Source organism: Rhizobium alarense, from assembly GCF_021555155.1.
In the GTDB taxonomy this organism is placed as follows: domain Bacteria; phylum Pseudomonadota; class Alphaproteobacteria; order Rhizobiales; family Rhizobiaceae; genus Rhizobium_D; species Rhizobium_D alarense.
The window spans coordinates 23252-63724 of record NZ_JAKGBU010000019.1 but is presented as its reverse complement, the minus strand read 5'-3'; the positions used below and the strand labels follow the sequence as shown (position 1 = coordinate 63724).

General features: G+C 64.3%; 40 protein-coding genes. 23 read left to right on the top strand and 17 right to left on the bottom strand.

Translation table 11 applies throughout. From position 1 onward, the window contains the following. The coding region (locus tag LXM94_RS08380) for a M48 family metalloprotease (protein WP_235770717.1) at positions 1-333 on the bottom strand (333 nt) is incomplete at its 3' end. Between the two features lie 132 nt (positions 334-465). Here LXM94_RS08380 and LXM94_RS08375 point away from each other — a divergent pair. After that, positions 466-666 (top strand): DUF1674 domain-containing protein, encoded by a 201-nt coding sequence (locus tag LXM94_RS08375; protein ID WP_235770716.1) that lies wholly within the window; start codon positions 466-468, stop codon positions 664-666. 277 nt (positions 667-943) lie between these two features. Continuing rightward, positions 944-1210 (top strand): thermonuclease family protein, encoded by a 267-nt coding sequence (locus LXM94_RS08370; RefSeq protein WP_235770715.1) that lies wholly within the window; start codon positions 944-946, stop codon positions 1208-1210. A 53-nt stretch (positions 1211-1263) separates the two neighbouring features. On the opposite strand, the gene acs is transcribed toward LXM94_RS08370, so the two are convergent. After that, positions 1264-3219, bottom strand: a complete 1956-nt coding sequence (acs, locus tag LXM94_RS08365) for an acetate--CoA ligase (RefSeq protein ID WP_235770714.1) — start codon at positions 3217-3219, stop codon at positions 1264-1266. A 223-nt stretch (positions 3220-3442) separates the two neighbouring features. Here acs and LXM94_RS08360 point away from each other — a divergent pair, with 223 nt between their 5' ends. Next, the gene (locus LXM94_RS08360; protein WP_235770713.1) at positions 3443-4147 is read left to right on the top strand and encodes a DUF1013 domain-containing protein; all 705 of its coding nucleotides are present in this window, start codon (positions 3443-3445) and stop codon (positions 4145-4147) included. A gap of 83 nt (positions 4148-4230) precedes the next feature. Here LXM94_RS08360 and LXM94_RS08355 read toward each other — a convergent pair whose 3' ends face one another. Continuing rightward, positions 4231-6138, bottom strand: a complete 1908-nt coding sequence (locus tag LXM94_RS08355) for a propionyl-CoA synthetase (protein WP_235770712.1) — start codon at positions 6136-6138, stop codon at positions 4231-4233. A gap of 190 nt (positions 6139-6328) precedes the next feature. Continuing rightward, positions 6329-6988 (bottom strand): YggS family pyridoxal phosphate-dependent enzyme, encoded by a 660-nt coding sequence (locus LXM94_RS08350; RefSeq protein ID WP_235770711.1) that lies wholly within the window; start codon positions 6986-6988, stop codon positions 6329-6331. 216 nt (positions 6989-7204) lie between these two features. On the opposite strand from LXM94_RS08350, the gene leuS reads away from it, so the two are divergent. The 3 genes from leuS to holA are packed head-to-tail and all read left to right on the top strand — an operon-like array spanning position 7205 to position 11384. Continuing rightward, on the top strand, positions 7205-9835 hold the full coding sequence (leuS, locus tag LXM94_RS08345) for a leucine--tRNA ligase (RefSeq protein WP_235770710.1): 2631 nt from the start codon (positions 7205-7207) through the stop codon (positions 9833-9835). After that, positions 9822-10346: an LPS assembly lipoprotein LptE gene (gene lptE / locus LXM94_RS08340; protein WP_235770709.1), complete on the top strand. Its 525-nt coding sequence runs from the start codon at positions 9822-9824 to the stop codon at positions 10344-10346. The genes leuS and lptE overlap by 14 nt, the downstream gene beginning before the upstream one ends. Before the next feature lie 3 nt (positions 10347-10349). Further along, positions 10350-11384: a DNA polymerase III subunit delta gene (gene holA, locus LXM94_RS08335; protein ID WP_235770708.1), complete on the top strand. Its 1035-nt coding sequence runs from the start codon at positions 10350-10352 to the stop codon at positions 11382-11384. Between the two features lie 83 nt (positions 11385-11467). On the opposite strand, the gene LXM94_RS08330 is transcribed toward holA, so the two are convergent. The 8 genes from LXM94_RS08330 to hemE all read right to left on the bottom strand — a co-directional run bounded on the left by LXM94_RS08330 (position 11468) and on the right by hemE (position 20225). After that, positions 11468-12355 carry a ParB/RepB/Spo0J family partition protein gene (locus LXM94_RS08330; protein ID WP_235770706.1) on the bottom strand — a complete coding sequence of 296 codons (888 nt, stop codon included), beginning with the start codon at positions 12353-12355 and terminating at the stop codon, positions 11468-11470. 22 nt (positions 12356-12377) lie between these two features. Beyond that, the gene (locus LXM94_RS08325) at positions 12378-13160 is read right to left on the bottom strand and encodes a ParA family protein (RefSeq protein WP_235770705.1); all 783 of its coding nucleotides are present in this window, start codon (positions 13158-13160) and stop codon (positions 12378-12380) included. Between the two features lie 13 nt (positions 13161-13173). Beyond that, complete coding sequence (rsmG, locus tag LXM94_RS08320) at positions 13174-13788, bottom strand: 16S rRNA (guanine(527)-N(7))-methyltransferase RsmG (RefSeq protein ID WP_235770703.1); 615 nt, start codon at positions 13786-13788, stop codon at positions 13174-13176. 18 nt (positions 13789-13806) lie between these two features. Then, the gene (gene mnmG, locus LXM94_RS08315) at positions 13807-15684 is read right to left on the bottom strand and encodes a tRNA uridine-5-carboxymethylaminomethyl(34) synthesis enzyme MnmG (protein WP_235770701.1); all 1878 of its coding nucleotides are present in this window, start codon (positions 15682-15684) and stop codon (positions 13807-13809) included. Positions 15685-15762: 78 nt separating this feature from the next. After that, complete coding sequence (gene mnmE / locus LXM94_RS08310) at positions 15763-17118, bottom strand: tRNA uridine-5-carboxymethylaminomethyl(34) synthesis GTPase MnmE (protein ID WP_235770700.1); 1356 nt, start codon at positions 17116-17118, stop codon at positions 15763-15765. Between the two features lie 83 nt (positions 17119-17201). Next, positions 17202-18467: a transcription termination factor Rho gene (rho, locus tag LXM94_RS08305; protein ID WP_235770699.1), complete on the bottom strand. Its 1266-nt coding sequence runs from the start codon at positions 18465-18467 to the stop codon at positions 17202-17204. A 190-nt stretch (positions 18468-18657) separates the two neighbouring features. Beyond that, complete coding sequence (gene hemJ, locus LXM94_RS08300) at positions 18658-19197, bottom strand: protoporphyrinogen oxidase HemJ (RefSeq protein ID WP_235770698.1); 540 nt, start codon at positions 19195-19197, stop codon at positions 18658-18660. After that, positions 19194-20225: a uroporphyrinogen decarboxylase gene (gene hemE / locus LXM94_RS08295; RefSeq protein WP_235770721.1), complete on the bottom strand. Its 1032-nt coding sequence runs from the start codon at positions 20223-20225 to the stop codon at positions 19194-19196. Before hemE ends, hemJ begins: the two co-directional genes overlap by 4 nt. A gap of 407 nt (positions 20226-20632) precedes the next feature. On the opposite strand from hemE, the gene LXM94_RS08290 reads away from it, so the two are divergent. Genes LXM94_RS08290 through dnaQ form a run of 5 tightly spaced genes read left to right on the top strand, consistent with a single transcriptional unit; the run spans position 20633 to position 24238 of the window. Next, positions 20633-21454: a pyruvate, water dikinase regulatory protein gene (locus LXM94_RS08290; RefSeq protein ID WP_235770697.1), complete on the top strand. Its 822-nt coding sequence runs from the start codon at positions 20633-20635 to the stop codon at positions 21452-21454. 29 nt (positions 21455-21483) lie between these two features. Further along, on the top strand, positions 21484-22080 hold the full coding sequence (locus LXM94_RS08285) for a Maf-like protein (RefSeq protein WP_235770696.1): 597 nt from the start codon (positions 21484-21486) through the stop codon (positions 22078-22080). Next, positions 22073-22933, top strand: coding sequence for a shikimate dehydrogenase (locus tag LXM94_RS08280; RefSeq protein ID WP_235770695.1), 861 nt, complete (start codon positions 22073-22075; stop codon positions 22931-22933). Before LXM94_RS08285 ends, LXM94_RS08280 begins: the two co-directional genes overlap by 8 nt. Continuing rightward, positions 22930-23535: a dephospho-CoA kinase gene (coaE, locus tag LXM94_RS08275; RefSeq protein WP_235770694.1), complete on the top strand. Its 606-nt coding sequence runs from the start codon at positions 22930-22932 to the stop codon at positions 23533-23535. Before LXM94_RS08280 ends, coaE begins: the two co-directional genes overlap by 4 nt. Beyond that, on the top strand, positions 23528-24238 hold the full coding sequence (gene dnaQ, locus LXM94_RS08270; RefSeq protein ID WP_235770693.1) for a DNA polymerase III subunit epsilon: 711 nt from the start codon (positions 23528-23530) through the stop codon (positions 24236-24238). The genes coaE and dnaQ overlap by 8 nt, the downstream gene beginning before the upstream one ends. A 101-nt stretch (positions 24239-24339) precedes the next feature. Here the strand turns inward: dnaQ and secB are convergent, their stop codons facing one another. Together secB and LXM94_RS08260 are read right to left on the bottom strand one after the other, a co-directional pair. Continuing rightward, the gene (gene secB / locus LXM94_RS08265; RefSeq protein WP_235770692.1) at positions 24340-24822 is read right to left on the bottom strand and encodes a protein-export chaperone SecB; all 483 of its coding nucleotides are present in this window, start codon (positions 24820-24822) and stop codon (positions 24340-24342) included. A gap of 69 nt (positions 24823-24891) precedes the next feature. Then, positions 24892-25383 (bottom strand): FxsA family protein, encoded by a 492-nt coding sequence (locus tag LXM94_RS08260; protein WP_235770691.1) that lies wholly within the window; start codon positions 25381-25383, stop codon positions 24892-24894. Between the two features lie 125 nt (positions 25384-25508). Here LXM94_RS08260 and LXM94_RS08255 point away from each other — a divergent pair, with 125 nt between their 5' ends. The 5 genes from LXM94_RS08255 (at position 25509) to gyrB (ending at position 30841) form a co-directional block, all read left to right on the top strand. Then, positions 25509-26213: a Tim44/TimA family putative adaptor protein gene (locus LXM94_RS08255; protein WP_235770690.1), complete on the top strand. Its 705-nt coding sequence runs from the start codon at positions 25509-25511 to the stop codon at positions 26211-26213. Positions 26214-26225: 12 nt separating this feature from the next. Next, complete coding sequence (mltA, locus tag LXM94_RS08250) at positions 26226-27341, top strand: murein transglycosylase A (RefSeq protein ID WP_235770688.1); 1116 nt, start codon at positions 26226-26228, stop codon at positions 27339-27341. Beyond that, a complete protein-coding gene (locus tag LXM94_RS08245; RefSeq protein ID WP_235770687.1) occupies positions 27328-27897 on the top strand; it encodes a Smr/MutS family protein in 570 nt (189 codons plus the stop codon). The genes mltA and LXM94_RS08245 overlap by 14 nt, the downstream gene beginning before the upstream one ends. Next, entirely contained in the window at positions 27894-28274 is a 381-nt protein-coding gene (locus tag LXM94_RS08240) for a helix-turn-helix domain-containing protein (RefSeq protein WP_235770686.1), read from the top strand. Before LXM94_RS08245 ends, LXM94_RS08240 begins: the two co-directional genes overlap by 4 nt. Before the next feature lie 131 nt (positions 28275-28405). After that, positions 28406-30841: a DNA topoisomerase (ATP-hydrolyzing) subunit B gene (gyrB, locus tag LXM94_RS08235; RefSeq protein ID WP_235770685.1), complete on the top strand. Its 2436-nt coding sequence runs from the start codon at positions 28406-28408 to the stop codon at positions 30839-30841. A 71-nt stretch (positions 30842-30912) separates the two neighbouring features. Here the strand turns inward: gyrB and LXM94_RS08230 are convergent, their stop codons facing one another. After that, on the bottom strand, positions 30913-31161 hold the full coding sequence (locus tag LXM94_RS08230) for an Ada metal-binding domain-containing protein (RefSeq protein WP_329605595.1): 249 nt from the start codon (positions 31159-31161) through the stop codon (positions 30913-30915). Positions 31162-31168: 7 nt separating this feature from the next. After that, positions 31169-31771 carry a nitroreductase family protein gene (locus LXM94_RS08225; protein WP_235770684.1) on the bottom strand — a complete coding sequence of 201 codons (603 nt, stop codon included), beginning with the start codon at positions 31769-31771 and terminating at the stop codon, positions 31169-31171. A gap of 155 nt (positions 31772-31926) precedes the next feature. On the opposite strand from LXM94_RS08225, the gene LXM94_RS08220 reads away from it, so the two are divergent. The 3 genes from LXM94_RS08220 (at position 31927) to LXM94_RS08210 (ending at position 35725) form a co-directional block, all read left to right on the top strand. Continuing rightward, positions 31927-33333 carry a pyridoxal phosphate-dependent decarboxylase family protein gene (locus LXM94_RS08220; protein ID WP_235770683.1) on the top strand — a complete coding sequence of 469 codons (1407 nt, stop codon included), beginning with the start codon at positions 31927-31929 and terminating at the stop codon, positions 33331-33333. Between the two features lie 54 nt (positions 33334-33387). Then, on the top strand, positions 33388-34842 hold the full coding sequence (gene gabD / locus LXM94_RS08215) for an NADP-dependent succinate-semialdehyde dehydrogenase (protein ID WP_235770682.1): 1455 nt from the start codon (positions 33388-33390) through the stop codon (positions 34840-34842). Positions 34843-34924: 82 nt separating this feature from the next. Then, a complete protein-coding gene (locus LXM94_RS08210) occupies positions 34925-35725 on the top strand; it encodes an aldolase/citrate lyase family protein (protein ID WP_235770681.1) in 801 nt (266 codons plus the stop codon). Between the two features lie 13 nt (positions 35726-35738). On the opposite strand, the gene LXM94_RS08205 is transcribed toward LXM94_RS08210, so the two are convergent. Next, entirely contained in the window at positions 35739-36617 is an 879-nt protein-coding gene (locus tag LXM94_RS08205; RefSeq protein ID WP_235770680.1) for a GntR family transcriptional regulator, read from the bottom strand. Between the two features lie 214 nt (positions 36618-36831). Between LXM94_RS08205 and LXM94_RS08200 the strand changes: the two genes are divergently transcribed. The 4 genes from LXM94_RS08200 to LXM94_RS08185 all read left to right on the top strand — a co-directional run. After that, entirely contained in the window at positions 36832-37851 is a 1020-nt protein-coding gene (locus LXM94_RS08200; RefSeq protein WP_235770679.1) for an aldo/keto reductase, read from the top strand. 29 nt (positions 37852-37880) lie between these two features. Next, entirely contained in the window at positions 37881-38327 is a 447-nt protein-coding gene (locus LXM94_RS08195; protein WP_235770677.1) for an RbsD/FucU family protein, read from the top strand. A 172-nt stretch (positions 38328-38499) separates the two neighbouring features. Beyond that, positions 38500-39489 carry an ABC transporter substrate-binding protein gene (locus LXM94_RS08190; protein ID WP_235770675.1) on the top strand — a complete coding sequence of 330 codons (990 nt, stop codon included), beginning with the start codon at positions 38500-38502 and terminating at the stop codon, positions 39487-39489. Positions 39490-39561: 72 nt separating this feature from the next. After that, positions 39562-40473, top strand: a 912-nt coding sequence (locus tag LXM94_RS08185; protein ID WP_235770673.1) for an ATP-binding cassette domain-containing protein, incomplete at its 3' end; no start/stop codon positions are given.

The following is a 40473-nucleotide window of genomic DNA, read 5'->3' as shown; positions in this document are numbered from 1 at the left end:
GGCGGCCACGGCAGCGTTTTGCGGGTTGCGGCCCGTCGCAAACGCATTCGGCTGGTCGCTGTCGATCACATAGACCCGCGGCATGGGCAGGCCGGCATTCGTCGCGAGATCGCGCACGATGCCGTAATATTCCGGCGCGGTGCGTTCATCGACCTCCTTCGCCCCGTACATGGAAAGCACCATGCGGTCGGAATTCCAGTAGGAGAAGAAGTTCATGGCGACGGCCACGAGAAGAGCGATCATCATGCCGCCCTTGCCGCCGATGAGAAGACCGATGCCCATGAACAGCGCCGTCATGAAGGCAAGCAGCATGGCTGTACGAACGATATTCATGGCGATCTGTGCTCCTTGACGACCGGCACCGAAGTGTTTCACGTGAATCAGCGGGTTTTCCGCTCTTCCCTCGCGCCTATATGATGGGTAATCAGGCGGAAGTCTTCAATATCCGAGCGCAACGAGCCCGCAATGCAGAGCGACAACGACAATAGCGAAACGAAGACACGGCGAATTCTCAGCCCCGCCGCCGCGCGGGCGCTGAAGGAAGCCGAAGAACGCCGGAAGGACTTGGCCCCCGCGTCGCCGGCGCCCGAGTTCGGCGGCCGCGGCGGCGCTGACCCGGCCCGTTTCGGCGATTGGGAAATCAACGGCCGCGCCATCGACTTCTAGGCACGACCAAGGCATCCGGTCGGGCAAGCCTTCCGGTTTTGATTTTATTCCTATTGTTTTGGCAACAATTATGGAATAAATTCCTCAAATGCCATCGCGTCGCTGCCTGTTGTCGATATTTGCCTGGTTTCTCGCCGCTGTCCTTCTCGGCGGAACGGGCGCTCGGGCCGGTGAGCGAATCGCCGGGCCTGTCGAGGCGGACATTCTGCGCATCATTGACGGAGATACGCTCCTGGTCTCCGCGAGACCCTGGCCGCAACAGCGCGTCGAAGTCTATGTGCGGCTGCGCGACATCGATACGCCGGAACTGCGCGCCCGCTGCCCGGCGGTGCGGGCAGCGGCGAAAGCCGCGCGTGACCGCCTGGTGTGGATGGCCGGAAAACACGGCCGCGTGACGCTGACGGACATAGAAGGCGACAAGTATTTCGGACGTATCGTTGCCACCGTCGCGTTTGATGGTGGACTGAATCCGGCTCATGATTTGCGCGCAGCCGGATTGGCGGTGTCCTACGACGGAGGCCGCAAGGCGCCCGCATCCTGTTGACCGAGCGCCTGGACAATGTGGCGGGCCCATCATCCTGGGCCCGCCGAAGGCGGTCAGCCGGCAGCCTTGTTCTGGCGGTTGGCGATGAGATCGTCGACAACCGCGGGATCGGCCAGCGTCGACGTATCGCCGAGCGCGCCGAAATCGTCCTCCGCGATCTTGCGAAGAATCCGGCGCATGATCTTGCCGGAGCGCGTCTTCGGCAGGCCCGGCGCGAACTGGATCTTGTCGGGTGTCGCGATCGGTCCGATCTCCTTTCGCACGTGCTTGACCAGATCCTGGCGCAGCTCGTCGCTGCCCGTTTCGCCGGCCATCAGCGACACGTAGCAATAGATGCCCTGACCCTTGAGGCTGTGCGGATAGCCGACGACCGCGGCCTCCGAGACGAGGTGGTGCGACACGAGCGCCGATTCGATTTCCGCCGTGCCGAGACGGTGGCCCGAGATGTTCAGCACGTCGTCGACGCGCCCGGTGATCCAGTAATAGCCATCCTCGTCCCGCCGGCAGCCATCGCCGGTGAAATACGTGCCCTTGTAGGTGGAGAAATAGGTCTCGATGAAGCGCTTGTGATCGCCGTAGACCGTGCGCATCTGCCCGGGCCAGCTGTCGGCGATGCAGAGGTTGCCGTCGGCGGCTCCTTCCAGCACGTTGCCCTCGTTGTCGACGAGCTGCGGCTTCACGCCGAAGAAGGGTCGCGTCGCGGAGCCCGGCTTGAGGTCAGTGGCGCCGGGGAGGGGGGTGATCAGGATGCCGCCGGTTTCCGTCTGCCACCAGGTGTCGACGATGGGCGAGCGTCCCTCGCCGACTGTGTGATAGTACCATTCCCAGGCTTCCGGGTTGATCGGCTCGCCGACCGATCCGAGCAGGCGCAGCGACGAGCGCGAGGACCGTTTCACGAAGGCCTCGCCGGCGCCCATCAGCGCACGGATCGCCGTCGGCGCCGTGTAGAAGGTGTTGACCTTGTGCTTGTCGACCACCTCCCAGAAGCGGCCTGCATCCGGGAAGTTGGGCACGCCTTCGAACATCAACGTCGTCGCGCGGTTCGCGAGCGGCCCGTAGACGATGTAGGAATGGCCGGTGACCCAGCCCACGTCCGCGGTGCACCAGTAGACGTCGCCGTCCTGGTAGTCGAAGACATATTTGTGAGTCATCGACGCATAAACGAGATAGCCGGCCGTCGTGTGCAACACGCCCTTCGGCTTGCCGGTGGAACCCGACGTGTAGAGGATGAAGAGCGGGTCTTCCGCCTTCATCCTGGCCGGCGGGCAATCGCGCGGCACGGTCAGCACTTCCTGATGGTGCCAGATATCGCGGCCCGGCGCCCAGCCCGTCTTGCCGCCGGTGCGGCGCACGACAAGCACCTTGTTGACGATGACATGCTGCTTGGCGGCAATGTCGATCGCCGTGTCGGTGTTTTCCTTGAGCGGGATCGGTTTGCCGCCGCGCACGCCCTCGTCGCATGTGATGACGAAGGTTGATTCGCAGTCGACGATGCGGCCGGCGAGTGCATCGGGCGAAAAGCCGCCGAAGACGACGGAATGGATGGCACCGATGCGCGCGCAGGCGAGCATCGCGTAGGCGGCCTCGGGGATCATCGGCATATAGATCGTGACCCGGTCGCCCTTTTTCACCCCGTGCTTCTTCATGACGTTCGCCATGCGGCAAACATGCTCGTAGAGCTCGTTATAGGTGATCTTCTTGTCGATATACGGGTTGTCGCCTTCCCAGATGATCGCCACCTGGTCGCCATGCGCCTTCAGGTGCCGGTCGATGCAGTTGTAGGAGACATTGGTGACGCCGTCCTCGTACCACTTGATCGAGACGCGCCCTTTGAAAGAGGTGTTCTTGACCTTCGTATAGGGCTTGAACCAGTCGATCCGCATGCCATGTTTGTCCCAGAAGCGCTCCGGGTTCTCGACGCTCTCGCGATACCATTTCTGGTAGGTTTCATTGTCGATCAGGGCACGGTTCTTTGCGGATTTCAGAACCGGATAGGTCTTTGCGGACATCAATTCCTCCTCAGGCACGCAGGCGGGATCATTCCTCCAATCCCGGTGTATGGAGACACTTCATATCAGGTCAAGCCATTCCGGCAATTAGACAAAGGTCATTCGTTGCTTGAAGAATTGCATTTCTGCGACAGTGGCGTTATAGAGGGCCGATTTCCCGGAACATAGTGGTTTATACCCACGGCCCGCGACACCGGCGCGGACGGACAGAAGGATTATATCCATGGCTCAACAACTGCTCATGCCGAAGGCGACGGCCGTCTGGCTTGTCGACAACACGGCACTGTCGTTTGACCAGATCGCCCAGTTCTGCAAGCTGCACCCGCTCGAGGTGAAGGCGATTGCCGACGGCGAATCGGCGCAGGGCATCAAGGGCCTCGACCCGATTGCCACCGGTCAGCTTTCCCGCGATGAGATCGCCCGCGCCGAGAACAACCCGAATCACAAGCTGAAGCTTTCCGAGCCGAAGGTTCGCGTGCCGGAATCCAAGCGCAAGGGCCCCCGCTATACGCCGGTTTCCAAACGTCAGGATCGCCCGAACGCCATTCTCTGGCTGGTGCGCAACCATCCGGAACTGAAGGACGCGCAGATCTCGCGTCTCGTCGGCACCACCAAGTCGACGATCGAGCAGATCCGCGAGCGCACCCACTGGAACTCTGCCAACTTGACGCCGATGGACCCGGTGACGCTCGGCCTCTGCTCGCAGATCGATCTCGACCTCGAGGTGGAACGGGCCTCGAAGGGCCGGCCGCTGCCGACCGCCGCCGAGCTCGGCGCGACACTGGAATCCGCCCGCGAGACCGAGAAGCTGCCCTACGGCACGGATCCCGAGGAGGAGAAGGAGATCGACGCCGACGCCGTTTTCGCCAAGCTCAAGTCGCTGAAGTCGACCCCCCGGGACGACGAGGACGACGACCAGCGCTTCTGATTGTCACGACGACTCCGATTGCATTGCGAACCGGCCGGAACAATCCGGCCGGTTCACTTTTCAGGAACGGTTCGCAGCGGTGGTCACGCGCCGATATGCCGGTCCAGCAGCGCCGCGGCGATCTCGTCCAGCACCGCGGGATCGTCGATCGTCGCCGGCATCTTCCAGTCCTGGCGGTCGGCGATCTTCTGCATCGTGCCGCGCAGGATCTTGCCGGAGCGCGTCTTCGGCAGGCGTTTCACGCAGATCACGGTCTTGAAGGCGGCAACGGGGCCGATCCGCTCGCGCACCAACGCCACGACTTCCCGCTCGATCCCGGATGATTCACGTGAAACACCGTTGTTCAACACGAGGAAGCCGGCCGGAATCTGCCCCTTGACCGGATCGGCGATGCCGATGACGGCGCATTCGGCAACGTCCGGGTGGCTGGCGCAAACCTCTTCCATGGCGCCTGTCGAAAGGCGGTGACCGGCAACGTTGATGATGTCGTCCGTGCGCGCCATGACGAAGACGTAGCCATCCGCATCGACATAGCCGGCGTCAGCCGTCCGGTAATAGCCCGGAAATTCCGCGAGACATGCTGCGTGGAACCGCTCGTCCGCCTTCCAGAAGGTCGGCAGGCAGCCGGGCGGCAGGGGCAGCCGAACGGCGATATTGCCGAGCGTTCCGGCTCCCACCACATGTCCCGTGTCGTCCAGAACGTGGATGTCGTAGCCCGGCATGGGCACGGTCGGCGAGCCGTGTTTCACGGGCAGCATGCCGAGGCCGACCGGATTGCCGGCGATCGCCCAGCCCGTTTCCGTCTGCCACCAGTGGTCCACGACCGGCACACCGAGCTTTGCTTCCGCCCAGGCGAGCGTATCCGGGTCGGCGCGCTCCCCGGCAAGAAAAAGCGTCCGCAGCGTCGCCACATCGTAGCGGTCGATCTCCCGGCCGTCCGGGTCCTCCTTGCGAATCGCGCGAAAAGCGGTGGGCGCCGTGAACAGCGCCACGGCCTTGTGCTCCGAGATCACCCGCCAGAAAGCACCGGCGTCCGGTGTGCCAACCGGCTTGCCCTCGTAGAGGATCGTCGTGCTGCCGTTTAGCAAGGGTCCGTAGACGATATAGGAATGGCCGACCACCCATCCTATGTCGGAGGCGGTCCAGAAGACCTCGCCCGGGCGGATGTCGTAGAGGTGGCGCATGCTCCAGGCGAGCGCCACGAGATAGCCGCCGGTGTCGCGCACGACGCCTTTCGGCTGCCCCGTCGTCCCCGACGTGTAGAGAATGTAGAGCGGATGGGTCGCGGCAACCGGCACGCAATCCGCCGTCCTGTCCGCCGCCGCCGTCTCCGCGATCAGCGTCTTGAAATCGAAGTCGCGCCCCGGCAGGAGGTCGGCTGCACATTGCGGCCGCTGGAGGACGATGCAGGTTTCCGGTTTGTGTCTGGCAAGCGCGATCGCCGCGTCGAGCAACGGCTTGTAGGCAACGACCCGGCCGGGCTCCAGGCCGCAGCTTGCCGAAACGACGACGCGCGCGGCGGAATCGTCGATGCGTGCCGCCAGCTCGCTCGCCGCGAAGCCACCGAAGACGACGGAGTGAATGGCCCCGATGCGGGCGCAGGCAAGCATGGCGACGACCGCTTCCGGGATCATCGGCATGTAGATGATGACGCGATCCCCGGCCGCAACACCCTTGTCCGCCAGCACGGCCGTGAAGGTGGCGACGCTCTCCAGCATCTCGCTGTAGCTGAATGTCTGTTTCACGCCGGTGACGGGGCTGTCGTAGATCAGCGCCGGTTGATCACCGCGTCCGGCAATGACATGGCGGTCGAGGCAGTTGTAGCAGGCATTGGTGATGCCATCCGGAAACCACCGGCCGTAGATGCCGGCCGCGCCGTCGAAGGCGACGGCCGGATCCTGAAACCACGCAATCGCCAGTGCGGCCTCGCCCCAGAACCGCTGCGGATCCTCCCGCCAGGCCTGGTAGGCCTCGGCATAACCCTTGCTCATCTGTATTCCTCCCGTATGCGTGGCGAGCTCTCCTCCGCCCGCGTTCTCCGGAAAGAATAGGATCGCCCTTCCACGGAGGAAAGCCAGACCAAAGCTGCACAAATCCGCGTCAATTCTGACGACTGTCAAACCGGAGCCCGGCAACGGAGCAAGGCGCTGGCCTGCGGCGGCCAGCGAAGCGGAAGGCGGATCAGCGCGTGCCGAAGATCGCCGAGCCGACGCGCACGCTGGTCGCGCCGAAGGCGATCGCCGTCTCGTAGTCGCCGGACATCCCCATCGACAGCCTCCCGAGCCCGCACGTCGCGGCGAGTTTCGCAAGCAGCGCAAAATGCGGGCCCGGATTTTCGTCCGCCGGCGGAATGCACATCAGGCCCTCGATCGGAAGGGCAAGGTCTTTGCGGCAGAAGGCTACGAAGGCGACCGTGTCGCCCGGCGTGATGCCGGCCTTCTGCGGCTCAAGTCCTGTGTTCACCTGCACGTAGAGCCGCAGCGCCCGCCCTTGCCGCGCCATCTCCGCGGCGAGCGCCCGGGCAATCTTCTCGCGATCGACGGTTTCGATCACCTCGAAGAGCGCCACGGCGTCCGCCGCCTTGTTCGACTGAAGCGGGCCGATCAGGTGCAGTTCGATACCGGACGTCTCCTGCCGAAGCGCCGGCCACTTGCGCTCGGCCTCCTGGACCCGGTTCTCGCCGAAGACGCGCTGGCCTGCGGCCAGTGCCGGACGGATCGCGTCGGCATCGAAGGTCTTGGAGACGGCTACGAGGTCGACGGCGCTCATGGCGCGACCCGCCGCCGCGCTGGCCTTTGCGATACGCGTCCTGACATCGTTCAGACGGTCGACGAGGTCCATGGTTGATCTCCGAAACTTGCAGGTACAGTCCCCACCTGCACCTACCGAACTCGCCCGGCTTTGCCAAGCGCCGGCCGATGGAGGGGCGGATCGACGTGCCGCGCAACGCGCTGCCGCAGCCCTCGAAAACTTGACGCTTCGCTGGTTTCGTGGTGAAGGTCACCCCACATATTCGCATGGGCTTCGCCCCCGCCTGATTCCCGGAACATCATCGACATGGCCATAGAACGTTACAACCCGCGCGACGCCGAACCCCGCTGGCAGCAGATGTGGAACGAACGCGACGTCTTCCTCACGAAGAACGACGATCCGCGCGAGAAATATTATGTGCTCGAGATGTTCCCCTATCCCTCGGGCCGCATCCACATGGGCCATGTGCGCAACTATGCGATGGGCGATGTGGTCGCCCGCTACAAGCGCGCCCGCGGTTACAACGTGCTGCACCCGATGGGCTGGGACGCCTTCGGCATGCCGGCGGAAAACGCCGCGATGGAGCGCGGCGTGCATCCCGGCGCCTGGACCTATCAGAACATCGCCTCGATGAAGGCGCAGCTGAAGGCCATGGGCCTGTCTCTCGACTGGTCGCGCGAATTCGCCACCTGCGACGTCGAGTACTACCATCGCCAGCAGCACCTGTTCCTGGATTTCCTGGAAAAGGGCCTCGTCTACCGCAAGCAGTCGAAGGTCAACTGGGATCCGGTCGACAACACGGTTCTCGCCAACGAGCAGGTGATCGACGGTCGCGGCTGGCGGTCCGGCGCGCTCGTGGAGCAGCGCGACCTGATCCAGTGGTTCTTCAAGATCACCGACTTCAGCGACGATCTGCTCTCCGCCCTCGACACGCTCGACCAGTGGCCGGACAAGGTGCGGCTGATGCAGAAGAACTGGATCGGCCGCTCCGAGGGCCTGTCGGTTCGCTGGGAGATTTCGGACGGCGCCGGGCTGACCGACGCCGCGGAAGTGACGGTCTACACGACCCGCCCCGACACGCTCTTCGGCGCCTCCTTCATCGCCATATCGGCCGATCACCCGCTGGCCCGGGATGCCTCGGCGAAGAACGCCGCCATCGACGCCTTCTGCGAGGATTGCCGACGCGCCGGTACCTCGCTGGCCGCGCTCGAGACCGCGGAGAAAAAGGGCATGGACACCGGCATCCGTGTCCGCCATCCCTTCGACGCGACCTGGCAGCTCCCCGTCTATGTCGCCAATTTCGTGCTGATGGACTATGGCACCGGCGCTATCTTCGGCTGCCCCTCCGGAGACCAGCGCGACCTGGACTTCGCCCGCAAATACGACCTGCCGGTCGTGCCCGTCGTCATGCCGGAGGATGCGGATGCCGCGACCTTCGCGATCGGCGACGAAGCCTATGTCGGCGACGGCGTGATGATCAATTCGCGGTTCCTCGACGGCCTGTCCATCGAGGCGGCGTTCGACGAGGTCGCCAACCGTCTCGGCGGCATCACGATCGGCAACGCGCCGCAGGGCGAGCGCAAGGTGAACTTCCGCCTGCGCGACTGGGGCATCTCGCGCCAGCGCTACTGGGGCTGCCCGATCCCGGTCATCCACTGCGAGGACTGCGGTGTCGTGCCCGTTCCGAAGGCCGACCTGCCGGTCAGGCTGCCGGACGACGTGACCTTCGACAAACCCGGCAACCCGCTCGACCGCCATCCGACGTGGCGCAGCGTTGCCTGCCCGCACTGCGGCAGGGATGCCCGTCGCGAGACGGACACCATGGACACCTTCGTCGATTCCTCCTGGTATTTTGCCCGCTTCACGGCGCCTTGGGAGGATCGGCCGACCGATCCCGCGGCCGCCAACGATTGGCTGCCCGTCGACCAGTATATCGGCGGCATCGAGCACGCGATCCTTCATCTGCTCTATTCGCGCTTCTTCACCCGCGCCATGCAGGTGGCCGGCCACCTGGATCTCAAGGAGCCCTTCAAGGGCCTCTTCACCCAGGGCATGGTCGTGCACGAGACCTACAGCCGCGGAACGGGCGCCCAGCGCGAATGGGTGACCCCGGCGGAAATCCGCATCGACGAGGTCGACGGAACGCGCCGCGCCGTGCATCTGGCGACCGGCGAGGAGATTGCCATCGGCTCGATCGAGAAGATGTCGAAGTCGAAGAAGAATGTCGTCGATCCCGATGACATCATCGCTTCCTACGGCGCCGATACGGCCCGCTTCTTCGTGCTGTCGGATTCCCCGCCGGAGCGCGACGTCATCTGGTCGGAATCAGGCGTCGAAGGGGCGCATCGTTTCGTGCAGCGCGTCTGGCGCCTGGTGGCAGAAGCGGCCCCGGTCCTGCGTGAAACCGGCGCGATGGCAGGCGGGGAGGGAGAAGCGCTCGCCATTTCCCGGATCGCCCACCGGACATTGAAGGCGGTGCAGGCCGACTACGACAAGCTCGCCTTCAACAAGGCGGTCGCCCGCATCTATGAATTCGTCAACGCGCTTGCCGCTCCGCTGGCGGCGACGGCTGCCGGCAAGGCATCGCCGGCGTTCGCCGGCGCCCTGCGCGACGCGGTCGAGATCCTGATCAGCCTCATCGCCCCGATGACGCCGCATCTCGCGGAGGAGTGCTGGCGGGAGATCGGTGGCGAGGGCCTGGTCGCGACGCACGCCTGGCCCGCCTTCGACGAGGCGCTGGTCGCCGAGCTCGAAATCACGCTGCCGGTCCAGATCAACGGCAAGAAGCGGGCGGATTTGACAATTGCCCGCGACGCGGACCAGAGTGCCGTCGAAAATGCCGTACTCGCCCTGGATGCCGTCCAGGCGGTCCTCGCGGGACAGAAACCGCGCAAGATCATCGTCGTACCGCAAAGGATCGTGAATGTTGTCGTCTGACGGGTTTCGGCCGGAAGCGCCCCGGATCGCCTCCTTCCTCCTGGCAATCTCCCTCGTTCTGCCGGGCTGCCAGGTGCGGCCGCTCTATTCCACCGGTTCCGGGGTCGAGCAGGCGCTCGCCTCGGTGGCCATTTCCGAGGCCGACGACCGCGTCGAGCAGCGCGTTCGCAACGAACTGGTCTTTCTCCTCGGCGGCGGCCGTGGCGAGGCGGCGGACTCGCGCTACCGTCTCGATCTTAACGTCACGACACGCAACATCGGCGTGCTGATCGACACTGATACCGATGCGCCCCGCGCCGGCCGCATCGTCGTTGCAGCCGACTACAATCTGACGGAAACCGGTACCGGCGCGACCATTGCCTCCGGCAAGCGGCAGACGGTGGCGCTCGTCGATTTCCCCGTCCAGGAATTCGCCAAGGTGCGCGCCATCCGCGACGCGGAAAACCGCGCGGCGAAGCAGCTCGCCGAGATCGTCCGCGCGCAGGTCGCGCTCGCGCTCGCCGATCGCTAGGCAATGGCCGTCGTCAAGCCGCACGAATTCGACAGCTTCCTGCGGACATCGGCCGCGTCGCTGAGGCTGTTCCTCGTCTATGGCCCCGATCGCGGGCTCGTCTCGGAAAGGGCCGCCCAGCTCGCTGCGGCGAGCAAGGTGCCGCTCGACGATCCATTCTCGACGTTGAAGATCGACGCCGGCGAAATCGGCAGCCATGCCGGCCGCATCCTTGACGAGGTCAACGCCATCGGCCTGTTCGGCGGCGACCGGCTTGTCTGGATCAAGGGCGCGGCCGGCGAAAAGGGTGTGTCCGACGCGCTGGAGCAGCTTGCCGGCGAACCGCCCGATGCGAGCTGGCTCATCGTCGAGGCCGGGGATCTCAAGAAGACCGCCGCTGTGCGCAAGGTGGCCGAGAGTGCCAGATCCGTGGCCGCAATCGCCTGTTATCCGGATGACGAACGGAGCCTCAATGCTCTGATCGATGCCGAACTCGGACGAGAGAGCCTGCGCATAACACCGGAGGCGCGGGCGCGGCTTCTGGAGGTCATCGGTGGCGACCGCATCGCGTCCCGCAACGAGGTGCGCAAGCTGGCGCTTTACTGCCGGGACGAAGGCCGCATCGATGTGCAGCATGTCGACGAGATCATCGGCGATGCGAGCGCGATCTCCGTCGACGAGGCCGTCGATGCGGTGCTGAAAGGCGACAAGGACGGCTTTCTGCATGCGATCCAGAAGATCGTCGCCTCCAAAACGGCGGTCTTCCTTGTTCTCCAGGCGGTGCTGCGGCAGTTCCAGCTGCTGGATCTGATGCGGGCGGAAATGGATGAGAAGCGACTGCCGGCCGGGCAGGTGATGCAAACGCACGGACGGCATCTGCATTTCCGCCGCAAGCCGCTGATCGAGAGTGCATTGCGCGCCTGGGACGCCGCCGGCATACGGCAGGAGCTGGAGCGCCTGACCGGCGCCATCCTGCGCAGCCGCCGACAGGCGGCGCTCGAACCGGCGATCGCCATGCAGACGCTGCTGGCGACGGTGTTGCGATCAGCACGCCGCTGATCCGCGGCGCCACCTATCTCGTCGACGCCTGACCGGGCGCTAGATGCGGTCGGGCGGATTCATCAGGTGAATCCGGCTAAGTATTATCGACGCTCCAGCAGCCGGCAGATTTCCTCGAGCTGATCCAGCGTTTTGTAGGCGATGCGAAGCTGGCCGCCGCCATTCTTGTGGTTGACCGTCACATCGAGGCCGAGGCTGTCGGACAGCGTCCGTTCAAGCGCCAGCGTATCGGCGTCCTTTTCCTCGCGTTGCGACGCCTTCTGGCCGAAGGACGGATCCTGCTGTGCCCGGATGTCGTTCTGGGCAATGCGCTCGGCGTCCCGCACCGACAAGCCCTTGGCAACGATCGACTTTGCCAGCGCGACGGGGTCCGACGTCGGGATAAGCGCGCGGGCGTGACCGGCCGACAGCGCGCCGGACGCCAGCATGTCGCGCACGGCATCCGGCAGCTTCAGCAACCGGAGGCTGTTCGCCACATGGCTCCTGCTCTTGCCGATGATTTCGCCGAGGTCGTTCTGCGTATAGCCATGCTCGGCGATCAGCTGTTCGTAGCCGAGCGCCTCTTCCAGGGGATTGAGGTCCGACCGCTGGACGTTCTCGACGATCGCGATCTCCAGGGCCGTCCGGTCGTCGACGTCGCGAACAATCACCGGTATTTCAACGAATCCGGCTAACTGGGCGGCGCGCCAGCGGCGCTCGCCTGCGATGATCTCGTAGCGGTCCTGGGCGATCGTACGAACCACGACGGGCTGCACGATGCCATGCTGGCGGATCGACGACGCCAGCTCCTGCAATTCCGATTCATCGAAATAGCGCCGCGGGTTGCGCGGATTGCGTCCGACAAATTCGATCGGCACCATGCGGTCGGGATTGACCTTTGCCGCCGCCACCGGGCCGCCGATCGGTTGATCCATCTCGCCGATAAGGGCTGCGAGGCCGCGGCCGAGCCGCCTTTTGCTGTCGTCATTCATGGCGTCAACTCGTATACTGTGTTCAGGCAGCCTTGCGCTGCCGTTCGCGCTGGATAACCTCCGAAGCGAGCTGCAGATAGGCCTGGCTGCCGGCGCATTTGAGATCATAGAGGATGGCCGGCTTGCCGTAGGACGGCGCCTCCGAAACGCGAACGTTGCGCGGAATCAACGTGTGGTAGACCTTGTCGCCGAGATGCGTGCGCACGTCGTTCACAACCTGCTGCGCGAGATTGTTGCGTGAATCAAACATCGTCAACACGATCCCCTGGATGTCGAGCGTCGGATTCACCGAACGGCGGATCTGGTCGACGGTTTCCAGCAATTGGCTCAGCCCCTCGAGCGCGAAGAACTCGCATTGCAGCGGCACAAGGACCGAGTGGGCCGCCGCCATCGCGTTCATCGTCAGAAGATTGAACGACGGCGGGCAATCGACGAGCACGTAAGAGTAAAAAGACGCGTCGGCGGCCGACAAGGCCCGCTTCAACCGGAAGACGCGATCGGCTTCGCTGGCGATGACCATCTCGATGCCGAGCAGGTCCATCGTAGAGGGCACGATGGAGAGATTCGGCACGGCCGTATTAAGGACCATGTCGGCAACGCCGTGGCTTCCCATCAGAAGGTCGTAGGACGACAGCTTGCGGTCACGGCGGTCGATGCCAAGCCCCGTGCTGGCATTGCCCTGCGGATCGAGATCGACGATCAGGACACGTTCACCGATGGCGGCGAGCGCGGTCGCGAGGTTGATGGCAGTCGTCGTCTTTCCGACGCCACCCTTCTGATTTGCGATTGTAATGATCCGGTTCATCGGCGATCCGTCGTCAAAGCTCCGCGGGAGCGAGATTCGTTATCTCAAGCACCACGGAATCAGGCTCCACGATGCTTCGATGTTCTAACAGATCAAATGTCCAGCGACCACGGGCTTTCGCGACTTCCGAGCGGTAATCCCGGCCTTTGTGGAAGAACGCCCGGCATTCGGTCGACCGCGCCATCCAGGGTTGGCTGAACTCCAGCAGCAGGGAGAGGTCCGCGAGCGCGCGCGCCGAGATGGCGTCGCAAACTGTTATGGATTTCTGCGCGTCTTCGATCCGACAGGCATGAACCATGGCCGGCGCCCCGGTTTCCCGGGCCGCCTGACGCAGAAAGGCCGCCTTCTTGTTGTTGCTTTCGACCAGGTCGACCCACCCGCCGCCGGCTTCTCCAAGCAGGATGGCCGTAACCATGCCGGGAAAGCCGCCGCCGCTGCCGAGATCGATCCATCGTTTCGGGCCCGGAAACAATCCGTATATCTGCGCGCTGTCAACGATATGACGGTTCCACAGATCATCGAGCGTGGACGGTGCGACGAGATTGATGGATTTTGCCCACCGCCGGAACAGTTCGGCAAAGATCGCCAGACGCTCGTTGGTTTCACGTGAAACGTGGTCAAGCCGCAAGACCGTCTCCATCCATGTCTAGACCGCCGTCGACAGCAAGGCCGGCGAATGAGAGCCCCGCTTGCGAAGCACGGCCAGCAACAAAGAAATAGCAGCCGGAGTCATGCCGTCGACCGCTGCCGCACGTGCAACGTTCGGAGGCCGTGCCGCAGTGAGCTTCTGGCGAAGTTCGATCGAAAGACCGCTCAGCGCATGAAAGTCGAAGTCGTCCGGTATTCTGCGTGCTTCCTCGCGCCGAACATCGGCGATGTCGCTTGCCTGACGATCCAGATAGACCGCATAACGCGCTTCAATTTCCAGCGCCTCCCGGGCGCGGCCGCCGAGCGCCCTGAGCTCCGGCCACACAGCGGCCAGACGAACGAGATCGATATCCGGGTGCGACAGCAACTCATAGGCACTGCGCCGTTGTCCATCGAGATTGAGGCGGAACCCGAACGACGCAGCCTCGTTTGGCGTCATCATTCGCGTCTGCAGCAGCTCGCGACCGGCGTCCATCTCCGTCATCCAGTCGCCAAACTTGTGCATACGCGCCGACTGCACCAGATCCAGCGTCGCGCCGAGTGACGTCAGACGAACATCTGCATTGTCCGCGCGCAACGACAGCCGATATTCAGCGCGGGAGGTAAACATCCGGTATGGTTCCGTGATGCCGCGCGACGTCAGGTCATCGATCATGACGCCGATGTAGCTGTCGGTTCGACTGAAGACGTGCGGGGGCAAGTCCCCGCACAGCCGCGCCGCATTGAGGCCCGCCACAATGCCTTGCGCGGCCGCTTCTTCATAACCGGTCGTGCCATTGATCTGGCCGGCCAGAAACAGCCCGGGAATCCTCTTTACCGCCAGTCCGCCGGTCAGTTCACGCGGATCGACATGATCATATTCGATGGCGTAACCGGGTTGAAGAATTCGAACGGTCTCAAGTCCGGGGATGGTCCGGATAAAGGCCTCCTGGACGTCCTCCGGAAGCGACGTCGAAATGCCGTTCGGATAGACGGTGTCGTCGTCCAGTCCCTCCGGTTCGAGGAATATCTGATGTCCGTCCCTCTCGCCGAATCGCGTGATCTTGTCCTCTATCGACGGGCAGTAGCGGGGACCGACGCCTTCGATCTGCCCCGAATACATCGCCGACCGCCCAATATTCTGCTCGATGATCCGATGAGTCGCCATCGTGGTGCGCGTCACGCCGCATTCGATCTGCGGGACAAGGATTCGGTCTGTCATGAACGAAAACGGCACCGGCTCGTCATCGGCCGCCTGGCGGCCAACGGCCTGCCAATCGATCGTGCGTCCGTCGAGACGCGCGGGGGTCCCGGTCTTGAGGCGGCCCAGCCGCAGGCCGGCACGCTCCAACGTTGCCGACAAACCGAGCGACGGCTGCTCCCCGACGCGGCCGGCCGGGATTTTTCGGTCGCCGATGTGGATCAGCCCGCGAAGAAAGGTTCCAGTGGTCAAAACAACAGCGCCACAAGCCAGCCGACGGCCATCCGCAGTCAGCACGCCGCACACCGCGCCCTGCTGTAGGACGAGATCCGCCGCGTCTCCCTCAACCACATCCAGATTGTCGGTCGCCAGGACGACTTCCTGCATGGCACGGCGATAGAGCTTGCGGTCCGCCTGTGTGCGCGGTCCGCGCACCGCCGGTCCCTTCCGGCGATTGAGCATTCGAAACTGAATGCCCGCCGTATCGGCCACCCGCCCCATAAGGCCGTCGAGCGCGTCGACCTCACGCACCAGATGGCCCTTGCCGAGACCTCCGATAGCCGGGTTGCAGGACATCACGCCGATCGTGTCCCGTCGATGCGTCAGCAATACGGTTCTCGCCCCGATGCGTGCAGCTGCGGATGCTGCCTCCACACCGGCATGGCCACCGCCGATGACAACCACGTCGTATTTCATGTCACTCCTATCCCAGGAATCGTTTCACGTGAAACATCGCACCAGACTCGCCAGACGTGCATTGTTGTTTCACGTGAATCACTTACCGATGCAGAACTCCGAAAAGATCACGTCCAGAAGGTCTTCAACATCCACGCGGCCGGTCAATCGGCCAAGCGCATCCGTCGCGCGCCGAAGATGTTCCGCCGCCAGGTCCAGTCCCTGGCGGCGCACGACATCCGCCGCGCCGATCTCCCGAACAACGTCCGCAAGGCACGCCATGTGCCGCCGTCGCGTCGGCAAAGCCATGGCATGGCCATCTGCAGCCGCGGGCAGCCGGACGCGCAGAGCGGCCAACAAATCCTCCATACCATAGCCGGTATGCACCGAAATAGCGAGGTCCGCCCAGTCCGGTCGACCTCCTTGCACACCGCCATCCGCCTTGCTGAACACCCGCAGCGTCTCCCGTCCCGGCCCGGTGCTCAGCGTCGGTCCGGACCAATCATCCGAAAGTTCAATTACCAGGTCCGCCTCGGCAATGGCCGTGCGTGCCCGACGAATGCCTTCGCGCTCCACCGGTTCTTCCGTTTCCCGCAAACCCGCCGTGTCCGTCAATCGCACCAGATAGCCGGCCAGATCGAGGTCGACACTGATCAGATCCCTGGTCGTGCCCGGGATATCCGTTACAATCGCAATATCCCTTCCTGATAAGTAGTTTATTAAACTTGATTTTCCGGAATTTGGCGCACCGGCGACGACGATGCGGAGGCCATCCCGGATGACTTCTCCGACGGTACCCGCCACGACATGCGCGTCGATCTCGGTCGTCAGCTGCGCCAGGTCAGTCCATATCGTATCCGAAACGGATCCGGGAATATCCTCCTCGTCGGCGAAATCCAATTCCGCCTCGATCATCGCCCGCGCATGGACAAGCCGCCTTGCCCAAACGCCATAGAGCGCGGACAGTGCGCCGGTCGCATGTTCCACCGCAAGTCGCCGCTGCATCTCGGTCTCGGCAGCCAGCAGGTCCGCCAGACCTTCCACCTCCACCAGGTCAAGCTTGCCGTTGTGAAAGGCCCGGCGGGTGAACTCACCGGCCTCCGCTTCCCGAAACCCGTCGAATGACCCGAGCGCATCCAGCACCGCCTTCACCGACGCCCGACCGCCATGCACCTGCAATTCGGCGCAATCCTCGCCGGTGAAGGAATGCGGGCCGGCGAAGAACAGAACCAGCGCACGATCGAGCAGAAGGTCGTTTCGATTGTGAATCGATCGCAGCGCCGCGGTTCGCGCCCGCGGGACCGAACCGGTCAGTCCGGTAAGCGCCTCCCGGCAGCCCGCGCCGCTGATCCGAATGACGGCGACGCCCGATGGCAGGCCGCCGCTCGACAGCGCGAAAATGGTATCGCTGCGTTCCCGTGTCATCCGTTCGGTCCGATGGTTGCTCCAGGCCATGATTTCGCCGCCTCGCCTCCAACGGAAATCCCGCGGTCACAATCGTGCCGCGGGATCATGGGTCGAATCCGGCTATCGAAATATCAGGTGTTCATCGACTCGAAGAAGTCGCCATTGGTCTTCGTCTGCTTCAGCTTGTCGATGAGGAATTCGATTGCGTCGGTGGTGCCCATCGGCGACAGAATCCGGCGAAGAACAAAGATCTTCTGCAGGTCCTGGCGCGGCACGAGCAGGTCTTCCTTGCGCGTGCCGGACTTCAGAATGTCCATTGCCGGGAAGATGCGCTTGTCCGCCACCTTCCGGTCGAGCACGATTTCCGAGTTGCCGGTCCCCTTGAACTCCTCGAAGATCACCTCGTCCATGCGGCTGCCGGTATCGATCAGCGCCGTCGCGATGATCGTCAGCGAGCCGCCTTCCTCGATGTTGCGCGCCGCGCCGAAGAAGCGTTTGGGTCGCTGCAGGGCATTGGCGTCGACGCCGCCTGTCAGGACCTTGCCGGATGACGGGACAACCGTGTTGTAGGCCCGTCCGAGACGGGTGATCGAATCGAGCAGGATGACGACGTCACGGCCGTGCTCGACAAGACGTTTCGCCTTCTCGATGACCATTTCGGCGACCTGGACGTGGCGCGTGGCCGGTTCGTCGAAGGTCGACGACACGACCTCGCCCTTCACCGAACGCTGCATGTCGGTCACTTCCTCGGGCCGCTCGTCGATGAGCAGCACGATGAGATAACATTCCGGGTGATTTGCGGTGATCGAATGCGCGATGTTCTGGAGCAGAACCGTCTTGCCGGTGCGCGGCGGCGCGACGATGAGCCCGCGCTGGCCCTTGCCGAGCGGCGCGACAAGATCGATGACGCGCGGCGAGAGATCTTTCGACGTCGGGATTTCGAGCTCCATCTTGAACCGCTCATTCGGGTAGAGCGGCGTCAGGTTGTCGAAATGCACCTTGTGGCGAATCTTTTCCGGGTCGTCGAAATTGATTGTGTTGACCTTGAGCAGCGCGAAATAGCGCTCGCCTTCCTTCGGTCCGCGGATCGGTCCTTCCACGGTGTCGCCCGTCTTCAGCGAAAAGCGGCGGATCTGGGACGGCGAAATGTAGATGTCGTCCGGACCTGGAAGGTAGTTCGCATTGGCCGAGCGCAGGAAGCCAAAACCGTCCTGAAGCACCTCCACGACACCTTCACCGATGATCTCGATCTCCTGCGTCGCCAGCATCTTCAGGATCGCGAACATCAGTTCCTGCTTGCGCATGGTGCTGGCGTTCTCGACCTCGAGGGATTCGGCAAAGGCGAGAAGATCGGTGGGAGTCTTGTTCTTGAGTTCTTGTAGCTTCATTTCAGCCATGAAGAGACCATGCGGGATAAGGGATGGGAACGGAGGCGTGCGGGTCAAGACCAAACTGCGCCAGAGGGCAGTTTCTGAGCGAATACACATGCCGTGAAGAAGAGATGCGCGGAAAATAGCGACTAAGGCCGGACACCGCAAGGCCCTCCTGCAAAATCAGCTAATTTATGCGTCCGGCCATCGGCTGCCCCTAGATCGGCTTCACGACCGCAAGGATGACGATCGCAATCATCAACAGGGCGGGGACTTCGTTCCAGAGCCGCCATTGCCGCCCCGTCCTGCGGTTTGCATCGGCCGCGAAGGCCCGAACAGCGCGCCCGAAATGCACATGCACCACCGTCAGCGCTACGACGCACCCAAGCTTGGCATGCAGCCAACCCCCGTGAAAGCCGTAGACGGTCCAGGCAAGGTAGAGGCCGAGAAGCCATGCGAGCATCATGGCCGGCGTCATGATGACCCGATAGAGCCGCTGCTCCATCACCTTGAAGGTCTCGGACGCAGGCGAACCCGGCGCATGGTCCGTGTGGTAGACGAAAAGCCGCGGCAGATAGAGCAGTCCTGCCATCCAGGAGATGACGGCGATGAGATGCAGCGCCTTTGCCCACAGGTAGAGATCGTCCGGCGGCGCGACAAAAAGCCCTGCCGCGACGAGACAGAAGATCGCGACCGCCGTCGCGGCCCGGATCCGTGCCCGGCGTCCCGGGCTCTCGTCCGTTTGCCGCTCCCTCATCGCCCGAAACTCCGCACGCGTTCGACAAGTCGGCCAACCACGTCCGGATCCGCCTGTGGCGTGATCCCATGGCCGAGATTGAAGATCAGCGGCCCGTTTCCGAGGCGATCGAGGATGCGATCGATCCCCTCCGTCAGCGCCGTCCCGCCGGCAACGACGCGCAGCGGATCGAGATTTCCCTGGATCGGACCGTCCTTCTGCAACTCGGCCGCAAACGACAGCGGCACGGTCCAGTCGAGCCCGATGGCATCGGCACCCGTCGCCTGCCTGTAGCCCTTCAGCTGCAGGCCCGCACCCTTCGCGAAGGCGATGATCTTCGCGTCCGGCCTGCGGCTCCGTACCGACTGCACGATGCGGCGAACCGGTCCCGTCGCATAAGCCGCGAATTCATCCTCGCCGAGCACGCCGGCCCAGCTGTCGAAGATCTGCACGGCGTCAGCGCCCGCCTCCAGTTGCGCAACCAGGTAGTCGGCGGAAAGGTCCGCGATAAGATCCAAGAGCTTCGCAAAAGCCACCGGCTCGCGATAGGCGAACAGCCGCGCCGGGGCCTGGTCGGGCGTTCCCCGGCCGGCGATCATGTAGGTCGCGATGGTCCAGGGCGCACCGCAGAAACCGAGCAGCGTCGTCTCCGCCGGCAAGGCGCGCCGCAGTCGCCGCACGGTCTCGAACACCGGTGCCAGATGATCCAGCATCCCGGAACCGTCCAGTTTGCCGATCTCCTCGCTTGCCAGCGGATCGAGCCGCGGGCCTTCGCCCTCCTCGAAGCGCACGTTCCGACCCAGCGCATCCGGTATCACCAGAATGTCGGAAAAGAGGATGGCGGCGTCGAAGCCGTAACGCCGGATCGGCTGTAGCGTCACTTCCACCGCATGGTCCGGCGAATAGCAGAGATCGAGGAAACTGCCGGCCGTCCGCCGTGTTTCGCGATATTCCGGAAGATAACGCCCCGCCTGCCGCATCAGCCAGAGGGGTGGTGGAGTGACGGTTTTACCATTCAAAACCTGAAGGAGCGAGCGATTTTCGGCAATCGGCACCATCGTTTCCAATCTAAAAGAAGAGATTTTAAAAGGGTTTCTATTTCTTAGAGTCGGTGACTATCAAGGATTAAATCCCGTCCACAGACGAGCTGCTCCGATGGCGTTTTTCTCCTCCGCACGCATTGTCCGGCCGCATTTCTCCGCATCGATGTGGACGACGCGGAATCTCCGTATCGAATCAAGGTCTTCAATCGTGCACGCGAAACGGCTTTGTTGTGGATGGCCTGTGCAGACGCGCGACATTATGTCTGCCGACGGACCTTATCCACAAAGCCACCCGTAACGCGCACCACAGGGGTACCGGATGTGGAAAAATCGGCGGTTATCCCCTTGCCTCCGGGCGCGTGTCGCCTTTAGCTCTCCCCGTCCCGCTCTATCAACAGCAGGGGAAGGATATTGTGGAGAACGGCAAAAACTATTTCCACCTGCACCTCATCTCCGATTCGACCGGAGAGACCCTGATTGCGGCGGGCCGCGCGGCTGCGGCGCAGTTCCAGTCCTCGCAGGCGCTCGAGCACGTCTATCCGCTGATCCGCAACCGCAAGCAGCTCATGCCGGTCCTCGACGCGATCGACGGCGCGCCCGGCATCGTGCTCTACACGATCGTCGACCGGGAGCTTTCCGAGACGATCGATGCGCGCTGCCGGGAGATGGGAGTACCCTGCGTTTCGGTGCTGGAACCCGTCATAGACCTGTTCCAGTCCTATCTCGGTGCACCGTCGCGGCGCCGGGTCGGCGCTCAGCACGTGATGGACGCGGACTATTTCAAACGTATCGATGCGCTTAATTTCACGATGGATCACGACGACGGCCAGTTGCCGGTCGACCTCGAGGAAGCCGACGTCATCCTGCTCGGCATCAGCCGGACCTCCAAGACGCCGACGAGCATCTATCTCGCCAACCGGGGCATCAAGACCGCCAACGTGCCGATCGTGCTCGGTGTCTCCCTGCCGGACCGGGTGCTTTACGCGAAGCGTCCGCTGATCGTCGGCCTGGTCGCAACGACGGACCGGATTTCGCATGTGCGCGAGAACCGGGTGCTCGGCGCGGCGAAGGGTTTCAAGGGCGACGACTATACCGATCGGGCGCAGATCGCCGAGGAGCTGAAATACGCCCGCTCGATCTTCGCCCGCAACAACTGGCCGGTGATCGATGTGACGCGCCGCTCGATCGAGGAAACGGCCGCCGCCATCGTTGCCCTCCGCCCCAAGCTCCGCTAGACCCGCCGTCGACCAACAGTGAGACAGACATGGACAGGATCATCCTGGCGTCGGCGAGTCCCTTCCGCCGCCAACTGATGGAGAATGCCGGCCTGGCCTTCGGCGCCAGGGCGGCGGAAATCGACGAACGGGCGCTGGAAGAGGCGATGGCGGCGGAACGGCCGGATCCGGGAACGGTCGCGCTGCGTCTTGCGGAGGCGAAGGCGCGTGCCGTCGCAATGCAACACCCGGACGCGATCGTCATCGGTTCTGACCAGACCCTGTCGCTCGACGAGCGGGTCTTCCACAAACCGGCGAGCCTGGATGAGGCGAGGAGCCACCTGCATGCCCTGTCCGGTCGCACCCACCAGCTCAACAGCGCCGTCGTCCTCGTGCGAAACGACGAGACGCTGTGGCGCCACGTCGCCATCGCCCGGCTGACGATGCGGCCGCTCTCCGACGATTTCATCGGCCGGTATCTGGCGCGCGTCGGCGACCGGGTGCTGACAAGTGTCGGAGCCTATCAGCTGGAAGGCGAGGGCATTCAACTCTTCCAGGCGATCGAGGGTGACTATTTCACCATCCTCGGCCTGCCGATGCTGCCGCTTCTATCCGAACTCAGATCCCTCGGGGCGATCGATGCATGATTCACGTGAAACAACGGGGCCGTGCGCCTTCGTTACCGGCTTTCCGGTCAAACATTCCCGCTCGCCGCTGATCCACGGCTATTGGCTGAAGACGCTCGATCTCGCCGGCAGCTATGTCCGCCACCAGGTGGCGCCCGCCGCCTTTGCCGCTTTTGTTTCGGAGCTCAAGGAGGGCACGACGCCCTTCTGCGGCGGCAATGTGACGATTCCGCACAAGGAGGCGGCCTATGGCCTGGCCGATCGTCCCGACCCGGTGAGCGAGGAACTCGGCGCGGCCAATACGCTCTGGTTTGACGAGGGTCGGCTTCATGCGACCAACACGGACGGCATCGGCTTCGCCGCCAATCTGGACGAACGTGCGCCGGGATGGGACGGCCACGACCGGGCCGTGATTCTCGGGGCGGGCGGGGCGAGCCGCGCCGTCATCCAGGCGGTACGCGACCGCGGCTTCCGGGAGATCCATGTGGTCAACCGGACGAAGGAGCGCGCACGTGAACTCGCCGACCGTTTCGGACGGAGCGTACATGCACATCCGTTGGGCGCGCTTTCCGAGGTGATGGGCGGAGCGGGGCTCTTCGTCAATACGACATCGCTCGGCATGGACGGTGGCGAGGCGCCTTCGATCACGTTCGACCGCCTCGCTCCTGAAGCCACGGTGACCGACATCGTCTACGTCCCGCTGAAGACGCCGTTCCTGGATCAGGCGGAGAAAGAGGGCTTCCGCACGGTCGACGGCCTCGGCATGCTCCTGCATCAGGCGGCACCGGGTTTCGAGCGGTGGTTCGGCCGACGGCCGACAGTCGACGAAACGCTTCGCCAGATGGTCATCGACGACATGGAGGCGCATCCGTGATCGTGCTCGGGCTCACGGGATCGATCGGCACGGGAAAATCGACGACGGCTGCCATGTTCGCCGATCTCGGTGTTCCGGTCCACGACGCGGACGCGGCGGTGCATGCGCTCTACCGCAGCGAGGCGGTTGAGCCGGTCGGTCGGCTGTTTCCTGAGGCGGTGACGGACGGCGTCGTCGACCGCAACACCCTGTCGCGCGCGCTGGAAAAGGCACCCGGCCGTTTCACCGAACTGGAGGCGATCGTGCATCCGCTGGTGCGTCGGAAGGAGGAGGATTTTCTCGCACGGCATCGTGCTGCCGGCGCCCTGCTCGTTGTGCTCGACATTCCGCTGCTCTTCGAGACGGGCGGCGAACGACGGGTCGACAAGGTCGCCGTTGTCAGCTGCCCGCCGGAGGTTCAGCGTCAGCGCGTGCTTGCGCGACCGGGCATGACCGAGGAGAAATTCCGGGCGATCCTGTCCAGGCAGATTCCGGATGCGGAAAAGCGGGCGCGCGCCGATTTTGTGGTCGACAGCGACAGGGGGCTTGAACATGCCCGAAAACAGGTCAAAGACATAGTTGCAATCCTGCTTCGCCGGGAGGACGGGAACGCCGATGCGTGAGATCATCTTCGATACGGAAACGACCGGCCTCGACAACCGCGCCGACCGCGTCATCGAGATCGGTGGCATCGAACTCGACAATCATTTCCCGACCGGGCGCACTCTTCATCTCTACGTCAATCCGGGCGACCGGAAAGTGCATCCGGATGCACTCGCTGTGCACGGCATCACGGATGAGTTCCTGAAGGACAAGCCGTCCTTTGCAGAGGTTGCCGAAGAGATCATCGCCTTTTTCGGCGACGCGAAGTGGGTGGCGCACAACGCCACCTTCGACATGGGCTTCATGAATGCCGAATTCGAGCGGCTCGGCCTGCCGCCGATCGGCAATGAGCGGGTAACGGATACGCTGGCGCTGGCGCGTCGCAAGCACCCGATGGGGCCGAACTCCCTCGACGCCTTGTGCCGGCGCTACGGCATCGACAATTCGCATCGTACCAAACACGGCGCGCTGCTCGATTCGGAACTGCTCGCGGAAGTCTATATCGAGATGATCGGCGGCAGGCAGGCGGCGCTCGGCCTGACGTCGGCCGAGGTGACGCGCGGCCCCGGCGGCGAGACCTCCAGCGAGGAGACGGTGGCGCCGCTCGCCGTGCGGCCAACTCCGCTTCCGCCCCGTTTGTCCCCCGCGGAAATCGAGGCTCATGCCGCGATGGTGGCCACGATCGGCGACAAGGCGATCTGGAACAAATATGCAGCGGATTAGGCCGGTCGGCCGCCACGGCTTCGCGCGCGCTTGAGGCATCGCAAAAGAAAACGCCCGGTTCATATGGACCGGGCGTTCGTTTGCCGTGTGCTCGGAAGCGATCAGTTGGTCTTGGAGACCTGAGCCTTCACCTGTTCCTCGGTCATGCGCTGCTGGAACATCTGGGCGAAATCGATCGGGTCGATCATCAGCGGCGGGAAACCGCCGTTGCGGGTGGCGTCGGCGACGATCTGACGGGCGAACGGGAAGAGCAGGCGCGGGCACTCGATGAAGAGGACCGGCAGCATGTGCTCCTGCGGGAAACCGGTGACACGGAAAACGCCGCCATAGGAGAGCTCGGCATTGAACAGCATCTTGCCGCCGTCCTTGGCTTCCGCGTTCAGGGAGAGCACGACGTCATATTCCGTTTCGGAAAGCGGATTGGCGTTGACATTGACGCTGATGTTGATCGACGGCGCGTTTTCGCGGGCCTGCAGCGAACGCGGCGCACCGGGGTTTTCAAAGGAAAGGTCCTTAACATACTGCGCCAGGATGCTGAGCGACGGGGTCGCCGCCTGGTTGCCGGTTGCTGCGTCGGTGGTCATTGCACGTCCTCAAGGTCAAAGCTGCTGGCCATCTACCACTTGCCATCCCGGCTTACAACCCTGCGGCCCTCAGTCCGGCCGGCCGGCGCCGGGCCGGTCACCGCGCGCCGCGTCGCGATGGAACTCGTCGCTGTCGAGATCGATCGTGCGCGGATCCCGCTCCGGTGTCGCGTGCCATCCGCCGCGGCTGCCGCCCGGCGTCACGATCACGACATTGCGGATCAGGCGATTCCACATCCATTGTCGCACCGGGGGCAGGAACAGCAGCAGACCGACGATGTCCGTGAGGAAGCCGGGGATGAGCAGCAGCAGGCCGGCGAGCACGATCATCGCCGCGTCGAGCATCTCGCGGCCCGGCGCCTTGCCCTCTGCCGCACTCTGTCGCAGCCGCATCAGGGCTCCGAAGCCCTGGATGCGCATCAGGACGATGCCCGCCGCGGCGGCAAGAACGACGAGGCCAAGCGTCGGGAAAAGCCCGATGCGGCGCCCGACGAGAATGAAGCAGGCGATCTCGGCGAGCGGCAGAAGCAGGACGGCAAAGGGGATGAGAAGTCTCAGCATGGTTCTCCGGTGCGCCGGCCGTCTGACAGAAAGCGGACATGGGCACGGCTTCGCTATTTGAATGATGGGCTTTTGCGGACTATATGGGAAGCTGACAAGAATAAGAACGGCGGTTCCGGACGGATATGGACTCTTTTGACATAGTAACGATCTTCTTTCTGGTTGCGGCGGTGGTCATCTTCCTGCAGTTGCGCAACGTTTTGGGGCGCCGCACCGGGCATGAAAGGCCGCCCTTCGATCCCTATGCCAAGCGCGAGACGGTCGAATCCGCCGATTCGGCCGATCGCGGCAAGGTGATCACCCTGCCCCGCCGGGATGGAGCGGAAGAGACGGAAAGCGCTTATGCCGCCGTGGACGCCTTTGCGCCCGCCGGCACGCCGGTCAACGGCTCGCTGCGCAAGGTTGTCGACTCCGATCCGTCCTTCGAGCCGAAGGAATTCGTCAATGGTGCCCGCATGGCCTACGAGATGATCGTCGTGGCGTTTGCCGACGGCGACCGGAAGACCCTGAAGAACCTGCTTTCACGTGAGGTCTATGACGGTTTCGACGCTGCGATCGGCGAACGCGAAGCGCGCGGCGAGGTGGTGAAGTCGAGCTTCGTCGGCATCGAGAAGGCCGACATCGTGGCCGCCGAAGTGAAGGACCAGGAAGTCAACATCACGCTGCGCATCATCAGCCAGCTCATTTCGGCGACCTATGACAAGGCCGGTGCGCTCATCGACGGGGACGCGGAGGCCGTGGCCGAGGTCAACGACATCTGGACCTTTTCGCGCGACGTGCGCTCGCGCGACCCCAACTGGAAGCTGATCGCCACCGAATCCGAAGGCTGAGCCGGAGCGCTCATGGACTTCCGCCTGCGCCCGGTCCGCTACGAAGAACTTCCGGGCTGGCCGGAGGATGATCCGTCCCCGCTTTTTCCGGCGATGGCCGATTGTCGGCGCCACGTGATTCACGTGAAACCCTATCGCACCGGCTCGCTCGGCGTGACCGCGGACGATCTGCTGCCGGCGTTCGCTGCCGCCGACGAGAACCCGCCAGCCGATGCGGCAGCGGCGAGGGTGTTCTTCGAAACGTGGTTCACGCCCTTCCTGATCGAACCGGCGGAAGTGCCGTCGGGCTTCGTCACCGCCTATTATGAACCGGACGTTGAAGTCCGCGCGGAAGCGGACGCTGAATACCGCCACCCGTTCTATCGCCGGCCCGACGATTTGATCGATCTCGACGAAACGAATCGCCCGCCAACGCTTGACGCATCCTATGCCTTCGGGCGCCTCGACGGCGAGACGGTCGCCGAATATGCCGACCGGCGCGCCATCGATGAGGGCCATCTTGCCGGTCGGGGGCTGGAGATCGCCTTCGCGCGCTCCCGGGTGGACGTGTTCTTCGCCCATATCCAGGGGGCCGCAAGGCTCCGCTTCGCCGACGGCCGGGTGCTGCGAATCACCTATGCGGCAAAATCCGGCCACCCGTTTTCGCCGATCGGTCGGCTGCTGATCGACCGTGGCGAGATCGACGCTGCAACCGTTTCCATGGCGTCGATCCGTGCCTGGCTTGCGGCGCATCCGGACCGGGCGGATGATGTGCTCTGGCACAACCGGTCGTATATCTTCTTCCGCGAGGCGCCGGTGACGGACCTGTCGCGCGGCCCGGTCGCAGCGGCAAAGGTGCCGCTCGTCGCGGGGCGGTCGCTGGCCGTCGACCGGCTGATCCATACCTTCGGCACACCGTTCCACATCGCGAGCGACAGCCTGACCCATATCGATCGGGGGAGGCCGTTCCGCCGGCTGATGCTGGCGCTCGACACGGGCACGGCGATCACCGGACCGGCCCGCGGCGATCTGTTCATCGGATCGGGCGAAGCGGCCGGCGTGCTCGCCGGCAATGTGCGCAACGCGGCGCACTTCCACATCCTCATCCCCCGCGCGGCGGCGAAGAGATTCGGCCATGGCAAAGGGTAAGGACCTCAGCCGCGAAGATCGCATCCTCTGGGGAAAAGTCGCCCGCAGCACCCGCCCGCTGCCGGGACGCGAAGAGGCACTCGAAGACTTCGAGGCGGTTCTCGCGGAGGAAGCGGCCGAACGGGACAGGCTGGTGGCCATGAAGACGGCGCCGCCCCGTCCGGCACCGGCGGGGGTACAACTGACGCAGGAATCTCGAGGCGGCGTGAAGCATCACCACCCGCTCGAACTGCCGGTCAAGCGCAAGATCGCGAAGGGAAGGCTGCCGCTCGAGGCGCGAATCGACCTGCACGGCATGATCCAGAGCGAGGCGCACGGGCTGTTGCTGGGCTTCCTGATCCGCGCGCACGATCGGGGCCTGCGCCATGTCCTCGTCATCACCGGCAAGGGCGGCTCGATCGGCAGCGACGGAGCGCTGAAGCGCGCGGTGCCGCTGTGGTTCTCGCTCCCTGAATTCCGGCCGCTGATCTCCTCCTACGAGCCGGCGGCACGCAATCACGGCGGCGAGGGCGCGCTCTATGTGCGACTCGCCAGGCAGGGCGGAGCCATCCGATGACAACGCCCTTCGGCCTCGCGGTGCGGCATCTGAGGGAACGCAAGGGCGTGTCGCAAAAGGACATGGCCGAAGCGCTCGGTGTCAGCGCTGCCTATCTCTCCGCGCTCGAACACGGACGGCGCGGCATGCCGAGCTTCGACTTCCTGCAGCGTATCGCCGGCTACTTCAACATCATCTGGGACGAGGCGGAGGAACTGTTCCGCATCGCCCGCATCTCGGACCCGCGCGTGGTGGTCGACACCGCCGGCCTGCCGCCGGAATACACCGCCTTCGCCAACCGGCTTGCCGCCGAAATCCGCGACCTCCCGCCCGAAACCGTGCGGCGCCTGGCGGGTATTCTCGAGAAGGCCTGCAATTCGCGTCGAAATTCCGAATGATCCCCGGTTTTCTGCCGCATTTCAGGCTTCTTGGTTTGGAACTTGCGGGTGGAAACCCTATATTTGCAATGTCTGTGAAAGCGCTGATTCGTCTGGAATCCGCTTTGTCGTAAACCCTGGAAAGACCCCGTATGACCGATACTCCCGTGACCGAAAATGGCGGCCCGGCCGAATATGGCGCTGACTCCATCAAGGTTCTGAAGGGCCTTGACGCCGTGCGCAAGCGGCCAGGCATGTATATCGGCGACACGGACGACGGCTCCGGCCTGCACCACATGGTCTACGAAGTGGTCGATAACGCGATCGACGAGGCTCTGGCCGGGCACGCCGACATCGTTACCGTGACGCTCAATGCGGACGGATCGGTGACCGTCACGGACAACGGCCGCGGCATCCCGACCGACATCCACCGGGAAGAGGGCGTCTCCGCGGCGGAGGTCATCATGACCCAGCTCCACGCCGGCGGAAAGTTCGACCAGAACTCCTACAAGGTTTCCGGCGGCCTGCATGGCGTCGGCGTCTCGGTGGTGAACGCGCTCTCCGTCGCACTGAAACTCAAGATCCGCCGCAGCGGCAAGATCCACGAGATGAGCTTCACGCACGGTGTCGCCGACAGCCCGCTGGTCGTCACCGGCGATTGCGGCAGCGAGACGGGCACCGAAGTCACCTTCCTCCCCTCGTCCGACACCTTCTCCAATATCGAGTTCAACTACGCGACGCTGGAGCACCGGTTGCGCGAGCTCGCCTTCCTCAATTCGGGCGTCCACATCCTGTTGACCGACCGCCGCCATTCGGACGTCAAGCAGACCGAGATGATGTACGAGGGCGGGCTCGAGGCCTTCGTGATCTATCTCGACCGCGCCAAGAAGCCGCTGGTTTCCAAGCCCATCGCCATTCGCGGCGAAAAGGACGGCATCACGGTCGAGGTGGCGATGTGGTGGAACGACAGCTACCACGAGAACGTGCTCTGCTTCACCAACAACATCCCGCAGCGCGACGGCGGCACCCACATGGCCGGCTTCCGCGGCGCACTGACGCGTCAGGTCGTCTCCTATGCCGACAGTTCCGGCATCATGAAGAAGGAGAAGGTCACGCTGCAGGGCGAGGACTGCCGCGAGGGTCTGACGGCCGTGCTTTCCGTCAAGGTTCCCGATCCGAAGTTCTCCTCCCAGACCAAGGACAAGCTGGTTTCCTCCGAGGTGCGCCCGGTCGTCGAGAGCCTCGTGAACGAAGCGCTCAGCATCTGGTTCGAGGAGCATCCGAGCGATGCGAAGACGCTCGTCGGCAAGGTGGTGGAAGCCGCTGCCGCCCGCGAGGCGGCGCGCAAGGCGCGCGAACTCACCCGCCGCAAGGGCGCGCTCGACATCTCGTCGCTGCCCGGCAAGCTCGCGGACTGTTCCGAACGCGATCCGGCAAAGTCCGAACTCTTTCTCGTCGAGGGTGATTCGGCAGGCGGTTCGGCAAAGCAGGGGCGGTCACGGGAAAGCCAGGCGATCCTGCCGCTGCGTGGCAAGATCCTCAATGTCGAGCGGGCGCGTTTCGACAAGATGCTGTCGAGCCAGGAAATCGGCACGCTGATCACCGCCCTCGGCACGTCGATCGGCAAGGATGAATTCAATCCGGACAAGCTGCGCTACCACAAGATCATCATCATGACGGACGCCGACGTCGACGGCGCGCATATCCGGACCCTGCTGCTTACCTTCTTCTTCCGGCAGATGCCGGAGCTGATCGAACGCGGCCACCTCTATATCGCCCAGCCTCCGCTCTACAAGGTGTCGCGAGGCAAGTCCGGCCAGTACCTGAAGGACGAGAAGGCATTCGAAGAGTACCTGATTGCCACCGGCTTGGATGAGGCGGCGCTGGAGCTCGGTTCCGGCGAGGTGCGGGCCGGCGCGGACATGCGCGAGGTCGTGCAGGATGCGCTGAAGCTCCGGTCGCTGCTCGACGGACTGCATTCCCGCTACAGCCGCTCGATCGTCGAGCAGGCTGCGATCGCCGGCGCGCTCAATCTCGAACTCAGCCATGACGGCGTTGCCTTCGCCGCCAAGGCCGAGGAGGTGGCCGTGCGCCTCGATCTGATCGCGGAGGAGACGGAGCGCGGCTGGACCGGGTCCGTCTCTGCGGACGGCGGCCTGACATTCGAACGCATGGTGCGGGGCGTCAAGGAATTCGCGCATCTCGACATGGCATTGCTCGGATCGTCCGACGCACGGCACATCGACCATCTGTCGCCGAAGCTCAAGGAGATCTATGCGCCGCCGCCCAAGCTCAAGCGCAAGGACGGCATCACGGAGATCAGTGGTCCGCGCGCGCTGCTCGACGCGATCTTCGCGGTCGGCCGCAAAGGCCTGTCCATGCAGCGCTACAAGGGTCTCGGCGAAATGAACGCCGAGCAGCTCTGGGAGACGACGCTCGATCCGAATGTGCGATCGCTGCTGCAGGTCAAGGTTACGGATGCGACCGATGCCGACGGCCTGTTCTCACGCCTCATGGGCGACGAGGTCGAACCGCGTCGCGACTTCATCCAGGAAAACGCGCTGTCGGTGGCAAATCTCGACATCTGACGTTGGCCTCTTCCGCGCTGAAGCCCCGCCGCCGCAAGGAGGCGGGGCTTCGCTGTCGTCAGATGTGCCCCTCAGCGTATTGCGCCTGGGCGGCATCGCTTGCAGGCACGAAAGCCGGCCTGTTCGGCGTCCTGCGCCGTGGCGTGGAAGCTCACATTGCGCCGCAAGGGAAGGCGCGCCGGACAGCCGGGCCGGCAATAGATGCCGGTCGTCCTGACCGCGCAGAAGAACGAGCCGGCCCGGCTCGCGTCCCGCGCGGACATGAATTCCCAGAGCGTTTCCTCATCGAAGGGCAGGACTGCGGCGGCGTCGGTCGTCATGGATCACCTATGGCTTTTCGCCGGTGAAAAAACCCTCGAAGGCGAATTCGGACGCCGGTTTGCGCTGGCTCGGCGTCTCGCGCACCGCAAGGTCTTCCGGCAGGGTTTCGCGGGGTGCGATCTTGCCGATCGCAAGCCCCGCTTCCACCCGAAAACCGTCGGGCACCTGGAGCGCCGCCATCGCCGCCTCGCGGTCGATGCCGCCCATGGCATGCGCGTGATAGCCGGAAAGCGTCGCCTGCAGCGCCAGCGCGTGCCAGGCCGCTCCGGTGTCGAATGCGTGGGTGTAGATCGGACGAAGCTCACCGTTCGCGGCGCGTCGATGGGTGCGTGACAGGATGACCGCAAGCACGGAAGCCTTGTCCGTCCAGCGCCGGTTGCCGTCGTCGAGCGTCTCGTAGATGCGCGCAAAGGCGTCCGTGCCGCGATGGCCGTAGACGAAGAACCAGGGCTGGCCATTGCCGGCCGAGGGTGCCCAGCGCGCCGCCTCGAAGAGCGTCGCGAGCGCCTCCTGCGGCATTGCTTCGCCGGTGAAGGCGCGCGGCGACCAGCGGTCGAGAAAGAGGGTGTCGATTGCATGGTCGGCGGTGCGGCTGTTGCTGGTGGTCAAGGCGTAATCCTTTCCTGTGCCGGCTGCGCGGCCCTGCGGGCACGGGATCCGGTAAATGCTGTTGTGGCGAGATGATTTGCCCGATAGGCATGGGGATCGCACGGCGGGCAGTATCGGCAAGCGCGAGTTGCCTTTCAAGCAGGAAGGAGCGGCTGATGGATGAGGAGACGTTTCGAATCTGGTCCCAACGGGCCGCCGAATGGGGGGCCGACTATCGCGCATCACTGCGGGACCGGCCGGTCCGCGCGCAGACGGTGCCGGGCGAGATTGGGGCACTGGTCCCGTCCGCTCCGCCGGAAGAGGGCACGTCGATGGAACGGATCTTCGCGGACTTCGAGGCGATCGTCCCGTCCGGCATGACGCATTGGCAGCATCCGCGCTTCTTCGCCTATTTCCCCGCCAACGCCGCGCCGGTCTCGGTCGTGGCGGAATATCTCGTCACCGCCATGGCGGCCCAGTGCATGTTGTGGCAGACCTCGCCGGCGGCGACCGAGCTTGAGACGAAGATGCTCGACTGGCTGCGTCAGGCGGTTGGCCTGCCGGCCGCCTTCGCCGGCGTGATCCAGGATTCGGCCTCGTCCGCGACGCTCGCCGCCGTGCTGGTGATGCGCGAGCGCACCCTGCAATGGGGAGGCAACAGGACGGGGCTGACGGACGCTCCGCGGTTGCGCATCTATGCGTCCGGCCAAGTGCACACGTCGATCGACCGGGCGATCTGGATCGCCGGCATCGGCGAGGAGAACCTGGTGCGGGTTCCGGTCACCGGACCGCTGCGCGGCATGGATCCGCAGGCGCTCGATGCGGCGATCCGAGCGGACGTCGAATCCGGCTACCGACCGGCTGGCGTCATCGCCTGCACCGGCGGAACCAGCACCGGTGCCTGTGACGATATCGCCGCGGTTGTCGCCGTTGCGAAACGGCATGACCTCTATGTCCATGTCGACGCCGCCTGGGCGGGTGCGGCGATGATCTGCGAGGAGTTCCGCTCCCTGTGGCAGGGCGTCGAGGAGGCGGATTCGGTCGTCTTCAATCCGCATAAGTGGCTCGGCGCCCAGTTCGACTGTTCCGCGCATTTCATCCGCAATCCCGGCGAATTGGTGCGCACGCTGGCGATCCAGCCGGAGTTCCTCAAGACCTACGGCAAGGACGGCGTCATCAACTATTCCGAATGGTCCGTGCCGCTCGGCCGGCGCTTTCGCGCGTTGAAACTGTGGTTCCTGCTCCGCTACCACGGCCTGTCGGGGCTGAAGGCGATGATCCGCAACCACGTCGACTGGTCGCGCGGGGTTGCGGTGCGGCTTGCGGCGGAGCCGGATTTCGAGATCGTCACGGCGCCGGTCCTGTCGCTCTTCACCTTCCGGCACCGCGGCGATGGCGATCCGGATGCGCGCAACCTCGCGCTCGTCAGCGCCATCAACGACGACGGCCGGATTTACCTGACTCAGACCCGGGTCGACGGCCATATCGCGATCCGGTTCCAGGCAGGCCAGTTCGAGATGACCGAAGCGGATGCCGACATGGCCTTCAAGGTCGTTGTCGAACTGGCGCGCAAGGCAATATAACCGGGAAAACGACGGCGCCCGTCCGGGTGAACCGACAGCAGCGAGGACCGACCGATGAGCCTGAAAGACCCGAGCCTTCTCCGCAATGCCGCGCTTGTCGGTGGCCGTTGGATCGACGCGGATGCCGCAAGCGGCATCGCGGTGACGAACCCGGCGACGGGCGAGGTGATCGGGCATGTGCCGAAGCTCGGCGGCGCCGAGACCAGGGAGGCGATCATTGCCGCCGAGAAGGCGCAGAAGGGCTGGGCTGCGAGGACGGCCAAGGAACGGTCCGGCATTCTGCGCAAGTGGTTCGACCTGATGATGGCGAACCAGGACGATCTCGGCCGCATCCTGACGATGGAACAGGGCAAGCCGCTCGCCGAGGCGAAGGGCGAGATCGCCTATGGCGCAAGCTTCGTCGAGTGGTTCGCCGAAGAGGCGCGCCGCCTCTATGGCGACATCGTGCCGGGCCATCAGCCGGACAAGCGCATCCTCGTCATGAAGCAGCCGATCGGCGTCGTGGCGGCAATCACGCCCTGGAACTTCCCGAACGCCATGATCACCCGCAAGGCCGGGCCGGCCTTCGCCGCCGGCTGCGCCATGGTGCTGAAGCCGGCGTCGCAGACGCCGTTCTCGGCCATCGCCATCGCCGTTCTTGCCGAGCGGGCCGGGCTTCCTTCCGGCCTCTTCAGCGTCATTACCGGTTCGGCCCGCGAAATCGGCGCGGAGATGACGGCCAACCCGATCGTGCGCAAGCTGACCTTCACCGGTTCCACCGAGGTCGGTGCCGAACTCTACAAGCAGAGCGCCTCGACCATCAAGAAGCTCGGCCTGGAACTCGGCGGCAATGCGCCCTTCATCGTCTTCGACGATGCCGACCTCGATGCCGCGGTCGAGGGCGCGCTCATCGCCAAGTTCCGCAACAACGGCCAGACCTGCGTCTGCGCCAACCGCATCTATGCGCAGGAGGCTGTCTACGATGCCTTCTCGGACAAACTCGCCAGAGCCGTCGGCAAGCTGAAGACCGGGAACGGCTTCGACGAGGGCGTCATCCTCGGCCCGCTGATCGACGAGCCGGCGCTGAAGAAGGTGGAGGAACACGTCGCCGACGCGCTTTCGAAGGGCGGTCGCGTCGTGCAGGGCGGTCGGCGCCATGCGCTCGGCGGCACCTTCTACGAGGCGACCGTGATTGCCGACGTGACGCCCGACATGGCGGTTGCCAGCGAAGAAACCTTCGGGCCCGTGGCACCGCTCTTCCGCTTCAAGGACGAGGCGGATGTCATCGCCCAGGCCAACGACACGGAGTTCGGCCTTGCCTCCTATTTCTACGCCAGGGATCTGGCGCGCGTCTTCAGGGTTGCCGAGGCACTGGAATACGGCATGGTCGGCGTCAACACCGGTCTCATCTCCACCGCGGAAGCTCCCTTCGGCGGCGTCAAGCTCTCCGGCCTCGGCCGAGAGGGATCGCGCTACGGCATCGAGGAGTTCACCGAGATCAAATATGTCTGCCTCGGCGGCATTGCCTGATCCGGACATTGCTGGCCTCGCCGGCAGCCGGCCGGCGAGGAAGACCACCGCCAGCCGAAAGCCCCGGCCGAAAGACAGTGTGATGCCTGCTCCGAAAAACCCCTTCAAGGCCGCGCTTGGACGCGGCGAATTCCAGCTTGGCCTCTGGGCGGCGCTCGGCAGCGCCTATGCGGTGGAGATCCTCGCGGGCAGCGGCTACGACTGGCTGCTGATCGACGGTGAACACGGGCCGAACGACATGCCCCGCATCGGCGCCCAGATCGGCGCGCTGCGGGGCAGGGGGAGCCACCCGATCGTGCGCCCCCCGATGGGCGAGGCTTGGTATCTCAAGCAGTTGCTCGACCAGGGTGCCCAGACCTTCCTCGTCCCGATGGTCGAGACCGCGGAGGAAGCCCGCGCCCTGGTGCGGGCCGTCCGTTATCCGCCGGACGGCATCCGCGGCGTCGGAGCCGGCCTCGGCCGCTCCAGCGACTTCAACCGCATTCCGGACTATCTCGCGACGGCCAATGCGGAGATCTGCCTCCTCGTGCAGGTCGAGACCTGCCGGGGCATGAACAATCTGGACGAGATTGCCGCCGTCGATGGCGTCGACGGCGTGTTCATCGGCCCGTCGGATCTGGCGGCCGACATGGGGCATCTCGGTCAGCCCGGCGCCGCGCCCGTGCAGGCCGCCATCGAAGACGCGTTCCGGCGCATTGCCGCCAAGGGAAAGGCGCGGGGCAGCATGTCCGTGGCGCTCGACCAGGCGCGGGCCTATCGCGCGATGGGGGCGGATTTCCTGGCGATCGGCACCGATGTCAGCTGCCTGACGAAAGCGGTCGACGGTCTGCGCCGGGACTTCCTCGGCGAGACGGTGCCCGAACGGCAAGGCGGCGGCTACTGAGCCGGCAAAGGTTTCAATTGATCGACTGGAGCAGGGTCTCCCGCGCGGATTTCAGATGCGCGCGGCAGGCCGCCTCGATCTTCTGCGGATCACGCGAGCGCAGCGCGTCGATGTAGACGAGATGTTCGGCGAGCGCGTTTGCATTGCGCGTGCGGGCATTCGCCTTGTTCCACTGGTAGTGATAGTGGAAGACGATGGCGATGATGTCGTAGAAATCGATGATGAAGCGGTTCTTCGAGGCCTTCTGCACGAGCAGGTGGAACCGCTCGTCGAGTTCGGAAAATTCGCCGTAGCGGATGTCGATGTCGGCGAGGATGGCCCGGTGCACGGCCTCGATCGCGTCGAGTTCCTGCCAGGCCGGATGATCCTCCGGCAGGTGGGCGAAGGCGGCGGCCGAGCGCAACTCGAACATCTCGCGCACCTCCGTCAGTTCGAGCGCGAATTCGCGGGTAAAGCCCTTCAGCACCCAGTGGCTGTTCGGCCGCTTCTCGATCAGTCCGAAGCGGCTGAAGCGGATGAGGAATTCCCGCACGCTCGTGGTGCCGGTGCCGATGTCGCGGGCAAGTTCCAGCTCGTTGATCTGCATGCCGGGCTGCGCGCCGCCGGCGAGGATGCGGCGCATGAAGCTGCGTTCGATGATCTCGGCAAGCGAATCCGTCTCGTCGTCCGGAAAGAAATCGCCGGGCACCGGCTTGCGCAGCACCACCTTGGTCCGCTTGTCCCAGGTCAGAAGCCCGATCTCCTCGAGACGCGCGAGGATCGATCGGATCGTCGTGCGGCTGACGCCGAGCCGTGCCCCGAGCTCCGGCTCCGATGGCAGCGTGTCGCTGCCCGCGAGAATGTCCAGACAGCGGTTGAAGGCTTCCTTGAAGACGGTGTTCTGCTTGGCCATGGTGTTCCGCCGGTCGGTGTGTCAACGATCCTCTAGAGCGCGATCGGCGATCGTTCCACCGGCCCGGCGGGCATCTCTGCGGTCATTCCCATGTTTCCCCCGATCCGCCCCTTCGTTCCGTGGGCGTCCTTCGCATCATAGCCATTGACGGCGATCTGTCTATTGTCGATAAAAGACAAAATAGCGGTTCGGAGAAGCCGTTCAGGGAGGATGGATGCACAGTCGAACGATCGGCTCGACCGGCCTGTCGGTGAGCGAATACAGCTACGGCACGGCCGCGCTCGGCGGGCTCTACCGGGCCTGTTCGCGCGACGCGGCGATGGAAACGCTCGACGCGGCCTGGGACGAGGGCCTGCGTTATTTCGATACCGCGCCCTGGTATGGCTTCGGGCTCGCGGAACGGCGCCTCGGCGATTTCCTGCGTGACAAGGCGAAGGGTTCGTTCGCGCTCTCCACCAAGGTCGGACGCATCATGTTTCCCGTCGCGGACGACAAGGTGCCGAGCTACGGCTATGTCGATCCGCTGCCCTTCGACGTGCGCTACGACTATTCCTATGACGGCATCATGCGGTCCCTCGATCTGAGCTTCGCGCGCCTCGGCCTCAACCGCATCGACATGCTTTACGTGCATGACATCGGTGCCTACACGCACGGCGCCACAGAAAATGCGCGGCATTTCCGGAATCTGATGGACGGTGGACTGAAGGCACTGGAGGAATTGAAACGCGGCGGCGTGATCGCGGCCTATGGCCTCGGCGTCAACGAAGTGCCGGTCTGCCTCGACGTTCTGAGACGCGCGCCGCTCGACTGCATCCTGCTCGCCGGGCGCTACACTCTGCTCGACCGCACGGCTGCTGCCGAACTGCTTCCGCTCTGCGCCGACAAGGGCACGTCGGTCGTGGTCGGCGGCGTCTTCAATTCCGGCATTCTCGCGACCGGCGCCGTCGAGGGCGCGCATTTCGACTACATGCCGGCCGACGAGGAGGTGCTGGGCAAGGTCCGCCGCATGGAGGAGATCGCGACGGGCTACGGCGTGCCTCTCGCCGCCATCGCCATGCAGTTCGCGCTCGCCCATCCGCAGGTTGCCTCGGTGCTGATCGGCACGGCGAAGCCCGCGAGCCTGATGCGCAACATGGAACTGACGCGGATCGACCTGCCGGCCGACATTTTTGACGCTTTCGCGGCCGAGACATTGGTTGCCCCGGCGCTCGGCGCCGAGGCCGTCCGCCAGTAGCGAAGACAGACGAGGGAGGAACGTCATCCATGCTGAAGGGTATCCATCCGCTGCTCGGGCCCGAGCTCCTGCATGCGATCCGCACCATGGGCCACGGCGACGACATCGTCATCGCGGATGCCAACTTTCCGTCGTCTTTCCTCGGGCCGAGGGTGATCCGGGCGGACGGCGTCGACGCGGTCTCGATGACCGAGGCGATCCTTGCCCATATGCCACTCGACACCTTCGTGCCGGAGGCGGCCTGGCGCATGCAGGTGGTCGGGGATCCGGACGCCGTGCCCGAGGTCTGCGTCACCTTCCAGGCGCTGGTGAACCGGCTCGCCGGCGACTTCGAGGTCCATTCTGTCGAGCGTTTCGCCTTCTACGAGATGGCGCGCAGGGCGGCCTATATTGTCGCGACGACGGAATTCCGGCTTTATGGCAATATCATCCTGAAGAAGGGTGTCGTGCATCCGCACGAGATCCATCGGGTCTGACCGCGAGGAGACGGGCGACAGATGCCGGACGAAGAGGAACGGTTCCTTGCTTTTCCAGCGGCGCTGTTATAGCGTGACCTGGTAATTGTTTTTTATCTATAAAAGATCGTGCTGTTGCACCTTGCGGCGTGATCTCCCAGAGGAGGACAGGGTGCATCGAGAGGAGAACCCCATGAGCATTGCAAAATCGCTTCTGTCCCGCCGTGCCTTCACCGTGCTTGCCGGTGCGGCGATGCTGGCTGCCGCCAGCCCTGCCGCCTCGTTCGCGCAGGACGTCACCATCCCGATCATCGTCAAGGACACCACGTCCTTCTACTGGCAGATCGTGCTCGCCGGCGCTCGGGCTGCCGGCAAGGACCTCGGCGTGAACGTTCCGGAACTCGGCGCCCAGTCCGAATCCGACATCAACGGCCAGATCACGATCCTTGAAAATGCGGTTGCCGGCAGCCCGGCAGCCGTCGTCATTTCGCCAACGGAATTCAAGGCGCTCGGCAAGCCGGTCGACGAGGCCGCGAAGTCCGTTCCGATCATCGGCATCGACTCGGGTGCCGATTCTAAGGCCTTCACCTCGTTCCTGACGACGGACAACGTCCAGGGCGGCCGCATCGCCGCCGACGGGCTTGCCGCCGCCATCAAGGAGATGGGCGGCAAGGAAGAGGGCGAGATCGCCATCATCACCAGCCTGCCGGGCGTCGGTTCGCTCGATCAGCGCCGTGAAGGCTTCCTCGACCAGATCGCCACGAAATATCCTGGCTTCAAGGTTGTGGCCGACAAATATGCCGACGGTCAGGCGACGACGGGTCTGAATATGATGACGGACCTCATCACCGCCAATCCGAACCTCGTCGGCGTCTTTGCCTCGAATCTCATCATGGCGCAGGGTGTCGGCCAGGCGATCGCGGAAAACAAGCTCGGCGACAAGATCAAGGTCATCGGCTTCGATTCCGACGAGAAGACGGTCGGTTTCCTCAAGGAGGGCGTTCTCGCCGGGCTCGTCGTGCAGGACCCCTATCGCATGGGTTATGACGGCGTAAAGACGGCGCTCGCCGTCTCGAAGGGCGAGAAGGTCGAGACCTTCGTCGACACCGGCGCCAACCTGGTGACCAAGGCGAACATGGCGGATCCGAAGATCGACGCGCTGCTGAACCCGAAGGTCAACTGAGCCCGCGCATCCTGACAGTATCCGCCCGGGCCCGGCCCGGGCGGACTTTTCGGCCGGAGGAGGATCGACGCCATGAGCAGCCTGGAAGAGCTGAGCCACAGGCATGACGACAGTGCCAGGCTCGCGGAGAGCGCCACCGTCGCGCGCGGCGAGCCGATCCTCGAACTGAAGGGCTTGCAGAAGAAATACGGCCTCGTGGAGGCCCTGAAGCCCGCGACCGTCACGTTCCTGTCCGGCGAGATCCACGCGATCGTCGGCGAGAACGGCGCGGGAAAGTCCACCCTCATCAAGCTTCTGACGGGCGTCATCCGGCGCACCGCCGGCGAAATTCACTGGTGCGGCCATCCGGTGGCACTCGCCACGCCGACGGAGGCGATCGCGCGCGGCATCAATGCCGTGCACCAGGAGGTCGTGCTCTGCCCTGAGCTCTCGGTCGCCGCCAACATGTTCCTCGGCGACGAGCTGAGCCGCTACGGCCTGATGCGAAAGCGCGCCATGGAGAGCGCGGCGCAGGCGGTGCTCGATGATCTCGGCTTCAACCTGCCGGCCGCCGCGCGCCTCGGCAGCCTGACGATCGGCCAGCAACAGCTCGTCGCAACCGCCAAGGCGGCGATGCGCGGCATCCGCTTCCTGATCTTCGACGAGCCGACCGCCTATCTGACACGCCAGGAATCGGCACAGCTCTTCCGGCTCATCCGCCGGCTGAAGGACGAAGGCGTCACCATCGTCTATATCAGCCACCGCATGGAGGAGGTGTTCGAGCTCGCCGACAGGGTCTCGGTGCTGCGCGACGGCACGCATGTCGGCACGCGGCTGATCGGCGAGACGAACGAGGCGGAGCTGATCACCCTGATGATCAATCGCTCGATCGAACAGATCTATCACAAGGAACAGGTGCCGCTCGGCGGCGTGATCCTCGAGACGAAGGCACTGTCCGGTCCGGGTTTCGAGGATGTGTCGCTGCAGGTCCGCGCCGGCGAGATC

Excerpts from the sequence above, each read along its gene's own strand:
- lptE (WP_235770709.1), top strand. The coding sequence starts at position 9,822 with ATGTTGTCGTCTGACGGGTTTCGGCCGGAAGCGCCCCGGATCGCCTCC.
- rho (WP_235770699.1), bottom strand. The coding sequence starts at position 18,467 with ATGGCTGAAATGAAGCTACAAGAACTCAAGAACAAGACTCCCACCGAT.
- LXM94_RS08240 (WP_235770686.1), top strand. The coding sequence starts at position 27,894 with ATGACAACGCCCTTCGGCCTCGCGGTGCGGCATCTGAGGGAACGCAAG.
- LXM94_RS08195 (WP_235770677.1), top strand. The coding sequence starts at position 37,881 with ATGCTGAAGGGTATCCATCCGCTGCTCGGGCCCGAGCTCCTGCATGCG.
- dnaQ (WP_235770693.1), top strand. The coding sequence starts at position 23,528 with ATGCGTGAGATCATCTTCGATACGGAAACGACCGGCCTCGACAACCGC.
- LXM94_RS08280 (WP_235770695.1), top strand. The coding sequence starts at position 22,073 with ATGCATGATTCACGTGAAACAACGGGGCCGTGCGCCTTCGTTACCGGC.
- LXM94_RS08285 (WP_235770696.1), top strand. The coding sequence starts at position 21,484 with ATGGACAGGATCATCCTGGCGTCGGCGAGTCCCTTCCGCCGCCAACTG.
- LXM94_RS08255 (WP_235770690.1), top strand. The coding sequence starts at position 25,509 with ATGGACTCTTTTGACATAGTAACGATCTTCTTTCTGGTTGCGGCGGTG.
- LXM94_RS08205 (WP_235770680.1), bottom strand. The coding sequence starts at position 36,617 with ATGGCCAAGCAGAACACCGTCTTCAAGGAAGCCTTCAACCGCTGTCTG.
- mnmG (WP_235770701.1), bottom strand. The coding sequence starts at position 15,684 with ATGAAATACGACGTGGTTGTCATCGGCGGTGGCCATGCCGGTGTGGAG.
- LXM94_RS08230 (WP_329605595.1), bottom strand. The coding sequence starts at position 31,161 with ATGACGACCGACGCCGCCGCAGTCCTGCCCTTCGATGAGGAAACGCTC.
- LXM94_RS08210 (WP_235770681.1), top strand. The coding sequence starts at position 34,925 with ATGCCTGCTCCGAAAAACCCCTTCAAGGCCGCGCTTGGACGCGGCGAA.
- LXM94_RS08355 (WP_235770712.1), bottom strand. The coding sequence starts at position 6,138 with ATGAGCAAGGGTTATGCCGAGGCCTACCAGGCCTGGCGGGAGGATCCG.
- LXM94_RS08360 (WP_235770713.1), top strand. The coding sequence starts at position 3,443 with ATGGCTCAACAACTGCTCATGCCGAAGGCGACGGCCGTCTGGCTTGTC.
- LXM94_RS08330 (WP_235770706.1), bottom strand. The coding sequence starts at position 12,355 with ATGAATGACGACAGCAAAAGGCGGCTCGGCCGCGGCCTCGCAGCCCTT.
- secB (WP_235770692.1), bottom strand. The coding sequence starts at position 24,822 with ATGACCACCGACGCAGCAACCGGCAACCAGGCGGCGACCCCGTCGCTC.
- gabD (WP_235770682.1), top strand. The coding sequence starts at position 33,388 with ATGAGCCTGAAAGACCCGAGCCTTCTCCGCAATGCCGCGCTTGTCGGT.
- LXM94_RS08350 (WP_235770711.1), bottom strand. The coding sequence starts at position 6,988 with ATGGACCTCGTCGACCGTCTGAACGATGTCAGGACGCGTATCGCAAAG.
- mltA (WP_235770688.1), top strand. The coding sequence starts at position 26,226 with ATGGACTTCCGCCTGCGCCCGGTCCGCTACGAAGAACTTCCGGGCTGG.
- LXM94_RS08375 (WP_235770716.1), top strand. The coding sequence starts at position 466 with ATGCAGAGCGACAACGACAATAGCGAAACGAAGACACGGCGAATTCTC.
- hemJ (WP_235770698.1), bottom strand. The coding sequence starts at position 19,197 with ATGAGGGAGCGGCAAACGGACGAGAGCCCGGGACGCCGGGCACGGATC.
- LXM94_RS08200 (WP_235770679.1), top strand. The coding sequence starts at position 36,832 with ATGCACAGTCGAACGATCGGCTCGACCGGCCTGTCGGTGAGCGAATAC.
- mnmE (WP_235770700.1), bottom strand. The coding sequence starts at position 17,118 with ATGGCCTGGAGCAACCATCGGACCGAACGGATGACACGGGAACGCAGC.
- holA (WP_235770708.1), top strand. The coding sequence starts at position 10,350 with ATGGCCGTCGTCAAGCCGCACGAATTCGACAGCTTCCTGCGGACATCG.
- leuS (WP_235770710.1), top strand. The coding sequence starts at position 7,205 with ATGGCCATAGAACGTTACAACCCGCGCGACGCCGAACCCCGCTGGCAG.
- LXM94_RS08245 (WP_235770687.1), top strand. The coding sequence starts at position 27,328 with ATGGCAAAGGGTAAGGACCTCAGCCGCGAAGATCGCATCCTCTGGGGA.
- LXM94_RS08220 (WP_235770683.1), top strand. The coding sequence starts at position 31,927 with ATGGATGAGGAGACGTTTCGAATCTGGTCCCAACGGGCCGCCGAATGG.
- LXM94_RS08190 (WP_235770675.1), top strand. The coding sequence starts at position 38,500 with ATGAGCATTGCAAAATCGCTTCTGTCCCGCCGTGCCTTCACCGTGCTT.
- LXM94_RS08260 (WP_235770691.1), bottom strand. The coding sequence starts at position 25,383 with ATGCTGAGACTTCTCATCCCCTTTGCCGTCCTGCTTCTGCCGCTCGCC.
- acs (WP_235770714.1), bottom strand. The coding sequence starts at position 3,219 with ATGTCCGCAAAGACCTATCCGGTTCTGAAATCCGCAAAGAACCGTGCC.
- gyrB (WP_235770685.1), top strand. The coding sequence starts at position 28,406 with ATGACCGATACTCCCGTGACCGAAAATGGCGGCCCGGCCGAATATGGC.
- LXM94_RS08325 (WP_235770705.1), bottom strand. The coding sequence starts at position 13,160 with ATGAACCGGATCATTACAATCGCAAATCAGAAGGGTGGCGTCGGAAAG.